Here is a 55382-nt window from a genome sequence, read left to right as displayed (position 1 = left end):
GCATCGCGCCAGATCGTGCGAAAGGGGGTTCCGTCGATTTTCACAGGTGGTTCTCCTTGTTCATGCGCCGCGCCATGGCGGTGACGGCGTCGATGCCCGGCAGCGCCCCCGCCCCCAGCATCAGCTGCCGCCCCATCGCCAGCGCCCGCGCCTCACAGGCGGCACGGGTGCCGGTGTCGGCAATCCGTTCGAAATCGGCATTATGGGCAAGGCCCAGGATGCGGCGGTGCATCTCCACCCCGCAAAAGCCCAGAGTATCCCGCCAGATCATGCCCAGAACATCGGCAAGCGCCTGTTCCGCGGCCAGAGCATGGCCCTGATCTTCATAGAGGCTGGCCTGATACAGCATGCCCTGCCGTTCGGTCCGCCAGAGATGGCTGAATTCTTCGCAGAACGTGCCCCAGATCGTCTCCACCACGCCCAGCAGCCAGCCCTGCATCCCGGCGCGGTCGCCCGGCGCGGCCTCATGCCCCGGCTGGCTGAGATGCGCCATCAGGAAATTGGCGATAAGCATGCCCACATCAAAGCCGATGGGGCCGTAGGTGGCGAATTCCGGGTCGATCACCCGCGTCTCGGTGGCGGTCACCATGACCGATCCGGTATGCAGATCGCCATGCAGCAGCGTCTCGGCCCGGCTGGAGAAGGCCAGCTTCAGGTGCTGCGCCGCCACCTTCAGCGACAGATCGTCCCGCAGCCGGGCGACCGCCGGTTCCAGCCCGGGCGTATGCCGGTTCATCGGCGCGTCGAAGTAAGGGTCCGAGAACACGAGATTTTCGGTGATGTCGCACAATTCGACATTCCCCGCGAACAGCGCCAGATCGGCCTTGCGGTCGGCCGCCGTCATCGACAGGTCCGAGCCTCGGAACAAAGTCCGCGCGCAGAAGAGGCCCAGACGTTCGCCCAGGCCCTCGGTCTGCCGCCCCTCGACCAGCGCATGGCGCAGGATCACATGCGGGCTCAGAAACTCCATCACCACAATCGCCTGCGCCTCGTCAAAGTGCCAGACCTCCGGCACTGAACCGGGGTCGCGCGCGGCCTGCCGGGTCAGCGCATGATATTCGAAGAACGACCGTTTCAGCGGCAAGGGCCAGCTTTCGCCCACCAGCCGCACATAGGGCAGCGCCTGTTTCACGATGGCCTGCCCGGCGGCGCCGGTCACGATGAACACAAGGTTCAGGTTGCCGTCGCCCACCTCTTTCACGGTCCAGCTCTCCGCCGGGCCGACCAGTCCGGCCAGCACGGGCAAGGCCCCCAGCCGAGCCGCCAGCGTCTCTGGCGTCAGCGGTGCATAGTCCTGCGCGGTCATCCCATCCTCCCCCGCACCTCTTTCGGGGAACAGGATTCTCGCAAATGCGCCATATGTCAAACAGTATTGACAATTGACTGAACACGGCTAGCGTGAAGGCCGGGAGAGAGGAAACCACCGTGCCGGAACCTGCCGTCGCCATCCGTGGACTGGCCAAGGCCTTTGGCCGCAACGCCGTGCTGTGCGGCGTGGATCTGGATTTGCCGGGCGGTCAGGTCACCGTGCTGATGGGCGCGAACGGGGCGGGAAAATCCACACTGGTCAAGGTGTTGTGCGGCGTTCACCGCGCCGATGCGGGTGAGGTCCGGCTGGAGGGCCGCCCCTTTGCGCCGCCCGGCCCGGCCGCGGCGCTGCGGGCAGGCGTGGTCACTGTGCACCAGAACATCAACGATGGTGTGGTGCCCGATCTGGACGTGGCCTCGAACCTTCTCCTGGATTCGCTGGCCGAGGGCGGGGGCACCTTCCTGAACGCGCGCCGGATGCGGGACGAGGCGCGGCGCATCGCCGCCGCCGTCGGGCTGGAGATCGACGTGACGCGGCCCGTGGCGGGCCTGCCGCTGGCTGACCGGCAGCTGGTCGCCATCGCCCGCGCCATGGCGCGCCGTCCGCGGCTGCTCATTCTGGACGAACCGACCTCCTCGCTCTCGCTGGCCGAGGCGCAGCGGCTTTATGCGCTGATCGACCGGCTGCGCGCCGAAGGGGTGGCGATCCTTTATATCTCGCACCGCATGTCCGATATCCGCCGTCTGGCCGACCGGATCGTGTCGATGCGCGACGGGCAGGTGTCCGGCGTATTTGAGGGGCCGGATCTGGATTATGCCGCCGCGGTTCAGGCCATGCTGGGCCACGCTATCACCGAGGTCGACATTGCCATCCCTCCGCCCGGTCGCCCCGTGCTGCAGGCGCAGGGCCTGCAGCTGAAGGCCGAGGCGCGGCCCTTCGACCTGACCCTGCATGAGAATGAGGTCGTGGCGATCACCGGCTTGGTCGGTTCGGGCAAATCCGCGCTGGCCGCCGCTTTGTTCGGGCTGGAGGCCGCGACGGCGGGCCGCGTGACACTGGACAGCCGGCCCTATGCACCGCGCAGCGCGGGTGAGGCGGTGGCGGCGGGCGTGTTCCTTGCCGCCAAGGACCGGCTGATCAATGCCGTCGTGCCCGCCTTCGACATCCAGAAGAACCTGACCCTGCCCTTCACCCGCCGCCATTCGGGCCTGCTGTCGCTGATGCGCCGCTCCTCGGAACGCGCACAGGCGGACCGCAGCATTTCGCAGATGGGCGTCGTCTGTCAGGGGCCGCGCGACGGCATCCTGACCCTGTCGGGCGGCAATCAGCAAAAGGTTGTCGTCGGCCGCTGGCTGGCCGAGGCGAGCCGCCTGCTGATCCTGGATGAGCCGTTTCAGGGCGTGGACATTCAGGCCCGCCATGACATCGGCCAGCGCATCCGCGACAGCGCGGGCAACCGTGCCATGCTGGTTCTCTGCGCCGAGATCGATGAGGCGCTGGAAGTGGCCGACCGCATTCTGGTGATGAGCGAACACACATTGGTGGGCAGCCACCGCAACGAAAACATCGACCTTGGCCTGCTGATGGCACAGGTCGCGGGCGCAGGCCCCGCAACGGCAATGGGACGACAGGCATGAAGACACAAGGCTCATGGGCCGATCTGGCCATCCGCTATGGTTTTCTGGTGCTGATGGCCGGGCTGATCGTGGTGTTTTCAGTGGCGAAACCGGCGTTCCTGTCGCCGCAAAGCGCGGTCTTCATCCTGCAATCGGTGGCCATCACCGGCATTCTGGCGCTTGGCGTCACTGCCACGCTGGTCGTGGACGGGTTCGACCTGTCCATCGGTGCGGTGGCGACCTCGGCCATGATGCTGTCGGCCTATGTCATGGTGATCTGGGACATGGGCGCCTTTGCCGCGGTGGCTCTGTGTCTTGGCATGGGCGCCATGGTCGGGCTGATCAACGGGCTCTTGATCGTCAGGATGCGGGTGCCCGACCTCTTGGCCACCTTGGGGATGATGTTCCTTCTGGTCGGCCTGCAACGCATCCCGACCGAGGGGAATTCGATCTCGACCGGGATGGTGCTGTCGGACGGGCGCACCACCACCGGCACCTTCGCGCCCGAGTTCCTGATGCTGGGCCGCCACCGGATCGACTTCATCCTGCCGGATCTTGTGCCGCTGTCGGTGGTGTTCCTGCTGGCCATCGCCCTGATCACATGGGTGTTTCTGGAGCTGACCCGCCACGGCCGCGTCATGTATGCCATCGGGTCCAATGCGCAGGCCGCTGCGCTGGCTGGGATCAATGTCGCGGGCTACCGGGTGCTGGCCTATGTCATCTCGGGCGTGATGGCATCGGTCGGGGGAATCCTTCTCTCGGCCCGACTGGGGCGCGGCGATGTGGCCTCGGGGAACAACCTCCTGCTGGACAGTGTCGCGGCGGCGCTGATCGGCTTTGCGGTTCTGGGCGCGGCCAAGCCCAATGCCTTTGGCACCGCCATCGGCGCCTTGTTCGTGGGCATCCTGTTGCAGGGCCTGACCATGCTGAACGCGCCCTATTACACGCAGGATTTCATCAAGGGTGCGGTGCTGGTCGTGGCTCTTGTCTTCACTTTCGCGCTGTCCGGCCGAACGGGCCGGGGGCGCGGCTGACGGAACGGCGCGCGGCCCTGCGGGAGGAGCGGGGCCGCGCGCCGAACAGAAACGAGAAATCGGGAGGATAGCATGATTTCCAGACGGATTTTCACGGCACTGATCGGCAGCGTGGCGCTGCTGCCCGGGCTGGCGCTGGCGCAGGACGCCGCCCCCGCCCCGTTCGACAACCCCGGTCAGGTGGACATCGCACTTGTGCGCTATCTCTCCACCGGCGACTTCTTCCAGGCCTATCTCTCGGGCGTGGAAAAGCAGGCAGCGGCGCTTGGGGTAAATCTTCAGGTGTTCGACAGCCGGCAGGATGCCGCGCTTCAGGCCGATATGGTGGATCAGGCCATCGCGCTTGGCGTCGATGGCATCATCATCCAGCACGGCCTGACCGAGTCGATGAAAGAGGCCGCCCAGCGCGCGGTGGATGCGGGGATCAAGGTCGTGGCCTTCGACGTGAATGTCGAGAATGCCGCCATCCCGCAGATTGAGCAGTCTGACCGCGACCTGGCCCGGCTGGCGCTGGAACAGGCCATCGCGGACAATGGCACGGAATGGGTGGCGGGCTATGTCTATGTGCCCGGCATCGCGCCGCTGGACCGGCGGGATGAGACGTGGAAAGAGGTGAAGGCCGCCAATCCCGGCATTCAGGAAGTGGCCATGTTCGGCACCTTGGACAACCCGATTGCGAATTCGGTCGCCAATCAGGCGCGCTCGGTCCTGTCTGCCAATCCGAACATCACCGTGATGTTCGCGCCCTATGACGAATTCGCCAAAGGGGTAAAGATCGCGGTGGATGAGGCGGGGATGTCCGGTCAGGTCTCGATCTATTCGGCCGATATTTCCACCGCCGACATCGCGCTGATGCGTGAGGCCGGGTCGTCGTGGAAGGCCACCGCCGCCACCAACCCCGCCGTGGTGGGTGAGGTGTCGGTCCGGGCGCTGGCCCAGCTTCTGGCCGGGGAAGAGGTGGGCGCCAGCGTGATCGTGCCGCCCACGCTGATCACCCAGGCCCAGCTGAACGAACTGGACATCAAGAACATGGAAGAGCTGGGCGCCAAGATGCCCGCCTTTGCCCATGCCGAGGTGGCGCTGTCGCCCTGGATCAAGCTGCCGGAACGTTGAACCTTCACGGGCCGGGAAACCGGCCCGCCCCACCCGCAGGAGAGGCCGTTGCGCAACGAACGCACCACCGAAGATATTGCCCGCGGCATCCGCGCCCGCGTCTTCGAACATACGATCCGCAACAACGGCGGGTATCTGAGCCAGGCCTGTTCCGCCGCCGAACAGCTGGCGTTTCTGTATAATGAGGGGCTGAACCTCGGCCCTTCGACCATGCCTCTGGTGCCGCCGCCCTTTGGTGGGGTGCCTTCGGCCGGGAACCCGGATTATGTGACCGGCGCGGGCTATAACGGGCCGTTCGATGCGGTGCATGACCGGCTGTTCATCGCGCCCGCGCATTACGCCCTTGTCGCCTATGCCTGCCTGATCGAGACCGGCCGCATGGCACCCGAGGGGCTGGAGATGTTCAACAAGGACGGCTCCTCGGTCGAGATGATCGGCGCCGAACATTCCCCGGGGATGGAGGTGCACAACGGCACCCTTGGCATCGGCCTCTCCACCGCCGCCGGGCTGGCCTTCGGGCGCAAGCGCCTCGGCCATACCGGCCGCGTCTGCGTCTTCATGTCGGATGGCGAGGTGCAGGAGGGCCAGACGTGGGAGGCGGTGCAGGCCGCCGCCCACCACGGGATCGACAACCTCTGGGCCATCATGGATGTGAACCGCCAGCAATGCGACGGCGCCATGGACGAGGTGATGACCGTGGGCGACATCGCCACCAAGTTCCGCGATTTCGGCGCGGTGGTGGCGGAGTGCAACGCCCATGACCTGCCCGCGATGCGGGCCGCCGCCGCCACGCCGCACCCGGGCCGCCCCCTGATCGTGCTGGCCCATTCGCACCCGGCGCAGGGGATGCAAAGCCTGATGAGCCGTTTTCCCCGCCTACATTACGTCCGCTTCAAGTCTGAGGAGGAGCGGGCGAAGATGAACACAGAGATTGCCGCCGAACTGGGCGTGCCCGCGGTCGTGCTGGAGGCCCACTGATGGAGATGGTGAACCGCCCCTATGCCGCGGCCTTCGAATCCTATGCCGTGCAGCACCCCGAGGTTCTGTGCCTCTCCGCCGACCTGACCTCTTCGTGTGAGATCGACGGCTTCCGCGACCGGCATCCCGGGCAGTTCCTGTCCCTGGGTATGGCGGAACAGAACATGCTGTCCTTTGCGGGCGGTCTTGGGCTGGCGGGCTTCCGGCCCTTCCTGCATTCCTTCGGTGTGTTCCTGTATCGGCGGCCCTATGATCAGCTGATGGCCTCGGTCGCCTATCCGCGCCGCCGCGTGCGGCTGATGGGGTTCCTGCCCGGCGTCACCACCCCCGGCGGCATGACCCATCAGGCGATCGAGGATATCTCGGTCATGCGGACGATCCCGAACATGACCGTTCTGGAAACCGGCGACGCGACCGAGGTGGAAAGCATCGTGGCCGAGGCCGATACCGTCGATGGCCCGGTCTATTGCCGCATCCTGCGCGGATCTGTGCCGCGGCTGTTCGACACGCCCTTGCGCATCGGCCGGATGCGGGTGTTGTCCGAAGGGACGGATGTGCTGGTCGTCACCGCAGGCATCACCACGGAAGAGGCGATCCGCGCCCGCGGGGCGCTGGACCGGGCCGGTGTGTCCGTCCGCCACCTGCATCTGAACACGCTGAAACCCTTTGACGCGGCGCAGATCGTGGACCATGCGGCCTCCGTCCGGCATGGGGTGATCACGCTGGAAAACCACCTTATCACCGGCGGCATCGGGTCCATGGTGGCCGAGGCTTTGGCCGAAGCCGGGCTGCCCCGCCGTCTGGTCCGGTTGGGGCTGCAGGACACCTATGCCCATGGCGGATCGCGCCCCTATCTGATGCGGCATTACGGGATGGACGCGCTGAGCCTTGTCCGCGCGGTGGAGCGGCTGACCGGGCAGGAGACCGGCATCGACGAGGCCGCGCTGGAGGCGGTCCGCGTCGATGCCGTCCATTCACTGGTGAAGGCCGAGGCGCTGTGAGCCGGTTTTCCGTCACCTACCGCCTGCGCGCCGCCGACCGGGCCGAGGCATTGGCCCGCGCCGAAGGCATCGCGCTGGAACAGACGGTCGAAATCCCGCGCGCCGTGGTGCCTGCGGGTTATGTCGCGGATGAGATCCTCGGCCGGGTCGAAGACCTAAGCCCGCTTGGCCCCGACCTCTGGCAGGCCATGATCAGCTATTCGCCTGACAGCGCGGGGGCAGAGCTGACGCAACTCCTGAATGTGGTCTTCGGCAATTCCTCGATCCAGCAGGGCATCCGCGTCACCGGGATCGACCTTGGGGACATCGTCGCCGCCCGCCACCCCGGCCCCCGCTTCGGCATCGAAGGATTGCGGCGGCTGACCGGGGCCACCGGCGGGATGATCGCGCCCGTGCTGAAACCGATGGGCCTGCCGCCCGAAGATTTCGCCCGGCTGGCTGCCGGCTGTGTCCGCGGCGGCGCGGATATCGTGAAAGAGGATCACGGGCTGGCCGGTCAGCCGACCGCCCCGTTCCGCGCCCGGGTCGAGGCTGTGGCCCGCGCCGTGTCTGAAGAGAACGCCCGTAGCGGGCGCCGCGCGCTGTTTTTCCCCAATCTTTCGGGCAGGCCGGAGGAGATTGAGGACAACCTGCGCTTTGCCAAAGAGGCGGGCGCGGGTGGCATTCTGGTGATGCCCGGCCTCTTCGGCTTCGGTCTGGTGGAGCGGATTGCGCGGGATAGCGCGCTGGACCTGCCGGTCATGACGCATCCGGCCTTTCTGGGGCCTTACGTGCTGGCCCCCGACACCGGGTTCGACCATGGTGTGCTGTTCGGCACGATCCAGCGGCTGGCCGGGGCCGATATTTCGGTCTTCCCGAACGTGGGCGGCCGTTTCGGCTTTACCGTCGCCGAATGCGCCCAGATCGCCACGGCCTGCCGCAGCGCGGACGGCCCCGGCCTGCCGATGCTGCCCAGCCCCGGCGGCGGGATGAGCGTCGAGCGCGCTGCCGACATGCAGGCGATGTATGGAAAGGATGTGGTCTTCCTCTTGGGTGGCAGCCTGCTGAAGGACCCCAGCCGGATCGACATGGCGGTCGCCGCCATGCGCAATGCTCTGGACAAAGCCCAGACCGGCGGTTGACAGACCCTGCGCAAAGGCCACCCTATGCAGGCACGGGGCGCCATGCGGAGGGGGCTATGACACGGCGACAGCTTGTCCTTCTGACTGCGGCGGCCGGGACCTGCCTGCTGTTGCTGGCGGTCTGGCAGACCAACCGGATTGCGCTGCGTCACTATCTGGCCGCCGGTTCGGCCCGGGCGGAATCGGCCCTGCGCCTGACCGTCAACGCGCTGGAGGGCGACCTTGCCCGCTATGAGGTGGTGCCGCAGCTTCTGGCCGATCTGGACGCCATCCGCCAGTTGATGAGCTTTCCGGAAGATCCCGTCCGCCGCGTGGCCATCGACCTGCTGCTGGAGGACCGGGCCGATACTTTGGGGGCCTCCGACATCTACATCATGACGCCGGACGGCGATACGATTGCCGCGTCGAACCACCGCAGGCCGGACAGTTTCATCGGGCAGAACTTCAACTACCGCCCGTATTTCCAGGAGGCCGCCGCCGGAGGTCTGGGCCGGTTCTACGGCGTGGGCACCACTTCGGGCGTGCGGGGCTATTTCTTCTCGGCCCCGGTGCGCGATCAGGCCGGGCAGATTGCCGGGGTGATCGCCGTCAAGATCGGCGTGGACCGGATCGAGGCCAGCTGGCGCGGCAATGAATACCGCACCTTCGTCTCGGACCCCGAGGGGATCGTCTTCCTGTCGTCGGACCCGCGGCTGGTCTACGGCAGCCTCTGGCCGCTGACCGCCGAACGCATCGCCCGCACCGAATTGTCCCGCCGCTACTCGGACCGGCCGCTGGACGGGCTGGATCTGCGCCAGACGGTGACCGAGGGCACCGCCACCGCCTTCATCACCCCCGACCCCGGCATGACCCCGATAGAGACCATCGCCGTGCATCAGGACATGCCAGAGGCGGGCTGGACCGTGCATGTCCTGCTGGACGCGGCGGGCGCTCGGACCGAGGCGCGGGTGGCCACCGTCACGGCGCTTCTCCTCCTGTGTCTGGCGGCTTTCGGCGCGGTCGTCTTCTGGCAGCGCCGCGCCCGGATTGCCGAGCGGATGGAAATGCAGACCCGCGCCAAGGCCGATCTGGAACGCCGGGTGGAGGAGCGCACCGCCGATCTGGAACGGGTGAATGTCCATCTGGAACAGGAGATCACCGAACGCCGCGCGACCGAGGCGGAACTGCGCGCCGCGCAGGCCAATCTGGTGCAGGTGGGCAAGCTGGCCGCCCTTGGCCAGATGTCCGCCGCGCTGAGCCATGAGATCAACCAGCCGCTGGCCGCCGCCCGCAACTATGCCGACAGCGCTGCCATTCTGATCGGGCGCGGCGATCTGCCCCGCGCGCAGGAAAACATCGGCCATATCCTGTCGCTGATCGACCGGATGGCCGCCATCGGGCGCCATCTGCGCAATGCCGCGCGCAAACCGAAGGACCGGCTGGAACCGGTACTGCTGCAATCCCTTCTGGCCGAAACGCAGGTGATCGTGGCCGGGCGGCTGGCCTCGGGCAAGGCGGTGCTGGAACTGGACGTGCCGCCGGACCTGCCCGCCCTGCGCGCGGGCGTGACGCGGCTGCAGCAGGTGCTGGTCAATCTGATCACCAATGCCGCCGATGCGGTCGAGGGGGAGGCGGACCGCCGCATCACCCTGACCGCCCGCGCGGTGGATGGCCGCGCGGTCCTGACCGTGCGCGACCGCGGCCCCGGCGTCCCCCCGGCGATTGCCGAGCGGATCTTCGACCCGTTCTTCACCACCAAGGGCGTAGGCGCGGGCCTCGGACTCGGTCTGTCGATCTGCTACAACATCATCCGCGACTTCGGGGGTGACATCGCAGTCACCGATGCCGCACCGGGCGCCCTGTTCACCGTGACCATCCCGCTTTACGGCGCGGTCGAGGCCGCTGCATGACGGCGCCACGCATCCTGCTGATCGACGATGATGATGAAATGCGCCGCTCAACCGCGCAGGCACTGGATCTTGCCGGGTTCACGGTAGAGCCCTTGGCCTCGGCCGAAGAGGGGCTTGCGCTGGCAGGCCCGGGCTTCAACGGCGCGGTGGTCAGCGATATCCGCATGCCCGGCATGGACGGGATGACCCTCCTCGGCCGGTTGCAGGAGGTGGACCCGGAAATCCCCGTGGTCCTTGTCACCGGCCATGCCGAAGTCCCCCTTGCGGTAGAGGCGATGCGGCGCGGCGCCTATGACTTCATCGAAAAACCCTTTGTCGTGCAGGAGCTGGCATCGGTCCTGCGCCGGGCGATGGATCACCGCGCACTGGTGATCGAAAACCGCCGGCTGCGCGCCGTGGCAGGCAAGCGCGACGATGTGGAGGCGCGTCTGCCCGGGCGCACACAGGTGATGGTGGACCTGCGCTACCGGCTGCGCGCCATCGGCGCCTCGGACGCGGATACGCTGATCCAGGGGCCGACCGGTGCGGGCAAAGAGGTGGTGGCGCGCGTATTGCACGACATCTCGCCCCGGGCGGGCAAGCCTTTCGTGGCCATCAACTGCGCGGCCCTGCCCGAAGCCCTGATCGAAAGCGAGCTCTTCGGCCATGAGGCGGGCGCCTTTCCCGGCGCGCTGCGCCCGCGCTATGGCAAGTTCGAACATGCCCGCGGCGGCACCGTCCTTCTGGACGAGATCGGGCAGATGCCGCTGGACATGCAGGCGAAACTGATCCGCGTCTTGCAGGAACGGGTGATCACCCGGCTTGGATCGAATGAAACGGTGGCGCTGGATGTGCGGTTCATCGCCACCTCGAAGACCGATCTGGCCGAGGCGGTGGCCGCGGGCCGGTTCCGTGAAGATCTGTTCTGGCGGCTGAACGTGGCTTTGTTGCAGGTGCCGCCGCTGTCGGTCCGGCGCGAGGATATTCCGCTGTTGTTCCAGCAGCTGATGCGCGAATCCGCAGCGCGGCATGGCGTCGCCGAAATCGAGGTGCCGCCCGCGCATCTGTCGGCGCTTGCTGCGCGCGACTGGCCCGGCAATGTGCGGGAACTGCGGAACATGGCCGAACGCTTCGTCCTGCGGATCGACGGCGCCGACCTGACCGGCCCCGCCCCCGGGGCGCGGCTGGCCGAACGGGTGGCCGATTACGAACGCAGCCTGATTGCGGGGGCCATCGCCGCCCATGGCGGGCGGCTGAAGCCGGTCTATGAGACGCTGGGGATCAGCCGCAAGACTCTGTACGAGAAGATGCAGAAACACGGGCTGGACCGCCGGCTGATCACCGACGCACCCGAGGGCGAGGCGGGCTGACCGAGCCCTTGGGTGGATTTCCACCCATGCCACGGGCCGCATGTTCCCGCTTCCACCCAAAACCCCCGATGCTGCGGATGAAAACCGCGCGCCCTGCGCAAGTTCACATTGGCGTGCGCGGCGGCTGGCCGTCTTCTGATCGCGTCGCCCGCAGCCGGAGGGGGCCGCGGCGCCATCACATCGCGTTTCTGGGAGGAAACCATGACCCTGACCAAGCTTCTGGGGGCGCTGGCCGCCGCCACCGTCCTGTCGTCCGCCGCCTTTGCCCAAGGCTACCCCGAGCGGCAGATCACCATGGTCGTTCCCTTCTCCGCCGGGGGACCGACCGACACCGTGGCCCGTCTGGTGGCCGAAAAGATGTCGGCCGATCTGGGCCAGCAGATCATCGTGGAAAACGTGGGCGGCGCAGGCGGCACGCTGGGCGCGGGGCAAGTCGCCGCGGCCGAGGCGGATGGCTACACCATCCTTCTGCATCACATCGGCATGGCCACCTCGGCCACGCTCTATCGCAGCCTGGCCTATGACCCGCTGACCGCCTTTGAATATGTGGGCCTTGTGACCGAAGTCCCGATGGTCATGGTCGCCCGTCCGGATTTCGAACCCGCCGATTTCCCGGCCTTCATCGAATATGTGAAGGCAAACAACGACACTGTGACCATGGCCAATGCCGGGATCGGCGCGGCCAGCCACCTGTGCGGCATGCTGTTCCAGTCGGCCATCGACACCCAGTTCGTCACCGTGCCCTACAAGGGCACCGGTCCGGCGATGACCGATCTGCTGGGCGGGCAGGTCGATTTCATGTGCGACCAGACCACCAATACCACCAGCCAGATTCAGGGCGGCACGATCAAGGCCTATGCCACCACCACGGCGGAACGTCTGGCCCTGTTCCCCGATCTGCCCACCGCCACGGAATCGGGCCTGCCCACCATGGAATTCGGCATCTGGCACGGCATCTACGCGCCGAAGGGCACCCCGGCCGAGGCCACCGACCGGCTGTCCGCCGCGCTGCAGGTGGCGCTGGCCGATGAGGGCGTGATCAAGGCCATGGCCGATCTGGGCACCGCGCCCTCCTCGGCCGAAGAGGCCACCCCCGCCGCGCTGAAGGCCAAGCTGGAATCCGAAGTCGCCCGCTGGAAGCCGGTGATCGAAGCCGCAGGCGTCTACGCCGACTGACCGCCGTTCCCGATCCCTGCCCCCGGCCCGATGGCCGGGGGTTTTCGCCTGCGGAGTGACCCATGGCATCCCCTTCCCGCGACACGACCGACATCACCACCGGCGCGCTTCTGATGGCCGCCGCCGCCTTCTTCGGCTGGCAGACCGCCGGGCTGAACATCGGCACGGCCTTCCGCATGGGGCCGGGCTATTTCCCGATGATCCTGTCGGGCCTGCTGTTCCTTCTGGGCCTGATCATCCTGCTGAAGGCCCTGAAAGGCCCCGCCGGAGAGCCCTTGGGCGCCATCGCCTGGCGCGGCATGCTGTTCATCCTGCCTGCCCCCATCTTCTTTGGCCTGACGGTGCGCGGCCTTGGCTTCGTGCCCTCGCTCTTCATCACCTCGCTGATCGCAGCCATGGCCTCGGCCCGGATGAAACCGCTGCCCGCGCTTTTGCTGGCGGTGGTTGTGACCATCTTCTCGACCCTGGTCTTCAGCTATGCGCTTGGCCTGCCCTTCCGCCGCTTTGGCCCCTGGCTTCCGTTCTAAGGACGCATGATGGATCTGTTTTCAAACCTCGCGCTCGGCTTCTCGGTCGCCTCCTCGCTGGAGAATATGTTCTTCTGCCTGATCGGCGTGATGCTGGGCACGCTGATCGGCGTCTTGCCCGGGATCGGCGCCACGGCAACCATCGCCATGCTGCTGCCCATCACCTTTCAGCTGGAGCCGGTGTCGTCGCTGATCATGCTGGCGGGCATCTATTACGGCGCGCAATACGGCGGGTCGACGACTGCCATCCTGATCAACATGCCGGGCGAAAGCTCCTCGGCGGTCACCGCGATCGACGGCTATCAGATGGCACGCAAGGGCAAGGCGGGTGTTGCGCTGGCCACAGCGGCGCTCGGCTCGTTCTTCGCGGGCACCGTGGCCACGCTGCTGGTGGCACTGTTTGCCCCGCCGCTGACCGAGGTCGCGCTGAAATTCGGCCCGGCCGAGTATTTCAGCCTGATGGTCCTTGGCCTTGTCATGTCCATCGCGCTGGCCCACGGGTCGATCATCAAGGCGCTGGCGATGGTGGTGCTGGGCCTGCTTCTGGGGCTTGTCGGCAATGACATCTTCGAAGGCACGCCGCGGTTCACCCTTGGCATCACCGCGTTTTCCGACGGGCTGAATTTCGTCGCGCTGGCCGTGGGTGTCTTCGGCATCGCCGAAATCCTGCGCAATCTGGAGGACGAGCACGACCGTCAGGTGCTGACCAGCAATGTCGGGCGGCTCTGGCCCACCAAGGAAGAGTTCAAGGCCATGTTCCCGCCCGTCCTGCGCGGCACCGGGCTTGGCTCAATCCTCGGCATCCTGCCGGGGGGCGGGGCAATCCTTGCGGCCTTCGCCTCTTACACGGTGGAAAAACGGCTGTCGAAGAACCCGAAGGAATTCGGGCAGGGCGCCATTGCGGGCGTGGCCGGGCCGGAAAGCGCCAATAATGCGGGCGCGCAGACCAGCTTTATCCCGCTCTTGACGCTGGGGATCCCGGCCAATCCGGTGATGGCGCTGATGATCGGGGCGATGATCATCCAGGGCATCGTGCCCGGACCCAATGTCGCCGCCGAAAAGCCCGAGCTGTTCTGGGGCATCATTGCCAGCATGTGGATCGGCAACCTGATGCTGGTCGTCCTGAACCTGCCGCTGATCGGGCTCTGGGTGAAGCTGCTGAAAGTGCCCTATTTCGTGCTGTTCCCGATCATCATGGCCATGTGCGCCATCGGGGTCTATTCGGTGCGGTCGTCGCCCTGGGACCTCTATGCCGTCGCCTTCTTCGGCCTTCTGGGCTATGCGATGGTCAAGCTGCGCTGCGAACCGGCGCCCCTTCTGCTGGGCTTCGTCCTTGGCCCGCTGCTGGAGGAAAACCTGCGCCGCGCCATGATCATGTCGCGGGGGGATGCCACCACCTTCGTGTCGCGCCCGATCAGCCTGACCCTGCTCGTGCTGGCCGTGGCGGTGCTGGTCGTGGTTCTGCTGCCGCAGGTCCGCAAAAGCCGGGATGAGGTCTTCACCGACAGCGATGCCTGATCCTTGCCGGGCGCCCCGATGCGGGCGCCCGGTTCCGTTTCACCACAGGGAGGAAAGACGATGAAACCGATGACCCGCCGCGCCGTTCTGGCGCTGACGGCTGCCGTTGCCTGTGCCACGGCCGCCCCTGCCCTTGCCGAATATCCCGAACGCCCCGTTGAACTGATCATCCCCTTCGCCGCGGGCGGGTCCACCGATGTGGTGGGCCGCATCGTGGCCGAGCGGATGAGCGCGGAGCTGGGCCAGCAGGTGATCGTCCAGAACGTGGGCGGCGCGGGCGGCAGCCTTGGCGCCCAGCAGGTGGCCGAGGCCGAGGCGGATGGCTACACGATCCTGATGGGCACGGTGGCGACCCATGCGCTGAACCCGCTGATCCTGAAAGAAAAACCCTATGATCCGGTGGCGGATTTCGCCCCGGTCTCGCTTCTGGTGCTGGTGCCCAACGTGCTGGCCGTGAACCCGGAACTGCCGGTCACCACCGTGCAGGAGCTGATCGACCTCGCCAAGACCGAACCGCTGACCTACGCCTCCTCCGGCAATGGCACGCCGCTGCACCTGTCCGGAGAGCTGTTCAAGTCGATGGCGGGCGTGGACATCGTGCATATTCCCTACAAGGGGTCGGGCCCCGCGCTGACCGATGTGCTGGGCAATCAGGTGCCGATCATCTTTGACAACCTGCCCTCCGCCTCCAGCCATATCGCCAGCGGCAAATTGCGGGCGCTTGGCGTGACCACGGCGGAACGCGCGGCCTCCTTCCCCGACATCCCCACCATCGCGGAAACCCTGCCGGGGTATGAGACCTATACCTGGAATGCGCTTTTCGCGCCTGCGGGCACCCCGCCCGAGGCGATTGCCAAGCTGAACGCCGCCGCCAAGGCCGCCATGGCCGATCCGAAAGTGGTGGAACAGATGGCCACATTCTCGGCCACCATTGTCGCCTCCACACCGGAGGAACTGGCCACGCATGTGGCTGCCGAGATGGAGAAATGGGCGCCTGTGGTGGCGGACGCCAACGTCAGCATGGACTGAATGTAATACCCCGGGCCGGCCAGACCGGCCCGGGGTCGTTGTCTCTCAGCGCGCCAGAAGCGCGGCCACGATGCGGTCTGCCGCCTCTTCCGCGGTCAGATCGACGGTGTTCACCACCATCTCCGGCTCTTCCGGCGCCTCATAGGGGCTGTCGATCCCGGTGAAGTTCTTCAGCGCGCCGGAGCGGGCCTTCTTGTAAAGACCCTTCACGTCCCGCTCTTCCGCCACCGACAGCGGCGTGTTCACGAAGACCTCGAAGAATTCACCCTCTGCCATCAGGTCGCGCACCATCCGGCGTTCCGACCGGAAGGGCGAGATGAAGGCCGTCAGCACGATCAGCCCGGCATCGGTCATCAGCTTGGCCACCTCGCCCACGCGGCGGATGTTTTCCACCCGGTCGGCATCGGTAAAGCCAAGGTCGCGGTTCAGCCCGTGGCGCACGTTGTCCCCGTCCAGCAGGAAGGTGTGCTTGCCCATGGCATGCAGCTTCTTCTCGACGATATTGGCGATCGTCGATTTGCCCGAACCGGACAGGCCGGTGAACCAGACCACCGTGGGCTTCTGGTTTTTCAGCGCGGCATGGGCGTTGCGGTCGATGTCCACCGCCTGCCAGTGGATGTTCTGGCTGCGGCGCAGGGCAAAGTGGATCATCCCGGCGGCCACGGTGGCATTGGTCATCCGGTCGATCAGGATGAAGCCGCCCAGATCCGGGTTCGTGGCATAGGCCTCGAACGGGATGGCGCGGTCGGTCGAGATATTGACCACGCCGATGGCATTCAGGCCCAAGGTCTTGGCCGCCAGATGCTCCAGCGTGTTGACATTCACCTCATACTTCGGCTCGGTCACGGTGGCCGTGACGGTCTGGGTGCCGATCTTCAGAAGATAGGGCCGCCCGGGCAGCATTTCCGCCTCGGCCATCCACACGAGCGTCGCCTCGAACTGGTCGGCCACTTCGCAGGGATCGGCGGCGGCGGTGATCACATCCCCGCGCGAGCAGTCCACCTCATCGGCGAAGGTCAGGGTGACGGATTGCCCCGCCACCGCCAGATCCAGATCGCCGTCGAAGGTGACGATGGATTTCACCGTGGTCGTCTTGCCCGAGGGCAGCACCCGGATCGCATCGCCCGGCCGGACCTGACCTGCCCCGATCTGCCCGGCAAAGCCGCGGAAGTCGAGGTTGGGGCGGTTCACCCATTGCACCGGCATCCGGAACGGGCCTTCCTGCATCCGGGCGCTGTTCACCGGCGCCTCTTCCAGATGCTGGAGGAGCGTCGGTCCTTCATACCACGGCATATCGGCGCTGCGGGCGGCGATATTGTCGCCCTTCAGCCCGGAAATCGGGATCGGCAGGAAGGTCTCCATCCCGATCTGGCGGGCGAAATGGCTGTAGTCCTTGACGATTTCATTGAACCGTTCGGCGGAATAGCCCACCAGATCCATCTTGTTGATCGCCAGCACGATGTTGCGGATGCCCAGCGTCTGCACCAGATAGCTGTGCCGCCGGGTCTGGGTCAGCACACCCTGCCGCGCGTCGATCAGGATCACCGCAAGGTCCGCCGTCGAAGCGCCGGTCACCATGTTGCGGGTGTATTGCTCATGCCCGGGGGTATCGGCCACAATGAACTTGCGCTTTTCGGTGGCGAAGAAGCGATAGGCCACGTCGATGGTGATGCCCTGTTCCCGCTCGGCCGCCAGACCGTCCACCAGCAGGGCAAAGTCGATCTCGCCGCCCTGGGTGCCGACCGCTTTCGAATCTTTCTCAAGGCTGGCCAGCTGATCTTCGAAGATCATCTTAGTGTCGTAAAGCAACCGCCCGATCAGCGTGGACTTGCCATCATCCACCGACCCGCAGGTGATGAAACGCAGCATGGTCTTGTGCTGGTGCTTGTCCAGATAGGCGTCGATATCCTCGGCGATCAGCGCCTCGGTCACATAGATCGGGTCTTTTTCCGTGGTGGTCATCAGAAATAGCCCTCCTGCTTCTTCTTCTCCATGCTGGCGGACTGGTCATGGTCGATGGCCCGGCCCTGCCGTTCCGAGGTGGTGGTCAGCAGCATTTCCTGAATGACCTCGGGCAGGGTCTTGGCCTCGGATTCGACGGCGCCGGTCAGCGGGTAGCAGCCCAGCGTGCGGAACCGGATCGACCGGGTGACCGGGGTTTCGCCGGGGGCCAGCGGGAAGCGGTCGTCATCCACCATCAGGATCAGGCCGTTCCGTTCCACCGTGGGGCGGGGCGCGCTGAAATACAGCGGCACGATCTCGATCCCTTCCAGATGGATGTATTGCCAGATGTCCAGTTCCGTCCAGTTGGACAGCGGGAAGACACGGATGCTTTCACCCTTGGATTTGCGGGTGTTATACAGCTTCCACAATTCCGGCCGCTGGTTCTTCGGGTCCCAGCGGTGGTTGGCCGAGCGGAACGAGAACACCCGTTCCTTCGCGCGCGACTTCTCCTCATCGCGGCGGGCGCCACCGAAGGCCACGTCGAAATTGTATTTGGTCAGCGCCTGTTTTAGACCTTCGGTCTTCCACATGTCGGTGTGCAGGCTGCCGTGGTCGAAGGGGTTGATCCCCTGCTCCATCGCCTCGGGGTTGTGATGGACCAGAAGCTCCATCCCCGCATCCCGCGCCGCCTTGTCGCGCAGGTCATACATGGCGCGGAACTTCCATGTCGTATCGACATGCAACAGCGGAAAGGGCGGCGGGGCCGGATAGAAGGCCTTCTTCGCCAGATGCAGCATGCAGGCGGAATCCTTGCCCACCGAATACAGCATGACGGGGTTGTCGGCCGCGGCCACCACCTCGCGCATGATGTGGATGCTTTCAGCCTCCAGCCTCTGGAGGTGGGTCAGCGTTTTCTGAGAGATCATCGCCCTGCCATCGCAACACGGAATATTTTCCTGCCTCATGCCACAGAGCCCCGGCAAAGTTAAGGCAAACCGCAGGAATTCCGGTGTTTCGGCCCAAAAATCCGCAGCGGGCGCCGGGCCGCGAATGGCGTTCCGCAAAAGACTGTGGCCGGACGAAAGCCGCCCGGCCACAGGCCCCCGCGCAGAACGGCGGAAAGATCAGAACGGGCTGTCGGGGAAGTAGAAGCGTTCGGCGTTCTCCGGCGTGATCAGGGTCGAGCCGATGATGAACCGGCCATAGACCGGCGTGGACGACACGAAGCGCAGCGCCGTCATCTCGATCGCGGCGGAAATCAGCGCCGGCGGATAGGTGACATCGACCGGCAGCTGCGGATCCTTGTCCATGATCCGCTTGACGATTTCCTTCATCCCGGCGCCGCCGATGATCCACATCTCCTCGGTGCGCCCCGCCTGAGCAATGGCTTCCATCGCGCCGATAGCCATGTCGTCATCGGCCGCCCAGACGGCGTCGATCTGCGGATATTTCGACAGATAGTCCTGCATCACGGTGAAGGCGTCGTCGCGGTTCCAGTTGCCGTGCTGCTTGTCCAGAATCTCGATGCCCGAGCCTTCGATGGCTTTTTCGAAAGCATCCACCCGCTCGTTGTCCAGGGTGGTGGGGATGCCGCGCAGGATCACGATCTTTGCGCCCGAGGACAGGTTGGCCTTGAAGTAATCGCCCGCAACCCGGCCGAAAGCGGTGTTGTCGCCCGCCACATACAGATCTTCGATGCCTTCGATGGCCAGACCGCGGTCGGCCACGGTCACCCATTTGCCCGCATCCTTCACCGCCTTCACCGGCCCGGTCAGCGGCTCGCTCTCAAAGGGCAGGATCACCAGCCCGTCGATGTTGCGGGTGGCCAGCATATCCTCAAGGTCATCGACCTGCTTGCCCGGCTCGCCCGCGGTGGCGAGGACGAATTTCAGCTGCGGATAGGTGGCCTCCAGCCGCTTGATGGTTTCCTGCGCGTGCCAGTTCAGCCCGCCCATAAAGCCATGCGTGGCCGAAGGGATCGAAACCCCGATGGTATAGGTCTGGTCCTGCGCGGCCACCTTGGTTGCCGTGGCCGCCCCCACGGCCAGAACGGCGGATGCCTTGAAGAATTGACGACGTTCCATGTCTTCCTCCCATGTTGCCGCGCGTCCGCGGCGTGATCACCGCCCTTCGGCAGTGGATTTCCGCCGTTGCAGCACAACGGCCAGCACGATGATGACCCCCTGGATCGCGCCGTTCAGATAGGGCGAGACCAGATCGGCCAGATTCAGGATGTTGTCGATCAGCGACAGGATCAGGACGCCCACCACGGTGCCCCAGACCCGGCCATAGCCGCCCTTCAGCGCGGTCCCGCCGATGATGACCGCGGCAATCGCCTCCAGCTCCCACAACAACCCGGTGGAACCCGAGGCCGAACCGAGCCGCGGGACGTAAAGGATGGTGGCCAGCCCGACGAGGATGCCGAGGAGGACATAGGTCATGAGGAGCACCCGCTCCACCTTGACCGCGGAATAGCGGGCGACCTTGTCGTTCGACCCGATGGCCTCGCAATAGCGGCCGAACCGGGTGTGGCGCATGGCGATTTCACCCAGAATGGCCACCACGGCAAAGACGATGATCGGCCATGCGATGCCGAAGGGGCCTTCGTAATAGACCGGGCGATAGAACTGCCGCGCCTCGAAATCGAGGCTGAGCGTGCCGCCATCGGCGATCCATGTCACAAGGCTGCGGAAGATGCCCATGGTCCCAAGGGTAACGATGAAGGGCTCGATCCCCGCCCTTGTGACCAAGAGCCCGTTCCCCAGACCCGCCAGAAGCCCCACGCCAAGCGCCACCGCCATGCCCGCCAGGACAAGGCCGTAACCAATGCCCATGATCGGGATCAGATAGTTCATCGCAAGGATCATCATCCCCGCGATAAAGGCCGCCATCGAGCCCACCGACAGGTCCAGCCCGCCCGAGGTGATGACGAAGGTCATGCCCACGGCGATCATCCCGATGAAGGCCGACCGGGCCAGCACATTGGTGATATTGCCCGCCGACAGAAAGTTGGAATTGAGGAAGGCGCCCAGCAGGATCAGCAGGACGAGCGCCACCACAGGGCCAAGGGTGGAAAGATCAGGCTTGCGCATCAGTGGCGGTCCTTTCGGCAGGGCCGGTTTCCATGGTCCCCATCACCAGCCGCACCACGGCGGTCTCGGAGATGGCACTGCCTTCCAGCTCACCCGCGACACGGCCCTGCCGCATCACCAGCACCCGGTCGGACAGGCCAAGGATTTCGGGCATGTCGGATGAAATGACGATCACGCTCCGCCCCTCGCGGGCGAGACGGTCGATGAAATGGTAGATCTGGCTTTTGGTGCCGATGTCGATGCCGCGGGTGGGTTCGTCGATGATGATCACCTCCGGCTCGGGCAGCATGATCTTTGCCAGCAGCAGCTTCTGCTGGTTGCCACCGGACAGGTTGCCCACGGCCATGTCCCGCCGCGGGGCACGAATGTCGAAATCGCCAATGGCCTGCGTCAGCGCCGCCTCTTCCGCCACGCGGCGGATCAGCGGTGTGCCAAAGCGCGGCAGGGTCGAAAGGGTCAGGTTCTCGCGCAGGGTCTTGCCCAGCAGAAGCCCGCGTTCCTTGCGGTCCTCGGTCAGATAGGCGATGCCCTGTTCGGCGGCCTGCGCCACATTGCGCAGCGTAATCTCGGTGCCGTTGCGCAAAACACGGCCGCTGTGCGGGCGCAGGCCCACCAACCCCTCGGCCAGTTCGGTGCGGCCCGAGCCCACAAGCCCGGAAATCCCCAGCACCTCGCCCCGCCGCAGCCGGAACGACACGTCTCGGACCAAGGGCGGCACATCGAAGCCTTCGACCTCCAGCACCGTTTCGCCAAAGCTGGCGCGGCGCGGCGGAAAGATGTCCTTCAGGTCACGCCCCACCATGGCGGTGGCCATTCCGTCCTCGGTCAGCTCGCCCCGCAGGGCCTGCCGCACCACGGCCCCGTCGCGCAGAACGGTGATACGGTCGGCCAGATGGGTGACTTCCTCCAGCCGGTGCGAGGTGTAGAGAAGCGCCACCCCGGCCGCCCGCAGCCGGTCGATCGTGCGATACAGGATCTCGACCTCGCGCCCGGTCAGCACGGCTGAGGGTTCGTCCATGATCAGGACCCGCGCCTTGCGCGACAAAGCCTTGGCGATTTCCACCATCTGGCGGTCGCTGACCGGCAGGTCGCGGATACGGGCATCCGGGCTGACCCGGCATTCCAGCTGATCCAGCAGCGCCTGTGCCCCCTCGCGCATGGCGCGGTGGTTCAGAAACCATCCCCCCATCTCGCGCCCCAGCCAGATATTTTCGGCCACGGTCAGGTCTTGCGCGAGGTTGAATTCCTGATGGATGACGACGACGCCCATCCCCTCGGCCTGGGGACCCGAGCGGAAGGGCGCCGGCGCCCCATCCAGCAGCACCTGCCCCGAGGTCGGGTCCAGATAACCGCCGAGGATCTTCATGATGGTGGATTTCCCGGCGCCGTTCTCGCCGATCAGCGCATGCACCTCTCCGGGATACAGCGCAAAGTCGATGCCGTGCAGCACCTCGATCGGGCCAAAGGACCGCCGCACATCCTGAAGGGCCAGCGCGGGCGTCATATGCGGACCCATGCGCCGTTGCGCTTGCCCGATTGCACGCAGGCCGCGACAAAGCGCATCCCCGAAAGCCCGTCGGTCAGCGTGGGATAGAGCACGCCGTCGGGCGCGGGCTGGCCCGCCTGCCGGGCGCGGATGGCGCGGGCGGCTTCGGCATAGATATTCGCGAAAGCCTCCAGATAGCCTTCCGGATGGCCACCCGGCACACGGCTGACGCGCTGCGCCTCGGGCCAGGCGCCTGCGCCGTTGCGGGTCAGCATCTGCTTCGGCTGGCCCAGCCGGGTGAACCACAGCCGGTTGGGGTCTTCCTGCGACCATTCGATCCCGGCCTTTTCGCCGTAAATCCGCAGCCGCAGCCCGTTCTCATTCCCCGGTGCCACCTGTGACGCCCAAAGCGTGCCCTTCGCCCCGCTGCCATAGCGCAGCATCACATGGGCGTTGTCGTCCAGCATCCGGCCCGGCACGAAACTGTGCAGATCGGCGGCCAGCGTCTCCGGCTCTTCCCCCACGACAAAGGCGGCAAGGTTCCACGCATGCGTCCCGATATCGCCAAGCGCGCCACCCAGACCGGCCCGCGCCGGATCGGTGCGCCATTCCGCCTGTTTCGAGCCCTTGGCCTCGACCGGCTCGCTCAGCCAGTCTTGCGCATATTCCACCTGCACCAGCCGCAGCGGACCCAGCTCTCCGGCTGCGATCATCGCCCGGGCCTGCCGGATCAGCGGATAGCCGGTGTAATTATGCGTCAGTATGAACAGCGCCTGCGATGCTTCGGCCGCCTTTTGCAGCTTCTTCGCCTCGTCCAGCGTGGCGGTCAGCGGCTTGTCGCAGATCACATGGATGCCGCGTTTCAGAAACTCGATGGCCGGGGCGGCGTGCATGTGGTTGGGCGTGACGATGGCCACCGCCTCGACCCCGTCCTTCCGCCGCACCTCGCGCTGCGCCATGGTGCGGAAATCGTCATAGCTGCGGGCCGGGTCCAGCCCCAGATCGGCGCCCGAGGCCCGCGCGCGTTCGGGATCGGAGGACAGCGCGCCGGCCACCAGCCGGAACTGCCCGTCCAGCCGTGCGGCAAAGCGGTGCGTCTGCCCGATGAACGCGCCTTGCCCGCCGCCCACCATGCCCAGCCGGATCGGTTCCATTCAGCCCTCCAGTCCCAGCATCCGCCGGTTCGCCGCCCGGTCGGTGGCGGCCCCGGCGAAATCATCAAAGGCGCGCTCCGTCACGCGGATGATGTGATCCCGCACGAAGGCCGCGCCTTCGCGCGCGCCGTCCTCGGGGTGTTTCAGGCAGCATTCCCATTCCACCACGGCCCAGCCGGGGAAATCGTATTGCGCCAGCTTCGAAAAGATCGCCCCGAAATCCACCTGCCCGTCGCCCGGACTGCGGAAGCGTCCCGCCCGGTCCACCCACGACTGGAACCCGCCATAGACGCCCTGCCGCCCGGTCGGGTTGAACTCGGCATCCTTCACATGAAACATGCGGATGCGGTCGTGGTAGATGTCGATGTGGTCGAGGTAATCCAGCTGCTGCAGCACGTAATGCGACGGGTCGAACAACAGGTTCGCGCGCGCATGGTTTCCGGTGCGCGCAAGGAACATCTCATAGCTGATGCCGTCGTGCAGATCCTCGCCGGGGTGGATCTCATAGCAGATGTCCACGCCGCACTCCTCGGCATGGTCCAGGAGGGGCAACCAGCGGCGGGCCAACTCGTCGAACGCCTCTTCCACCAGCCCCGGCGGGCGCTGCGGCCAGGGGTAAAGATAGGGCCATGCCAAAGCGCCGGAAAAGCTGGCCATCGCGGTCAGGCCCAGATTGCGGCTGGCGGTAAGCGCCAGTTTCACCTGATCCGCGGCCCAGTCGGCCCGTGCCGCCGGGCGCCCGCGCAGGGCCTCGGGCGCAAAGCCGTCGAACAGCGCGTCATAGGCCGGATGGACCGCCACCAGCTGGCCCTGAAGATGGGTCGAAAGTTCGGTCAGCAGCAGGCCGTGATCCGCCAGCCTGCCCTTCACCTCATCGCAATAGGCGGGTGAGGTCGCCGCCAGCGACAGGTCCAGAAACCGCGCATCCAGCGTGGGCATCTGCACCCCCGCATAGCCACACTCCGCCGCCCATCCGGCAATGCCGTCCAGACTGTCGAAAGGTGCGGCATCGCCGATGAACTGGGCAAGGAACAGGCCGGGGCCTTTGACCGTCCGCATCCGCTCCTCCCCCAGCATCAACGAAATGTAATCGGTTACAAGAACGATAGACGCGGCATGTAATCGGTTGCAAGATGATTCTTGCAACGCCATGCTGGTTGTTGATTGAGCGGCGTCCCGCCCCGCCGTATGGAAGGCGCATGAAGCACGAACGGCCAAGGATCAGTGATGTTGCCCGTCTGGCGGGGGTCTCCACCGCAACGGTCAGCCGCACCCTGTCCAACCCGGCCCTTGTCAGCGAAGAGACCCGCGCCGCCGTGGCCGAGGCGATCCGTGCCACCGGCTACCGGCTGAACCATGCCGCGCGCAACCTGCGCCACCGCCGCACCGGGGGCATCGTGGCTCTGGTTCCCAATCTGGCCAACCCGTTCTTTTCGCAGATCCTGTCGGGCATTGCGGCGGTGCTTGGCCCGGCGGGATACAATCTGCTGGTGGCCGATACCCGCACCGCCGACCCGGAGACGCTGCTGGCCTATGCCGAACCGTCGCGCGCGGACGGGCTGATCGTGCTGGACGGCGCCCTTCCGGCCGAGGCGCTGACCCGGGTTCCCGTGGTCGAGGCCTGCGAATGGGTGCCCGGTCTGGCCGCCCCGCGGGTGAAGATCGACAATCGCGCCGCGGCCCGGCTGGCCATCGACCATCTGGCCGATCTGGGCCACCGCCGCATCGGCCATGTCGCAGGCCCCGAAGGCAATGTTCTGGCCGAGGCCCGTCTGTCCGGCACGCGCGAGGCCTTGCGAGACCGCGGGCTGGTTCTGGAGGAGCATGCGCTGTATCCCGGCGATTTCGGCCTCGACTCCGGGCGCCGCGCAGCCGCGCTCTGGCTCGCGCAGCCGCGCGGCACGAGGCCGACGGCGATCTTCCTCGCCTCGGACGAAATGGCCTGTGGTTTCATCGGAGAGGTGCAGCGCCACGGCCTGTCCGTCCCGCGCGACCTTTCGGTCGTCGGCTTCGACGATATCGAGTTGATCGCCCATATTTCTCCGCCGCTGACCACGATCCGCCAGCCCCGGTCCGACATCGGCCGCGCCGCCGCGCAGCGCCTGTTGCGCCGGATCGACGGCACCGAGGACACCACCGAAGACACCATTCTGGACGTGCGGCTGATCATCCGCGACAGCACTGCCCGGCTGTGACCGCCGCTGATTTCCCGCTTGACCTTCCCATGAGGCAAGGCGCTATCCCTGTGCGGCCCAGCAAGGACAGAACCATGGAATTCCGTGTCGAGAACATGACCTGCAGCGGCTGTGTCCGCGGCGTGACCCGTGCCATTCAGGGGCTGGACCCCGCGGCAGAGGTGAAAACCGATCTCGATAACCGCAAGGTCGAGGTTGAGACGGCAGCCCCCCGCGCCGCCGTCATCGGCGCGCTGGCCGAAGCCGGGTTCACCGCGGTCTGAGCGCCTCATCAGGCAGGGTATAGACGGCAACCCGCCCGAAGCTGCGCACCTCATGCAGGCCAAGGGCTGTCAGCGGCTGCATGGCCGCCGCCGCCGCCCCGGGGCCGATGATGACCGGCGGGCCAAGAACCTTGGCCGCTTCCTGCAACCGTGCGGCAAGGTTCACCGCGGGGCCATGGGCGGTATAGTCGATCCGCGCGCCAGAGCCGACATCGCCCAAAATGGCTGGCCCCGTCTCCACCCCCACCCGGGTGCGGCCCAGGCCCAGTTCGGTTTGCAGCGTCGCAGTGGCCGCCACGATCTCGGCCGCGGCACTCAGCGCGGCATCTACATGGCCGGGCTGATCCAGCGGCGCGTTGAACAGCGCATGGACCGCATCGCCAACGATCTTGTCCACCATGCCGCCGTGGCGCAGAACCGCCGCCGTAACCACGCTGAAATACCGGTCCAGACAGGCGACCAGCGCCTCCGGCTCCATCGTGGCGGTCAGGGCGGAAAAGCCCTCAAGGTCGGTGAACAGTGCTGTCACCACCCGCCTTTCACCCGACAACCGCAGAAGATGCGGGTTTTCGGCCAGACGGGTGACCACCGCCCCGGGCAGGACCTGTCCCATCCTTGCGCGCAGCGCGCGCTCGGCCCGGGCGCTGCGGGCGGCGCGCAGGACCACGGCGGCGAGCGCGGACCCGGCCAGCACCGCGGGCGGCCCGGCGGGATCGGCCAGCAGGCCGGTGGCCAGATGCAGCGCGAAGGCCCCGCCCGCCCAGACTGCACCCATCCCGAAGGCCAGCGCCACGGCCGCAACCGGCGCCAGCCGCAGCACGGCAACAGCAAGCCCTGCACCGAAGAGGACCAAAGCCGCCGCTTCGGCCCATGGGGCCATAGCAGGACGGTGCGGCAAGGCCCCCGCCAAGAGCCCTTCGGCCAGATCGGCCGCGATCTGGACCGAGGGATACAGCGGGTCCGCCGCCGTGGGCCGCAGCCCGCCCCGCTGCGGCAGCGATGATCCGACGAAAACCACCGCCCCCTTCAGCTCGCCCTCGCGCAGCCGGCCCGCCACCACCGCCTCGGCCGGAAGGGTGCGGGCCAGACGGGCGGCCGCATCGCGCGGGCGAAAGCGCAACGTGGCCCCTGTCTCCAGCGGCAGGACCAGCCTATCGGACCGCAGCACCAGCCCCTCCGCACCGCCCGATATCACGGGCAGCGCCAGATGCCCCGCCCGGCGCAAAGCCTCGACCGGAAGGACGGGAAAGACCGTTCCCGCGGCCGAGACCGCAGCGGGCACCACGCGCACCCGGGCGGCATCATCCGCCGGCAGTGCGGCCGAGGCCAGCGTGGCCGCCGCGGCAAAGCCTGCACAGGGCGCCTCGGCCCCCGGGGCGGACCACAGGAACGGCCGCGCCGATTCCGCCACGGCAAGCGGCGGCGCGGCGGGCGCGGGTCCCGGTTGGCCCGACAGCAGAAGGCCCAGCACATTGGGCGCGGCCATCAACCCTGCGGCCAGCGCCGCATTCGCAGGGTCTTCCCCGCAATTCCCGGCAAAGACGATGTCCCAGGCCACCACGGCCGGCCCGGCCGCGGCCAAAGCCTGCGCCAGCCGGGCCGAGGCCGCGCGGTCCCACGGGCGCCCGTCCTCATCCGCGGCGCCGATGTCGATGACCCGCACCGGAACCGGAGGCGCAGGCGCGGCCAGTATCATCCTGTCGAACACCCGCTCCTGCCAGCCGGTCAGCCAGCTAGGCGCCCGCGCCAAAAGCGCCGCTCCGGCCAGGCACAGGGCCAGTGCCACGATCCCCGCCGCCGACCGGCGCAGAAGATCAGCCATCCGCGGCAGCCTCGGCCCGCAGGGTAGAGAGGTTGCAGGTGAAGACGCCGCCTGCCTCGGTCAGCACGCCCTCATCGCGGAAATCCTGCAGCACGCGGTTCACCTTCGGACGGCTGGCCCCCAGAAGGGCGGCCAGCTCGCCCTGGCTCATCCCCGGGGCAAGGCTGGCGTCTTCCGGGATGTCCTCGCCATGCAGCTGCGCCAGCGCGAACAGGAAGAACCGCGCCACCCGGGCCCGAAGCTGGTAAAGCGCGATCCCCTCCAGCTGCGCCGTCGTCTCGCGCAGCATGGCGGCCAGATGGGCCAGCGCGCTTTCGTTCAGCGCGGGGTGACGGGCGGCGATCTCCCGAAAGGCACGGCGGGTCAGGACGAACCCCTCGACCGCCGTGATCGCGGTCGCATCGGCAGACCGCGGCTGGCCGTCAAACAGCGCCAGTTCGCCCAGCATCTCGCCGCCTTCGGCCTGCCGCAGCGCCAACTCGCGCCCGGCGGCCGTCAGCAGCGCGATCCGCACCCGCCCGTCAGCCAGCGCGACCAGCCAGTCGCCACTGTCACCCCGCTGGAACAGCATCTCGCCCGGCTGCCAGCGGCGCGGCTGCGCGGCCAGCGCCAAAGCCTCCAGCGCCTCGGGCGGAAGGCCTGCAAACATGCGGAAGGATTTCCAGAAGCCCCGGCCAGCCATGCGCCCCCCTGTGCCGCAGCCATGCTGCGCCATGGGGCGGCGGGCGGCAAGCCCTGCGGCGGATCAGGGGGTCAGACCGAGCGAGGCGAAGGCCTCTTCCACCCGCGCCGCGCCCCAGACCACCACCTCGCCCGGGGCGGCGCCTGCGGCGAGTTCCACCCCGTCACCCGGGTTCAGAACCCGCGTGACGCCCGCGCCGGTGACGGCAACCTGCCCGCGCTGGCAGAAGACGGCCCATACCCCCCGGCTGGGTCCGGCGAAGAAGCGGGTGCCACGGACGCCGATTTCACCAAATCCGGTCTCGAACACCAAATCGACCGGCGGCAGGCTATCATCGCGGTCAAAGACCAGCGCCCCGCCCGAGGCCCCGGAGAGCGTGATCTCTCCGCCCACATCGGCCAGCCATGAGGTCAGCACCACCTCGGTCGCGGGACCAAGGTTCAGCTTGGTGTCCTCTTGCAGAATCAGCAGCGCCAGCGCCGCCTCTCCTGTGGCAACCGTATCCCCGTCCGACAGCTTGTCACCGGGCGCCATGGGCAAGGTCTGGCCCATATGCGTCAGGCTGGCGGCACCGCTCACCTCCTGCGCCAGACCGATCGGCGCCTCGGCCCGGGCCAGATGCGGCAAAAGCGGCACCAGCGCGGCGCCGAGAAGCGTGGAACGGCGGGTCAGATGCGGCATGGAATGCTCCTGTCAAAACGGGGGATCAAACGGTCAGGCCCACAAGGGCAAAAGAATCCTGCACCCGGCCCGGCGACCATTCGGCCACCGGCGGAGGCGCGGGCACACCGCCCAACGGCGGTTGCACGCCCATACCCGGACCGGGCACGGAGACAGGCGGCGGGCCAGAACCGGGCGGTGGCGGCACAGGGCTTCCCGGCTCCACCACCAGAACGGCGGGCTTCAGATCCAGGCCTTCGCCCGCGGCAAGGCTGGCCAGCAGGACGCCGCCCCGCGACACCTCGGCCCCGCCTTCCTTCACGAAGACGGCACCCTGTCCAACACTATCCAGAAACACCCGTGAGGCGGCCAGCATCACCTCAAACTCCTGCCCGTCGCCGGTGGCGCTGACAAGGATCGGCGCCGCAGTGCTGCGCCGGTCCACCACCGCGATCCCGCTGATGTTCAGGCTGGAGAGGGAATCGGCCGCGGAAATCTCCACCTCCGTCCGCTCTCCGGCGTTCACCCTTGTGCCATCGGCCAGCGCCAGTTCCGCCAGACTGCCGCGCCCGGTGTGCAGCCGCGATCCCGGCGCCAGTGCCGCCCCGGGTTTCAGCGGAGAAACCGCGCCATCGGCATGAAGGATCGCCCCCTCGCCACTGGCGGCCACCACCACGGCCGAAGCCGAAGATGCCCGTGCCGCCGCCGGAAGGGTCGCGATCAAAGGGGCAAGAATCAGGATACGGCGGGAGATCATGGCAGGCCGGGGCAAGGGTTCGGGCCGCAAAACCCTATGCCGCATGCGCCCTTGCGGCAAGTTCCGCCGGGAACAGGGTCAGCCGCCCGCCATCAGCGCGGCCAGCACCGCCTGCGCGCTGGCGCTGTCCCATTCAGCATCGCCGATCAGCCGCGCCACCTCCTGCCCATCGGGGTTCAGGATCACCGTCACCGGCAGGCCCATGACTCCCATCGCCCGCGACAGGCCCGATTTCGGGTCGCGCAGCACCGGCAGATTGGCAATCGCCGCCTCGTCATAGAACCGGCCGATGGCGGCCGGATCGTTGCGCCCCGTCGCCACCGGCACCACAGCCAGATCGGGGATCGCCGCCTGAAGCCGGTCCAGCGAGGGCATTTCCCGCCGGCAGGGCGCGCACCATGTGGCCCAGAAATTCAGCACCACCCATTTGCCGTGATAGTCGGACAGGCTGGCAGGCTGGTCGTCCAGCGTGACCAGCGCGGCCTCGGGCACCGCGACCGGCGCCTCGTGCAGGGCCAGTTTCTGCATGTCGCCTTCGCGGAGCGTTGCGGCCTCCTGTGCCAGCCCCGGGTTTGCACCAAGCGCCAAGGCCGTATAAAGCACCGCCAGAGTTTTCCGCATCGCAACCTCCCGCCCGATAGGCCCGACCATGACCGCTTCCGACACGTCCAAAGCCGCCAACCAGATGTGGGGCGGGCGTTTCGCCGAAGGGCCGGACGCGATCATGACGGCGATCAACGCCTCGATCGGGTTCGACAAGCGGCTTTACGCGCAGGACATTGCCGGGTCGCGCGCCCATGCCGCCATGCTGGCGGCAACGGGCATCCTGACGGATAGCGATGCAAAGGCCATCGGGGAAGGCCTGCTCACGGTCTTGTCAGAGATCGAGGCCGGGACGTTCGAGTTCCGCACCGATCTGGAAGACATCCACCTGAACGTGGAATCCCGCCTGACCACCCTGATCGGAGAGCCGGGCAAGCGGCTGCACACAGGGCGGAGCCGCAACGATCAGGTCGCGGTCGACTTCCGCCTTTGGGTGCGCGATCAATGCGATGCCGCGATTTCCGGGCTGACCGCGCTGATGCAGGCCTTCCTGGCGCAGGCCGAACAGGGGGCCGATTGGGTCATGCCCGGCTTTACCCATCTGCAGACCGCGCAGCCGGTGACCTGGGGCCACCACATGATGGCTTATGTCGAGATGTTCGGCCGCGACCGTTCCCGCTTCATCGATGCCCGCGCGCGGATGAACGAATGCCCCCTCGGCGCGGCCGCGCTGGCCGGCACTTCTTTCCCTATCGACCGGCACATGACGGCGACGGCGCTTGGCTTTGACCGGCCCACGGCCAACAGCCTTGATTCGGTCAGCGACCGGGATTTCGCGCTGGAATTCCTGTCCGCCGCCTCGATCTGCGCGATGCACCTGTCGCGCTTTGCCGAAGAGCTGGTGATCTGGTCCTCGGCCCAGTTCCGCTTCGTCCGGCTCAGCGACCGCTGGACCACCGGGTCGTCGATCATGCCGCAGAAGAAGAACCCCGATGCGGCCGAACTGCTGCGGGCCAAGCTGGGCCGCATCCTTGGCGCAACAGTGGCCCTCTTCACCATCATGAAGGGCCTTGCCCTGACCTATTCCAAGGACATGCAGGAAGACAAGGAACAGGTCTTCGACGCCGCCGACAACCTGATGCTGGGGCTGGCCGCGATGACCGGCATGGTCAGCGACATGACGGCGAACCGCGCCAGCCTGACCGCCGCCGCCGCCAGCGGATTCTCCACCGCGACCGATCTGGCCGACTGGCTGGTCCGCCGCCTTGGCCTGCCCTTCCGTGAGGCGCATCATGTGACCGGCGCGCTGGTCGCCATGGCCGAAAAGGCCGCGATCGACCTGCCGGAACTGACCCTGGCCCAGATGCAAAGCGTTCACGCGGGCATCACGGACGAGGTGTTCGGCGTGCTTGGGGTTGAGAATTCCGTGAACTCCCGCACCTCCTACGGCGGAACGGCGCCGGTCCGGGTGCGCGAACAGATTGCCCGCTGGAAGGCCGCGCTGGCCTGAGGCAGGGTCACACGAACCCTTAAACGAGGCTTTTCATGCGTTTCCTTGCCGCCCTGTCCCTGCCCGTCCTGCTGGCCGCCTGCGGTGTCGATGGCGCGCCGAAGCCCCCGGCAGAACCCGGCGTGTCCATCAGCGGCGAGGCCCGCATCGGGGTGGTCGGCAAGCTGTGATCCGGCTGGCCGCCCTGCCCCTTCTTGGCCTGCTGGCGGCCTGCGCGGCACAACAGCCGCAGATGGGCGTGCATGTGAACACCGTCTCCGGGCAGGTCAGCCCCTCGGTCTCCACCTCGGTCGGCGGGCTGGCGATTTCCGCCAACGGAAGCGGCGGCGCAATCGGCACGCGGCTTGGTCCCATCGGGCTGAGCGCGGGGTTCTGACCACAAAGATTGCGCCACGCGCGCGCCATGCTATAGCAGCCGCAGCATATCGGTCGGCAAGGGCGCGGAAGATGGACCATTTTCTTTACAAGGCCGGCATCCTTCATGCCGAGGACGTGGCCCTGACCGACATTGCCGCCCGCGTCGGAACGCCATTTTATGTCTATTCCACCGCCACACTGACCCGCCATTTCAGCCTGTTCACCGAGGCGCTGGCGCCGCTGCCCCATCTGGTGTGCTTCGCCATCAAATCGCTGTCGAATGTGGCCGTGCTGAAGACGCTGGGCGATCTGGGCGCGGGCATGGATGTGGTCTCGATGGGGGAATATCTGCGCGCCCGGGCCGCGGGCGTGCCGGGAGAACGGATCGTATTCTCCGGCGTGGGCAAGACGCCCGCCGAGATCCGCACCGCGCTGGAAGGCGGCATCCGCCAGTTCAACGTGGAATCCGAACCCGAAATGCGGGCGATTTCCGAGATTGCGCTGTCTCTGGGCACGGTCGCGCCCATTGCGATCCGGGTGAACCCGGATGTCGACGCCCATACCCACGCCAAGATTGCCACCGGCAAGTCCGAGAACAAATTCGGCATCCCCATCGCCAAGGCCATCGCCGCCTATGCCGAGGCGGCCAGCCTGCCCGGGCTGAAGGTCGTGGGCATCGACGTGCATATCGGCAGCCAGCTGACCGAGCTTGCGCCCTTTGAGGCCGCTTTCCGCAAGGTGGCCGAACTGACGGAAACCCTGCGCGCCGCGGGCCATCAGATCACCCGGCTGGATCTGGGCGGGGGACTTGGCATTCCCTACACCCGGTCCAACGAGGCGCCGCCCCTGCCGGTGGAATATGCCGCCATGATCAAGCGCACCCTCGGCCATCTGGGCTGCGAGATCGAGATTGAGCCGGGCCGCCTGATCTCCGGCAACTCCGGCCTGCTGGTCAGCGAAGTCATCTATGTGAAGAACGGCGAAGGGCGGGATTTCCTGATCCTGGACGCCGCGATGAACGATCTGGTCCGCCCGTCGATGTATGACGCGCATCATGACATCATCCCGGTCACCGAGGCCGCCCCGGGCGCGCCGACCCAGCCCTTCGATGTGGTCGGGCCGGTGTGTGAGACCGGCGATACCTTTGCCAAACAGCGCGAAATGCCGCTGCTGGCCTCTGGTGATCTGGTCGCCTTCCGCTCGGCGGGCGCCTATGGCGCGGTGATGGCCAGCGAATACAATTCCCGCCCGCTGGTGCCCGAGGTGCTGGTGCGGGGGGATCAATTCGCTGTCATTCGGGAACGCCCGACCTATGAAGAGATGATCGCGCGCGATAAGCTGCCGCAATGGCTCTGACGCGGCTGCGTCGTGATGGCTTTGACGCGGCTGCCCGGTGCATCCGCATGGCGGAGGCGGAATGGCGGCGCAATCCCCGGAAAAAACCCTTGAGTCGCTGAAAACCCCGTTGCGTCTGACGCTGGCGGGGCTTTGGGCCGAACGGCTGATGCTGGCGTTCTGGCCGCTCTGGGTGATTCTGCTTCTGGGTTTCTCGGCCGCGGCCTTTGGCGTGCATGAACTGGGTCCGCTGCTGTGGTTGCAGATCGGGGCGGGCGCTGTGGCGCTGGCGGCAGTCGTCGCGCTGGCCTGGGGCCTGTGGCGGTTCCGAAAGCCAACTGCCGAGGATGCCCTGACCCGGCTGGACATGAGCTTGCCGGGTCGTCCGATTTCCGCCCTGCGCGACACCATGGCCATCGGCGCCGCCGACCCGGCCTCGCAGGGCGTGTGGCAGGTGCATCTTGCCCGCATGGCCGACCGCGCCCGTGCCGCGCGTCCCGTGCAGCCCGATTTGCGCCTGTCGTCGCGTGACCCCTATGCGCTCCGCTATGTGGCGCTGACCGCGGCGGTGATGGCCGCCCTCTTCGGCAGTTTCTGGCGGGTGACCGAGGTGACGGGGCTGCCCCCCGGCGCGGCCACCGCCATGCCCGGCGGCCCGGTCTGGGAAGGCTGGGCCAAGCCGCCCGCCTATACGGGCAAACCGACGATCTATCTGAACGACATTGCCGAAGGCCCGCTGGAGGTTCCGGTCGGGACCCGCATCCAGATCCGCGTCTATGGCACCGACGGGCTGGTGGTCGAACAAACCGTCGCGCAGGTCGCCCCCCCGCCCGAACCGCCCGCCGATGGCGCAACGCCCGCTGTGCCGCAGGGCCTTGCCGGGCTGACCGACCTGACGGTCAGCCAGTCGGGCCGTCTGGCCATCGAAGGCAACGGCGGCCGCACGTGGGAGGTGATCGCCACGCCGGATGCCCTGCCTGCGGTCGAGGTTTCCGGCGATATCGGGCGCGAGGCAGACGGCCGGTTCAAACAGGGGTTCAAGGCCAGCGACGATTACGGCGTGGTGGCCGGGACCGTGACGATCTCGCTGGATCTGGCAGCGGTCAACCGCAGCCACGGGCTGGTCATCGACCCCGAGCCCGTGGCGCCCGTGGTCCTTGATCTGCCGATGCCGGTGAAGGGCAAACGGGCCGAGATTGCCGAGACGCTGATCGACGACATCTCGGAATCGATCCTGTCGAACATGCCGGTGAAGATGGTCTTCAGCGTATCCGATGCCGCCGGCCAGACCGGCAGCGCGGAACCCTATGCCGTCACCCTGCCCGGCAAGCGGTTCTTCGATCCGATGGCCAATGCCGTGATCGAGATGCGCCGCGACATCCTGTGGAACCGCGAGAATGCAACCCGCGCGGTGCAGATCCTGAAGGCGATGATGTATCGCCCCGAGGATCTGTCCCGGTCGGAAAACGCGGCCAAGCGGCTGCGGGTGCTGATCCGCGAGATGGACAAGCTGAACGCCGCGGGCCCGATGACGACCGAAAAGCGCGACGAGGTGGTCAAGGAGCTTTGGGACATCGCCTTCATGTTCGAAGAGGGCGATCTCGGCTCTGCCTATGACCGGCTGCAACGCGCGCAGGACCGGCTGGAGGAGGCGATCCGCAACGGCGCCTCGCCCGAGGAAATCGACCAGCTGATGAAGGAAATGCAGCAGGCGATGCGCGATTATACCCGCGAACTGGGCGAAGAGGCGCAGCGCAATCCGCAGCCGCCGTCCGAAGGCGGGCAGGAAATCACCGGCGATCAGCTCCAGCAGATGCTGGACGAAATCCAGCGGCTGATGGAGGAAGGCAAGACCGCCGAGGCCATGGCCCTGATGGAACAGCTGCGTCAGCTGATGGAAAACCTGCAGGTCACCCAAGGCCAAGGCCAGGGCGAAGGTCAGGGCAACCAGTCGATGAAGGATCTGGGCGAGACGCTGAAGGACCAGCAGGGCCTGTCGGACGACGCCTACCGCGACATGCAGAAAGGCCGCAACGGCGAGGAAGGTCAGCAGGACCCCGGCGAACTGGCCGATCGCCAGCGCGAGCTGCGCCAGCGGTTGCAGGAATTGCAGGATGGCCAGTTGCCCGGTGATGGCACCGAACAGGGCGAAGCGGGCCGCGATGCGCTGGACCGCGCCGAAGAAGCGATGCGTCAGGCCGAAGAGGCGCTGGAAGAAGGCGACCTGTCCGGCGCGCTGGACCGGCAGGCCGAGGCCATGCAGGAAATGCGCGACGGGATGCAGGATTTCGGCGAGGCTCTGGCGCAGGAGCAGCGCGAACAGGGTCAGGACAACGGCGGCACCGAACAGGCGGGTCGGGTGGACCCCAATGCCGTTGATCCTCTGGGCCGCGAACCCGGCGATGCGGCGCGCATCGGCTCGGACAACAACATGGTGCAGAACGACCCCGATCAGCGCGCGCAGCAGCTTCTGGACGAAATCCGCCGCCGCTCGGGCGAGGCGGAGCGGCCGGACGAGGAACTGGATTACCTCAAGCGGCTTCTGGACATGTTTTGATCCGGCGACCCCGCCGGATCAGACCCGGGATCAGCCTCCCGGGGCAGCCGGGCTGATGGCATCGGTGGCATTGTCCATTGTCGAATTCAGCCAGAGCCGCAGCCCGTCCACGAAGAGGACATAGCTGTCCAGCGGCCCTTTCAGCGCGGGCACCAACGCGGCGATGCTGTCGGCCGTGACATAGATCACCGCAGCCACGAACAGCAGGAACACCGCCAGAAGGAACCCGCTGCGAAAGCTGTTGCCGCGGGTCAGGTCGGGCAGCGCCTCCACCTCGGCATCGGGGTTGCTGGCCCGCTCTCCGGGCTGGAGGGTCGAATTGATCTCTTCGACATCGGGCAGCAGGTCGCGGCGCGCAGCCGGTTTCGGCGGGCTGGGCGGCGGAGCGTCGGGGTTTTCCCCCTTCAGCATGGCCAGACGGCGGCGGGTCGCGCTGGCCGCCGAGGCGGGCGGCTCGATCCCGAGGTCGGGCTGCACCTGCATCTGGCCCTCGGCCTCGGCCTGACGCGAGGACTGGCGCTGCGCCTCGCTCCGGCGGGCCTCGGCCTCGCGCTCGGCCTCTTCGCGCAGGACGGAAAGGACGGAATCCTCCAGTGCCGCGGCAGGAGGCGCGACCGAAGGCGGGGGCGAAGGCTCATCCTCGTCCTCTTCCGGCAGCACAGGGGCCGGAACAGCCGCCGGGGCCGCAACACGCGGGGCAACGGCGGGCGGCGCGGCAGGCGGCAGGGATGCGGGTGCGGGTGCGGGTGCGGGCAGGTCGTCGCCGTAAAGCGCGGCCTCCTCCTCCAGGGCGAGTTCGTCTTCGGGACGCAACTGGAACCAGCCATGCCCGCAATTCGAGCATTGCACATCCCGCCCGCCGGGGGGGATGGCATCGTCCGGGACCTCATACCGCGCGTCACAATTCGGACAGGCCAACCGCATCAATCACTTCCCCGTCAAGGCATTGCCCGCCGCTGTTGTATCAACGATCCCGTGAACGGCCAAGACTTTGTGTCCCGGTCTTGTGCAATCCGCGGGCAACATGCGATGGAAGGCGGGGCTGCTGCATCATCTTGCGCCGCGGCCGGGGGACAAAAGGGGCATGCCGGCGTGATTGCCTTTGAAAACACGGCCTATAACTATGGTGGCGGAGAGCTTCTGTCCGAGGTTTCGCTGCGCCTTGCCCCGGGGTCGTTCCACTTTCTGACCGGCCCCTCCGGCTCGGGCAAGACCACCTTCCTGAAACTGGCCTATGCCGAACTGCTGCCGACGGCAGGCCATGTCACCATCTTCGACCGCGAGGTCCGCAGCCTCAGCCGCGATGACGTGGCACGCACCCGCCGCCGCATCGGTGTTGTGCATCAGGATGCGCCGTTTCTGGACCACCTGCCGCTGGCCGCCAATGTGGCGCTGCCGCTGGCGGTTTCTGGGCGGCGCGGCGATCCGCGCGACCTGAAGGACCTGCTGTCCTGGGTCGGGCTGGCGCATCTGTCGGACGCCTTGCCCGCCCATCTGTCCGGAGGGGAGCGGCAACGTGCGGCCCTGGCCCGGGCGATCATCATGGGGCCGGATGTGATCCTGGCGGATGAACCCACCGGCAACCTGGACTGGGACATGTCACTGCGCCTGCTGACCCTGCTGGTGGAGCTGAACCGCATGGGCAAGACCATCGTCGTGGCCACCCACGACCTGAACCTGATCCGGCAGGCGAAAAATCAGGTGCCCGCCCGGGTGCTGCGCATTTCGCGCCGCCGGATCCAGCTGGCGGGGGCGGATCTGTGACCCTGCGCCACCGCCTGACCCAGCTGACCGCGCCTTTCGTGGCGCTGATGATCCCGGACCGGCAGGCCGACCGGGTGGTCCCGCCCTCGGGCCACACGGCATGGCTGACGAGCTTTACCGCCGGTGCCATGGCCTTCCTCTGCGTCTTCGCGATGGCCTTGTCGCTGGCCGCGGGGCGGCTGGCGGCGCGCTGGTCCGATGAGCTGGCGCGGACCGCCACGATCCGCCTTTCTGCCCCTCCCGAACAGATGGATATCCAGACACAGGCGGTGCTGCAGCTTCTGTCGGCCACGCCGGGCGTCGAAAGCGCCCGCGCCCTGACCGATGAGGAGAACCGCGCGCTGCTGACGCCGTTCTTCGGCCCCGACCTGCCGGTCGAGGATCTGCCCCTGCCCCGGCTGATCGAGATCACCGAAGGCGGCGACGGCTATGACAGCGAAGGGCTGCGGCAAAGGCTGGCGGCCGAGGCACCGGGTGCGGTGCTGGACGACCACACTCGCTGGCGCCGCCCGTTGGTCGAGGCGGCGGGGCGGCTGCGTCTTCTGGGCCTGTTATCGATCCTGCTGATCGGTGCGGCCACGGGCGCGATGATCACGCTGGCAGCCAATGCCTCGCTGGCGGCGAATGCGCAGGTGATCAAGGTATTGCGGCTGGTCGGCGCCAAGGATGATTACATCGCCCGCGCCTTCGTGCGCCGCTTTACCCTGCGGGCACTGGCCGGGGCTGCGGCGGGGGCGCTGGCCGGGCTGATCGGTGTCCTCCTCTTGCCCAATGCCGATTCTGCGGGCGGCTTCCTGACGGGCCTTGGTTTCACCGGGGCGGGCTGGCTCTGGCCCTTTGTCCTGCCACCGCTGGCGGGGGCGGTCGCCTTCTTCGCCACCCGCCGCGCCGCCTTCAACAAGCTGAGGGAGCTGACATGATCGCCATCCGCTGGCTGCTGTCGCTGATCTTCATCCTGCAGATGTATCTGGCCATGGCGGTCTTTGCCGTGGTCTTCGCACCCTGGGCGGTGATCTCGCGCGAAGGTGCGCTGGCCGCCGCCCACACCTATTGTCGCTGGGTACGCTGGACGGCCCGCATCCTGTGCGGCCTGCGCTCCGAGATCCGGGGTGAGGTGCCGCAGGGCGAGGTGCTGATCGCCGCCAAACACCAGAGCTTCTTCGACATCATCCTGATCTTCGGCGCCCTGCCCCGCCCCCGTTTCATCATGAAGCGGGAACTGATCTGGACTCCGTTTCTGGGCCAGTATGCCCTGCGCATCGGCTGTATTCCGGTGGACCGCGGCAAGCGGGGCGCGGCGATTGCAAAGATGAAGGCCGATGTGGCCAGCGGCACCGCCGACCCGGGACAGCTGGTGATCTATCCGCAAGGCACCCGCGTGGCGCCGGGCGCGACCAAAGCCTACAAGGTCGGCATCGGGCTGATCTATGATCAGCTGGGCCAGCCCTGCGTGCCGGTGGCCACCAATGTGGGCGTGTTCTGGCCGAAGCGCGGTATCCTCCGCAAACCCGGTCTGGCGGTGGTGGAGTTCCTGCCCGCCATCCCGCCCGGCCAGCGCGTGCCCGAATTCATGGCGGAGTTGGAGCAACGCATCGAATCGCGGTCCAATGCGCTGATGGCCGAAGCCGGGTTCCGGGCCTGACATGGCGACCCGGGCCGAAACGGTGGACCATCTGCGCGACCTCTTGGCACCGTTGCCCCTGACCGCGCGCAAGATGTTCGGCGAATACGCGCTGTATCTGGATGGCGTCGTGGTGGCGCTGGTCTGCGACGATACGCTCTGGATCAAGCCGCTGCCCGGTGCCCGTGCCCTGTTGCCCGATTGCGATCTGGCCCCGCCTTTCCCCGGCGGATCGCTTTACATGAATGTTGCCGAGGCGCTGGATGATCCCGACACGGTGCGCGCGGCGCTCCGCAGCGTGGCGCGGGAACGCCCGCCGCCGAAACCCCGCAAGAAAAAGAAGGCCGAATGATGCACTGGATCACCTCGCTGGAAGACCTGCACGCGCTTTATGGCACGCCGGGACAGGCCGCCGTGGCCAAGGTGATGCCCGCGCTGACGCCGTCCTACCGCGCCCATATCGAACGGTCGCGCTTCTGTGTGCTGACCACCGTGGGGCCCGAAGGCACCGATGGCAGCCCCCGCGGGGATGAGGGGCCGGTGGTCCGGGTGATGGACCCGCGCACCCTTTTGCTGCCCGACTGGAAGGGGAATGAGCGGATCGACAGCCTGCGCAATATCCTGCGCGACGGACGGGTCAGCCTGATGTTCCTTGTCCCCGGATCGAACACCGCGATGCGGGTGAACGGCACCGCCCGGCTGACCGCAGACCCCGAGCTGCTGGCCCTGTTCGACCGCGACGGCCAGCGCCCGCGCACGGTGACCGTGATCGCCATTGCCGAGGTCTATTCCCAATGCGCCCGCGCGCTGATCCGTTCGGCCCTCTGGACCGGGGGCGACCAGTCGGCCGGGCTGCCCACCGTGGGCGACATGCTGCGCGAGATCACCGAAGGCGTGATCGACGGCGCCGCCTATGACGCCGACTGGCCCGCCCGCGCGGCGAAGAGCATGTGGTGAGGCGTCAGCTGAGCGGGCAGTCCGCGACCTGAAGGTCCAGCGCCAGCCGCTGCTCGGGGCCATAGCCGCGGGCGGCGACGTTGATGTAAAGCGCGCCCTTGTCGGTGAAGACATCGGCGTCTGTCACCTGCATGGTGGTGAATTCCGGGTCGATGCGAAAGCTGTCGAACAAGGCGCAATCCGCCTCGAACTTCAGGACATAGCCGTTGAAGGTGGCATCGTAGAAGGTGCCGAACCCCTTGGGATACGTCAGCTCCACCCGGGTCGGCCCGATATCCACGGTGACCGGCACCACATCCAGCCCGCCGGTCAGCCCCTCCGGCTCCAGCCCGAATTCCACGCCCTCGCTGACCTGAACCGTGCGGCCCCGCGCCTCCAGATAGGGGGTGGCGGGGTCATCCCATGTCATGACGGTGAAGGTGACAAGCCGCCCCTCCAGCGTGCCCGCCGCCGCCGGCGCGGCCAGAGCCATCGCAAGAACCGCCGCCCGGATCATGCGAATTTCAGCGCGACGATCCCGCCCAGGATCATCAGCACCCCCAGAATGCGCAGGGCATTCACCGGCTCGGCAAAGAGAAAGACCGCGGCAGTGGCGGTGCCGATGGCCCCGATCCCCACCCAGACCGCATAGGCGGTGCCCACCGGCAGCGATTTCATCGCAAGGCTGAGCAGCCAGAACGACCCGGTCGCCAGCATGATCGTCACCACGGTCGGCCAGAGCCGCGTGAAGCCGTCGGAATATTTCAGACCAAGCGCCCAGCCCGTCTCCATCAGACCGGCGATGGCGACGATGATCCATGGGTTCACGCCGCCAGACCCTTCGACCCCATCTCAAGGAACTTGTTCCGGCGGTCACGGATCAGCGTCTCGGGCTTCTTGCTGGAGAGTTCGCCCAGCATGGTTTCCACCGCCTTGCCCACCGCCTCGATCGCCTCACGCGGGGCACGCTGCGCACCGCCGACGGGTTCCTTGACGATGCGGTCCACCACGCCCAGCTTTTGCAGATCCTGAGCAGTCAGCCGCAAAGCCTCGGCCGCTTCGCGCATCTTCTCGGCATCCTTCCACAGGATCGAGGCGCAGCCTTCGGGAGAGATCACCGAATAGACCGAATGTTCCAGCATGGCCACGCGGTTCGCCGTAGCAAAGGCCACCGCCCCGCCCGATCCGCCTTCGCCGATCACCACAGACACCAGCGGCACACCGATGGACAGGCATTTCTCGGTGGACCGGGCAATCGCCTCGGACTGGCCGCGCTCTTCCGCGCCCTTGCCGGGATAGGCGCCGGGCGTGTCCACCAGCGTGATCACCGGCAGGCGGAAGCGGTCGGCCATATCCATCAGGCGGATGGCCTTGCGATAGCCCTCGGGCCGGGCCATGCCGAAGTTGTGCGCGATCCGGGTCTTGGTGTCATTGCCCTTTTCATGGCCGATCACCATGACCGGGCGGTCATTGAACCGCGCCAGCCCGCCCATGACGGCATGATCATCGGCAAAGCCGCGGTCGCCGGCCAAAGGCGTGTATTCCGTGAACAGCGCGTCGATATAGTCGCGGCAATGCGGCCGGTCCGGGTGGCGCGCCACAAGGCATTTCTGCCATGCGGTCAGATTGCGGTACAGGTCGCGCAGCGCGGCATCCGCCTTGCGGTCCAGCGCTTCGGCCTCTTTGGCCACGTCCATGCCGGACCCGTCCTTGGCCATGGCCCGAAGTTCTTCGGCCTTGCCCTCGATCTCGGCCAGGGGCTTTTCGAATTCAAGGTAGATCATGCGCGGCGAACCCTGTCTTGGTCGCCCTCTATATGGCCGGGGGCGGGCCAAAGTGCAACCGTCCGGGCTTGCCCTGCGTCAGCTGCCGCCGGTTGCCCGGGATGCAGGCAATCGCGCCAGCAGGGAAACAAGGTCCGTGCGCGTGACCACCCCCACCAGCACCGGACCATCCGGCCCCCGGTCGTCCAGAACCGGAATGGCATCGCAATGCCCCCGCGCCAGCAGCGGCATCAGCGCGGATGCCGGGGCATCGGGCGCAAGATGGGGCACCGAGGCATCCATCAGATCGGCCGCGCGCAGGCCATCCTCGCGGCCCGGCGCCAGCCGCCGCGCCATTGCCGCAACAAACCCGCCCTGCGTCGCCCGGGCCAGATCCTCGGCGCTGCGGATCAGGTGGATCTGGAAGATCAGTCCCAGATAGCGCCCTTGGTCGTCCAGCACCGGAAGCGAGGTGAAGCCGTGTTGCCGGAACAGGCCTGCCACTTCGGACAGCCGGGCATCCTGCCGGACGGTGACCAGATCGCGCGACATCACCTCGGCCACGGGGATGCCTTCGGCCTGATGCTGCGCGGCCAGCCGTTCGGTCGCAACGATCAGCCGGGCCAGATCCTCGACCCCGATATTGGTGCTTTGCCGGAATTCCTGCAACAGCGCGGCCAGTTCGTCACGCGATACGGCAAGCCGGTCATCCGCCCCTTTTGCCTGCCGCGCCTCCGGCTGGCGGAACGGATAATACCGCCCGGTCAGCCGCGCGAAGGGAATGGCCAGAAGGATCAGGCACAGCGTGCCCAGCCCCACCGGCGCCAGCACGAAACCGAAGCCCAGCTTCTGGATGATCTCTGGGTTCAGCGCACCTAGCACGGCCACCGCGCCGCCGGGGGGATGCAGCGCCCGGGCCAGATGCATCAGCAGCAGCGCCGAAGCCGCCGCCACGGGCACCCGCAGCGCCGGATCATCAATCCACAGGACCGAGGCCACCGCGACCGCCGCCGAAAGACAATTGCCCAGAAGCGCAGGCCAGGGCTGCGCCATGGGGCTGTTCGGCACGGCAAACAGGATCACGCTGCTGGCCGCCAAGGGCGGGATCAGGAACAGACCCGCCTCTCCGGTGCCGCGGACCGGGCGCAGCAAAAGCTCCAGCAGCGCCAGTGCGAGGGCGACAGCCAGCGTCGCGCGCAGGGTTTCTCGTCCACCGGCGAAAGAGGCCGCGGGGCGCAGATGGCGCAGCGCGCCAGCGACACGTTCCCCGATTTGCACTGCCCTTCTCCGCCTGTCCGTCCCGGGCAACGTCCGCTGCGGAACGCCCTTCCTGAATGTAGCAACGCCCCGCGGCTTTCACCACGGGGCGCGCGTCCTCCCGGTTGCCGCGCAGGGCCTCCTCTCCCTGTTGGTCGCGGCGCGGGTATTCTTTTCGATCTGCCCAAGGAACGGGCCATCGGCCGGTCAACCGTGCACAATGTCACAGCAGTGTGTCAACGATTCAATTCAGCCCGCGGCGATGATTTCGGCCTGCCGGACGATGACTTCGGCCTGCCGCATCGAGGCGATGTCGACGAGGCGCCCCTTGTAGACTGCGGCGCCCTGACCGGCGGACTTTGCGGCCTCCATCGCGGCCAGAATCTCGCGTGCCTCGGTCACGGCGGCATCGGAGGGCGTGAAGACCTCATTGGCCAGCGCGACCTGCTTCGGATGGATCGCCCATTTGCCGACCATGCCCAGGGTGGCCGAGCGGCGGGCTTGCGCGCGGAACCCCTCGTCATCCGAGAAATCGCCGAACGGCCCATCCACCGGCAGCACGCCATGGGTGCGGCAGGCGGCGACGATGGCGGCCTGCGCCCAATGCCACGGATCGGACCAGTATTTCGCGCCCTCGCGGTGCATGTAGTAGTTTTCCTGCGTCCCGCCGATGCCGGTGGTCTGCATCCCCATGCTGGCCGCGAAATCGGCGGCGCCCAGGCTCATGGCCTGCAGGCGGGGGGAAGAGGCGGCAATCTCCTCGACATGGGCGATGCCCGCGGCGGTCTCGATGATAACCTCAAGGCTGATCGGCTTCGTCCGGCCCTTGGCGCGTTCGATGCCGGTCACCAGCGCGTCGACCGCATAGACATCGGCCGCGCAGCCCACCTTGGGGATCATGATCTGGTCGATCCGGTCGCCGGCCTGTTCCAGCACATCGACCACGTCGCGATACCAGAACGGCGTGTCCAGCCCGTTGATCCGCACCGACAGCGTCTTGCGGCCCCAGTCGATGTCATTGATCGCCTGAATGATATTCGCCCGCGCGCTGTCCTTGTCCCCCGGCGCCACGCTGTCTTCGAGATCAAGGTTGATCACATCCGCGGCGCTGGCGGCCATCTTCTCGAACAATGCGGTGCGCGAACCCGGCCCGAACAACTGGCAGCGGTTGGGGCGGGCGGGGGCGGCAGGTTGCAGGCGAAAGCTCATCGCGGCTCCGTCAGGAAATCAAGTTTCGTTCTGATCGACAGTTTCGATATAATATTGCGCAGACGCAGGCAAGATGATTTTGCCTCCGCAGCACTGCATATGCAGCGTCGAAATCCGGTGGACGGCGGCCCAGCGCCGGGCCAACAAGGGCCGCAGACCAAAGGGGCGCCCCATGATCACCGTAAACCGTGAGACTTTCCGCCTTGCGCAGGTCTTCACCATCTCGCGCGGATCGAAGACCGAGGCGCAGGTGCTGACCGTCCGCATCGCCCGTGGCGGGGTGACGGGGTGGGGCGAATGCGTGCCCTATGCCCGCTATGGCGAGACTTTGGACAGCGTGACCGCCCAGATCGCCGCTTTGCCCGAAGGGATCACCCGCGCCGCGCTCCAGACGGCCCTGCCCGCCGGGGCCGCCCGCAATGCGGTGGATTGCGCGCTCTGGGATCTGGAGGCGAAGGCCGCGGGCCGCCGAGTCTGGGATCTGGCCCACCTGCCCGTGCCGGGGCCGATGGTGACGGCCTACACGCTGTCCCTGGACACGCCAGGGGCGATGCGCGCGCAGGCCGCCGCCCATGCCCACCGCCCGGTGCTGAAGATCAAGCTGGGCACCCCCGACGACATGCCAAGACTGGAGGCGGTCCGCGCAGGCGCCCCCGCGGCGCGGATCATCGTCGATGCCAATGAAGGCTGGACGGCAGAGATCTACGCCGATCTGGCGCCGCATCTGCTGCGGCTGGGGGTCGCGCTGGTGGAACAGCCTCTGCCCGCCGGGCAAGATGATCTTCTGGCCGAAATCGCCCGCCCCCTGCCGGTCTGTGCCGATGAAAGCTGCCACGACCGCGACAGCCTGCCCGCGCTGCGCGGCAAATATGACGTGGTCAACCTGAAGCAGGACAAGACCGGCGGCCTGACCGAGGCGCTGGCCCTGCGCGATGCCGCGCGGGCGCAGGGCTTCGGGGTGATGGTGGGCTGCATGGTCGGCACCTCTCTGGCCATGGCGCCCGCCGTTCTGCTGGCGCAGGGGGCCGATCACGTCGATCTGGACGGCCCGCTTCTTCTGGCCGAGGACCGGCCCCACCTGCTGCACTATGACGCCCGTGGCGTGCATCCGCCCGATCCCGCGCTTTGGGGCTGAATCCACCCTTGACCGCGGCCCCGGATCGGCAAAGAAAACCCCTGCCGCAACGGAGGGACCGCACATGAGCCGCATCGTCTATCTCAACGGAGAGTATCTGCCGGAGGCCGACGCGAAGATTTCCATCTTCGACCGCGGTTTCGTCTTCGCCGATGCGGTCTATGAGGTCACCTCGGTCATCGGCGGCAAGCTGATGGATTTCGAGGGCCATTTCGCCCGGCTTCAGCGCAGCCTGAATGAGCTGGACATGCAGCATCCGCTGACCCGCGAAGAGCTGCTCTCGATCCACCGCGAACTGGTCGAGAAGAACGGCGTGAGCGAAGGTATGGTCTATCTTCAGATCAGCCGCGGCAATCCGGGTGACCGGGATTTCCTTTTCCCGTCCGATGAAGTGGCGCCGACCGTGGTGATGTTCACCCAGGTCGCCAATCTGCTGGACAGCCCGAAGGCAAAGACCGGGATCAAGGTCATCTCGGTCGATGACATCCGCTGGGGCCGCCGCGACATCAAGACGGTGCAGCTTCTCTATCCCTCGATGGCGAAGATGATGGCCAAAAAGGCCGGGGCGGATGACAGCTGGCTGGTACAGGACGGGTTCGTCACCGAAGGCACCGCGAACAACGCCTATATCGTCAAGAACGGCAAGATCATCACCCGGCAGCTGTCGAACGACATTCTGCACGGCATCACCCGCGCGGCGCTGCTGAAATACGCGGCCGAGGCGCAGATGGAGGTGGTGGAGCGCAATTTCACCATCGCCGAGGCGCAGGCCGCGGATGAGGCCTTCATCACCGGCGCCTCGACCTTCGTGACCCCGGTGGTCGAGATCGACGGCACCGCCATCGGCGCGGGCAAGCCCGGCCCCGTGGCCCTGCGCCTGCGCGAGCTGTATATCGACGAAGGCCGCAAGGCCGCGCTCTGAGCCATGCATGCCCCGTTCACCGGGGCCGGATTCCGCCGCGGCATGCGGGTGGGTCTGGCCCTGTCGCTGCCGATCCTGATCTACGGGCTGGCCTTCGGGCTGGTGGCCGCGCAGGCGGGCATGGGCTGGGGCTGGGCGCTTGGGTGGAGTGCGGGGGTCTTCTCCGGCTCGGCCCAGCTGGCGGCGGTCAGCCTGATCCAGACCGGGCATGTGACGCTTTCGTCCATCGCGCTGACCATTCTGGTGATGAACGCGCGCTATCTGCTGTTCGGCGCCACGATCCAGCCGTGGCTGTCGCAGGCGGGGCCGGCGCGGGCGCTGCCCAGCCTCTTGCTGATCGGCGATGCAAACTGGATCGCCACCATGCGGGCCGCCGAACAGGGCGAGGAGGACCGGGCCTATCTGATGGGGACCGGGGTGCCGCTGGTGGTGGTCTGGCTGGCGGGCACCGTGGCGGGGGCGATCTTCGGGCAAATCCTGCCTGACCCGCATGCCCTTGGCGCCGATCTGATGCTGCCCGCCTTTGCCGCGGCGATGATGGCGGTGATGATCCGGTCGCGCATGGCATTGGTGCCGGTGGCCGTGGGCGCGGCCTCGGCCCTTGCCGTGGCGCATTTCGCCGGGGCGGGATGGGGGATCGTGGCCGCGGGTGTCTGCGGCGCCGCCTTTGCCGCCCTGACCGTGCCGAAAAGGGCGCGCGCATGACAGATACACCGCCCATGTGGGCCATGCTGGCCGTGGCCGTGGCCGCCGCGCTGGTCTGTCGCTATGCGGGCTATCTGGCGATGCGGTTTCTGCCGCCCTCGCCTCGTCTGGATGCCGCGCTGCGCGCGACACCATTGGCAGTGATGTCCGGCATCACCGCCCTTGCGCTGGCCGCGGGCGGGCTGACCGAGGCGCTGGCCCTGGGCGCCGCGGTCGCGCTGAGCTTTCTAACCCGCAACGACGTGATGGCCGCCGTTCTGGGTGTGGCAGTGGCGGCCATCTTGCGGGCTATGGGCTGGTAACTTCGCCCTCTACTGCACCCAGGTCGGTGCTTCGATGGTGATCAGGTCGAAGGTCACATCCGTCCGGCCGGAGATCACCGCCACCACATCGCCATTCACGACAACCTCGGTATCCGTGCCGTTCTCTGCAATCCGCAGGGCCTGCGAGGTCAGAGGCTCATAGATCTGGACCTGCAAGGCCTCGTTGGCAGCCAGATCCGTGATCACAACCGGCGCACCGTCTTCATTGTTAATCGAATCATAATCGACAATGAACGAGTCGCGCCCGGCCCCTCCCGTAAGGGTGTCCCCATTATCGCCGGTCAGCGTGTCGTGGCCAAGACCACCATACAACACGTCCGAATTTCCGGCGCCGGGGATAATATCCCGCGCATAAAGGAAGTCGCCGCCAGCCCCGCCGTAAAGGGTGTCAGCGCCATCCATATCCACAATGTAGTCATCACCCGCTCCGCCATAGAGCAGATCGTTGCCAGCGCCGCCGTTCAGAGAATCCCGGTCGGCCCCGCCATAAAGCGTGTCGTTTCCGCCATCCCCTCGCATGCTATCGTCGCCGGCATCGCCCGTCATCAGATCATCAGCCTGATTTTGGCCGGAATAATCGTCACCCGCCATGGAATCGTTGCCAGCCCCGCCCCTCAGGGTATCGGCATCTCCGCCGCCCATGATGCTATCGTCGCCGTTGCCACCAAAGATTTCATCCGACCCGAAACCACCATTCACCGTGTCGGAGCCATCGCCACCAAAGACCCGGTCATCCCCCGACCCGGCCTTCAAGATGTCATCGCCCTCGTCTCCGATCAGCGTGTCATCCCCCGACCATCCAAGGATCAGGTCGTCGCCTTCCCCGCCGCTGAGATGATCGTCTCCGTGCTCGCCCCGGACGGTGTCATTCCCGCCGCCGCCTTCGATGTGATCGTCTCCGCGCCCGCCGGACAGTGAATCATCCCCGTCCAGACCAAGCAGCGTGTCGTCCCCGGCGCCACCGCTGTGGATGTCCGGCCCGTCCGTGCCGGTCCAGCTTTCGTTTTCGGGGGTGTCATCATCATCGTCCGAATCGTCATTGCTCAGCGCATCGACCAGAACACCCGCGAACAGCAGCGGAAGGATAAAAAGCAATTCCATAATTGGGGCACCTGCACAGGAAAGACTGCCGCCGGACCGTTGGCAACGTCGGCGTTAACAAAATCTTTACCTCGTGCAGATGCGAGTCAATCAGGCCGCCTTAAAAATGCCGCATTGTCCTGTCGGGCGCGGGGTCAGGGCGGGCTGCGCGGATATTGTTTCCGCGGCAGAAACCGTGCGGAATCAGCCCTTCGATCCAACATTCGCCGCAAAGGACTGCGTGAACGCTGCCTTCTGTTCGGCGCTGGCCTCGGTCTGGTGCTGTGCCACCCAATCGGCATAGGGCATGCCGTAGACGATCTCGCGCGCGGCATCCTTGGTCAAAGCGATGCCCCGCTCGGCCGCGGCCTCCTGATACCAGCGGGACAGGCAGTTGCGGCAGAACCCGGCCAGGTTCATCAGGTCGATGTTCTGCACATCGGGCCGCTTCTCCAGCAGGTGCTGCATCAGCGCGCGGAAGGCCGCGGCCTCCAGCTCGGTCCGGGTCGCGTCATCCATGGTCTACCTCCTTCAGGGCGGCGGTCAGGGCAGGCGCCAACCGTGCCGCCCAGTCCGCCTGTGCCGCCGCATCGGCAATCAGATCGTTCCTGACCTCGATCAGGGTATTGTGTCGCCCCATGGCAAGGGCATGGCGGTCGATCGCATCGCCGGGCAGATGGCCGGAATAGGGCTCATTATCGCCGACGCACAGTCCGGGCAGGCGCCGCAGCTGGCCGATCACCGCATGGGACAGCCGCGAATCCAGATGCGAATGCAGCACGCCGATCTGCCATGGCCGCGGCGGACGCCCCTTCAGGCTGGGCGTAAAACTGTGGATCGCAAGGATGACCGTATCCGGCCGCCGCGCCGCCAGCGCCGCATAGGCCGCGTGATAGGGCCGATAGAGCCGCGACAGCCGTTCCTCGATGCCCTCGGCATCAATGCGGCGGTTCGCGGGGATCAGGCTGCCGTCATATAGCCGCATCACCAGCGTCGGATCATCCTCGCCCCGGTTCGGGTCGATCACCAGACGCGAGAAATCCGAGCAGATCACCGGGCTGTCCAGCAGGACCCCAAGCGCCCGCGCCACGCCCGCCGCGCCCGGATCCCAGGCGATGTGCCGGGCCATGTCATCCGCGGGCAACCCCAGATCGCCGCCGGCCACCCAGTCCGGCACCCGGTTGGTCGCATGGTCGCAGGTCACCAGCCAACGGCCGGGCCGGTCTTCGCCTTCGATCTGGAATGCCACGGCGCCTCCGCTCTTTGGTCCGGGTTAGCGCATCGCGCGGGCCGGGTCCACCGGCGGCACGCCGCAGCACCCGCGCCCGGATGCCGCTTTTGCAGGCGAAACACCGGTGTTGGAGGTCGCGCAGCCGGCATTTCGCCGCGCATATCCCTCATCCCTGATGATTTCCGCGGCCTCTCTGCGGAACAGGGCCGGAAAACCGGGCACGTCACAATACGTTCGGTTGCGGGCGCTAACATTCTGCGCCATAACCCGCTTGGCCCACGATGAAAGCGATATTTGAAGGAGGATGGCATGCGCCGTCACCGCAGCGTCAAGGTTGTCGCCACTCTGGGGCCTGCATCCAGCACCTATGACATGATTTGCGAATTGTTCGTGGCCGGGGCCGACGTGTTCCGCCTGAACATGAGCCATGGCACGCACGAGGATATCCGCGAGCGTCACCGCATCATCCGCGAGGTGGAGCGGGACCTTGGCCGCCCGATCGGCATTCTGGCCGATCTTCAGGGCCCGAAGCTGCGCGTCGGCGCCTTCGCCGCGGGCGCCCATGATCTTGAGGATGGGGACAAGTTCCGCCTCGATCTGGACGCCACCCCCGGCGATGCCAGCCGCGTGCAACTGCCGCATCCGGAGATCTTTGCCGCGCTGGAACCGGGCGCGACCCTTCTGGTCAATGACGGCAAGATCCGCCTGCAGGTCGATGCCTGCGGCCCCGATTTCGCCGATTGCACCGTGGTCGTCGGCGGCACCATCTCGAACCGCAAGGGCGTGAACGTGCCGGATGTGGTGCTGCCTCTGGCCGCACTGTCCGAAAAAGACCTGAAGGATCTGGAATTTGCCTGCGATCTGGGCGTGGACTGGCTGGCCCTGTCCTTCGTCCAGCGGCCCGAAGATGTGGAACAGGCGCGCAAACTGGCCAAGGGCCGGGCGGCGATCCTGTCGAAGATCGAAAAGCCTGCCGCGGTGAAGGCCTATGACGAAATCCTTGCCGTGTCGGATGGCATCATGGTCGCCCGTGGTGATCTGGGCGTGGAGCTGCCCGTGCATTCGGTGCCGCCGATCCAGAAGCGGCTGGTTCGCAAGGCCCGCGCCGCGGCAAAGCCGGTGATCGTGGCCACCCAGATGCTGGAATCGATGATCGAGAATCCGATGCCCACCCGGGCCGAAGTCTCGGACGTGGCGACGGCGATCTATGAAGGCGCCGATGCGGTCATGCTGTCGGCCGAATCGGCCGCGGGCAAGTTCCCGGTCGAAGCCGTCACCACCATGGACAATGTGGCCAAATCGGTCGAAAGCGACCCGACCTATGTGGCCGTGATCGACGCCAGCCGCGTCGTCCGGCGCGAGACGGTGGCCGATGGCATCGTCGCCGCAGCGCGCGAGATCGCCGAGGCGACCGACATCAAGGCCATCACCTGCTTCAGCCAATCCGGCAACACCATCGGTCTGGTCGCCCGCGAACGGCCGCATGTGCCGATCATCGGGCTGACGCCGCTGGTCGAAACCGCGCGCCGCATGGCGCTGACCTGGGGTGTCCATTGCGTGGTGGTCCCCGAGCAGGAGCGGTTCAAGGGCGCCGTCCTGTCGGCCATCCGCGCCGCGCGTTCGGACGGCTTTGCCACCGATGCAGACCAGATCGTGGTGACCGCAGGCGTGCCGTTCAACGTGCAGGGCACAACCAACATCCTGCGGGTCGCCCCCTGTGATGAGCGGTTGATTTCCAAGGTTGACCCCGGCTAACCTTCGGTCGTTCTGGCAAGGGGGCGCGAGTTGGATCCGGACCTGTTTCTGACCATCGGCGTCGTGCTGGCGATCCTGACCATCCCCTCGCTGTTTTCGGCCTGGACCGACGGGCGCGCGCCCCGCATGGGCGCCATCATGCTGATCGCCGCTGCCGGGCTTGTGGTGGCGGCGGTGACCAAGAAACCCGGCGGCTATGCCGTGGGCGACGTGCCGCATGTGATGATGTCCGTCGTCGGGCGCTATATCAACTGACCCGGCCCGACGAGCGGGCCAACTGACCCGGCAGGTCGGAATCCCCCTTGCCCTTTTCCCCGGCTGCCCCTATCAGGGCGCCTTCGGAAGAACCGCGCGGACGGCGAAAGTGGCATGCCTCCCCGCGCGCGAAACACTGGAGTGTGAAAATGCCCAAGATGAAGACCAAATCCGCTGCGAAGAAGCGGTTCACCTTCACGGCCAACGGCCATGTGAAGGCAGGCGTGGCCGGCAAGCGCCACGGCATGATCAAGCGCACGACGAAGTTCACCCGTCAGGCCACCGGGACGATGATCCTGAACGCCTCGGACGAGGGCATCGTCAAGAAATACATGCCGTATAACCGCTAAGGAGCCAGACCCATGTCCCGCGTCAAATCCGGCGTTGTCACCCACGCCCGCCACCGCAAGGTCATCAAGGCGGCCAAGGGCTACTACGCCGCCCGTTCCACGAATTTCCGCACCGCCACCCAGGCAGTGGACAAGGCCAACCAATACGCGACCCGCGACCGCAAGGCCAAGAAGCGTACGTTCCGCGCGCTCTGGATCCAGCGGATCAATGCGGCCGTCCGTCTGTTCGACCCGGCCTTCACCTATTCGCGCCTGATCGACGGCCTGTCGAAAGCCGGGATCGAAGTGGACCGCAAGGTTCTGGCCGATCTGGCCGTGCACGAGCCGGAGGCGTTCAACGCCATCGCCGGCAAGGCCAGGGCCGCTCTGGCCGCCTGATCCGCGTTCACGTTTCCTGAACAATGACGGGCACCTTCGGGTGCCCGTTTTCGTTTGCGCGGGCAGTCGCTGCGTCATTGCAGAAAAGGCATGACAGAGCCGCTGCAACATGCTGTTTCAACTGGGCTTGCGGGGGCAAAGCAGGATTCGGTCACGGGCTTGTCAGCCCTCACAGGAACGCGGGGAATGGTTACCGGACTACTGACAGCAGCGCCCGCGCGCGAACGGCTTGACTGGCTGGATGCCGCCCGGGGTCTGGGCATCCTGCTGGTGGTGTTCGCGCATTGCCTGCGCGGGCTGGAGACGGCGGGCATCCAGCCGCTGACACCGCTGGTCGAGACGGTGGACCGGGTGATCTATGCCTTCCACATGCCGCTGTTCTTTCTGTTGTCCGGGCTGATGTTCGAACATGTGGCCCGCCGCCACGCTCCCGCCGGCTTTCTGCGCGACCGGATGCTGCGGCTTCTGTGGCCGCTGGCGCTCTGGACCTGGATCTTCTTCGCCTTCCGCGCCGCGGCGGGAAATGCCGTCAACGGCGGTGCCAGCTGGGCCGAGTTTCCGCTGAACCCGCTGCCGCCGCAGCTGCATTTCTGGTTTCTCTGGGCGCTGTTCGTGATCTCGGCGGTGCTTTACCTGATGTGGCGGCTGTGGCAGCGGATCAGCGGCAGCCGGTCCGACACCACCTTCTGGCTGGGCAGCTTCACCCTCTCCTGTATTCTGGCCCTCTGGGTGCCCGTGCCCGAGGCTCTCGGGCCATGGCTGGTGCCCGCCGTGCTCTATGCGCCCTGCCTGATTGCCGGGGTCCTCTTTGCCCGCGGTGATGTGCAGATCACCAGCCTCGTGACGCTTCTGCTGACGCTGGCGCTGTTCGCGCTGCTGCTGTGGCTGGCCGCAACACTGAACAGCGCGCCCTCCAATCTCTCGGTGGCCTTGTTCGCCCCGGTGCTGCTGCTGCTGGCCTTGCGTCGTGGGGTGGCCATGGGCGTGCCGTTCCCCTATCTGGGCCTGCTGGGTCAGGCCTCGATGGCGATCTTTCTGGCGCATACCATGTTCTCGGCCGGGGTGCGGATCGTTCTGGTGATGGCCGGCATCGCGGACCCGGTGCTGCATCTGGTTCTGGGCACGCTGGCCGGTCTGGCCGGGCCGCTGGCGCTTTGGGCGGCCGCCCGGCGCTATGGGCTGATGCGGCTGGCGGGCTTCTGACCCACGCGCGGGGAAGCGGTGCTTGTCCCCGAAGCCGTCCTGCGCTAGCACGGCGCCCGGAACTTCATCCGCGACCGAAGGACGACCGCCATGGATGCTTTGCGCGAAAAATACCTTTCCGCCATTGCGGCGGCCCCGGGCGAAGGCGCGCTGGAAGAGGTGCGGGTGGCCGCCCTTGGCAAGAAGGGCGAGATTTCGGCCCTGATGGCCACTCTGGGCAAGATGGCGCCCGAGGAACGCAAGGCCGCGGGCGCGGCCATGAACGTCCTGAAGGATGAGATCGACGCCGCCCTGCGCGCCAAGAAAGCCGCGCTGTCCGATGCCGCGCTGGACGAACGGCTGCGCTCGGAATGGCTGGACGTGACGCTGCCCGGCCGCCCGCGCCGCACCGGCACCATCCACCCCGTCAGCCAAGTGATGGATGAGCTGACCGCTATTTTCGCCGACATGGGCTTTGCCGTGGCCGAAGGCCCGCAGGTGGAATCCGACTGGTACAATTTCGACGCGCTGAACATCCCGCCGGAACATCCCGCCCGGCAGGAGCATGACACGTTCTTCATGCACCGGGCCGAGGGCGACAACCGCCCGCCGCATGTGCTGCGCACCCATACCTCTCCCGTGCAGATCCGCGCGATGACGGAACAGGGCGCGCCGATCCGGGTGATCGCGCCGGGCCGCGTCTACCGCATGGACATGGACCAGACCCATACGCCGATGTTCCATCAGGTCGAGGGGTTGGCCATCGACCGCGATATCTCGATGGCGAACCTGAAATGGACGCTGGAGGAGTTCTGCCGCGCGTTCTTTGAGGTGGACCGTGTCGAACTGCGCTTCCGCGCCAGCCATTTCCCCTTCACCGAACCTTCGGCCGAGGTGGACATCCGCTATTCCAACGTCGGTGGCCAGCTGCGCATCGGCGAAGGCGACAAATGGATGGAGATCCTCGGCTCCGGCATGGTGCACCCCAAGGTGTTGCAGGCTGCGGGCGTCAACCCCGACGAATGGCAGGGCTTTGCCTTCGGCATGGGGATCGACCGCATCGCCATGCTGAAATACGGCATCCCCGACCTGCGCGCCTTCTTTGAAAGCGATCTGCGCTGGCTGCGCCACTACGGCTTCAGCGCGCTGGACCTGCCCAATCTGCCGGGCGGGCTGTCGCGGTGATGGAAGCAGTCTGGAGCTATCCGTTCATTATGCTTCTGATCTTGTGCGCCGTAGTTGCCGTTTGGCTATGGACAGAAGACGGCGGCTTTCGGGCGAAAGATGCCCCGACCACAATTGATCGTTTGAAGGCGTACGCGGCGCTCGCCATGGGTGGGCCGACCTGTGGTAAGCCACGTGCGGTCGAAACAGACGTTGTTGCACTTATCGGTGATGCGGATTCACGTCGTGAATCCTGAGCGTTAGATTCGGTCCATGCCGAAGCCTTCCTCTGCCCGCTACCGCACGACGAACTGGCCCGCCTACAATGCGGCCCT

Annotated in this window: 57 protein-coding genes (1 of these 57 running past the window's edge); 34 read left to right on the top strand and 23 right to left on the bottom strand. The window is 66.8% G+C overall.

The window, feature by feature from the left end:
• Both mtnA and mtnK read right to left on the bottom strand, forming a co-directional pair.
• A protein-coding gene (gene mtnA / locus ACO2Q5_RS08785) for an S-methyl-5-thioribose-1-phosphate isomerase (RefSeq protein WP_423290017.1) crosses the window boundary here: on the bottom strand, positions 1 to 44 show its 5' end (the start). It extends 1060 nt beyond the left edge of the window; the window shows 44 of its 1104 coding nt (coding positions 1–44); the start codon lies at positions 42 to 44; the stop codon falls past the left edge of the window.
• Positions 41 to 1306, bottom strand: a complete 1266-nt coding sequence (gene mtnK, locus ACO2Q5_RS08780; protein ID WP_423290015.1) for an S-methyl-5-thioribose kinase — start codon at positions 1304 to 1306, stop codon at positions 41 to 43. The genes mtnA and mtnK overlap by 4 nt, the downstream gene beginning before the upstream one ends.
• A 119-nt stretch (positions 1307 to 1425) precedes the next feature.
• Here mtnK and ACO2Q5_RS08775 point away from each other — a divergent pair, with 119 nt between their 5' ends.
• The 12 genes from ACO2Q5_RS08775 to ACO2Q5_RS08720 all read left to right on the top strand — a co-directional run bounded on the left by ACO2Q5_RS08775 (position 1426) and on the right by ACO2Q5_RS08720 (position 15660).
• On the top strand, positions 1426 to 2946 hold the full coding sequence (locus ACO2Q5_RS08775; protein WP_423290013.1) for a sugar ABC transporter ATP-binding protein: 1521 nt from the start codon (positions 1426 to 1428) through the stop codon (positions 2944 to 2946).
• The gene (locus ACO2Q5_RS08770; RefSeq protein WP_423290011.1) at positions 2943 to 3959 is read left to right on the top strand and encodes an ABC transporter permease; all 1017 of its coding nucleotides are present in this window, start codon (positions 2943 to 2945) and stop codon (positions 3957 to 3959) included. The genes ACO2Q5_RS08775 and ACO2Q5_RS08770 overlap by 4 nt, the downstream gene beginning before the upstream one ends.
• 72 nt (positions 3960 to 4031) lie before the next feature.
• Positions 4032 to 5072: a substrate-binding domain-containing protein gene (locus ACO2Q5_RS08765; protein ID WP_423290009.1), complete on the top strand. Its 1041-nt coding sequence runs from the start codon at positions 4032 to 4034 to the stop codon at positions 5070 to 5072.
• Positions 5073 to 5120: 48 nt separating this feature from the next.
• Positions 5121 to 6050, top strand: a complete 930-nt coding sequence (locus tag ACO2Q5_RS08760) for a transketolase (RefSeq protein ID WP_423290007.1) — start codon at positions 5121 to 5123, stop codon at positions 6048 to 6050.
• The gene (locus ACO2Q5_RS08755) at positions 6050 to 7051 is read left to right on the top strand and encodes a transketolase family protein (RefSeq protein WP_423290005.1); all 1002 of its coding nucleotides are present in this window, start codon (positions 6050 to 6052) and stop codon (positions 7049 to 7051) included. Before ACO2Q5_RS08760 ends, ACO2Q5_RS08755 begins: the two co-directional genes overlap by 1 nt.
• The gene (locus ACO2Q5_RS08750; protein ID WP_423290003.1) at positions 7048 to 8172 is read left to right on the top strand and encodes a RuBisCO large subunit C-terminal-like domain-containing protein; all 1125 of its coding nucleotides are present in this window, start codon (positions 7048 to 7050) and stop codon (positions 8170 to 8172) included. The genes ACO2Q5_RS08755 and ACO2Q5_RS08750 overlap by 4 nt, the downstream gene beginning before the upstream one ends.
• 56 nt (positions 8173 to 8228) lie before the next feature.
• Complete coding sequence (locus ACO2Q5_RS08745; protein ID WP_423290001.1) at positions 8229 to 10061, top strand: sensor histidine kinase; 1833 nt, start codon at positions 8229 to 8231, stop codon at positions 10059 to 10061.
• Complete coding sequence (locus tag ACO2Q5_RS08740) at positions 10058 to 11410, top strand: sigma-54-dependent transcriptional regulator (protein WP_423289999.1); 1353 nt, start codon at positions 10058 to 10060, stop codon at positions 11408 to 11410. Before ACO2Q5_RS08745 ends, ACO2Q5_RS08740 begins: the two co-directional genes overlap by 4 nt.
• A gap of 201 nt (positions 11411 to 11611) precedes the next feature.
• Complete coding sequence (locus tag ACO2Q5_RS08735; protein WP_423289997.1) at positions 11612 to 12586, top strand: tripartite tricarboxylate transporter substrate-binding protein; 975 nt, start codon at positions 11612 to 11614, stop codon at positions 12584 to 12586.
• Between the two features lie 62 nt (positions 12587 to 12648).
• Positions 12649 to 13113, top strand: a complete 465-nt coding sequence (locus ACO2Q5_RS08730; RefSeq protein WP_423289995.1) for a tripartite tricarboxylate transporter TctB family protein — start codon at positions 12649 to 12651, stop codon at positions 13111 to 13113.
• A 9-nt stretch (positions 13114 to 13122) separates the two neighbouring features.
• A complete protein-coding gene (locus ACO2Q5_RS08725) occupies positions 13123 to 14631 on the top strand; it encodes a tripartite tricarboxylate transporter permease (RefSeq protein WP_423289993.1) in 1509 nt (502 codons plus the stop codon).
• A 60-nt stretch (positions 14632 to 14691) separates the two neighbouring features.
• Positions 14692 to 15660, top strand: a complete 969-nt coding sequence (locus ACO2Q5_RS08720; RefSeq protein ID WP_423289991.1) for a Bug family tripartite tricarboxylate transporter substrate binding protein — start codon at positions 14692 to 14694, stop codon at positions 15658 to 15660.
• Positions 15661 to 15705: 45 nt separating this feature from the next.
• Here ACO2Q5_RS08720 and cysN read toward each other — a convergent pair whose 3' ends face one another.
• From cysN to ACO2Q5_RS08685, 7 genes are all read right to left on the bottom strand, one after another.
• Positions 15706 to 17622, bottom strand: coding sequence for a sulfate adenylyltransferase subunit CysN (cysN, locus tag ACO2Q5_RS08715; RefSeq protein ID WP_423289989.1), 1917 nt, complete (start codon positions 17620 to 17622; stop codon positions 15706 to 15708).
• Positions 17622 to 18530, bottom strand: a complete 909-nt coding sequence (gene cysD, locus ACO2Q5_RS08710) for a sulfate adenylyltransferase subunit CysD (RefSeq protein ID WP_423289987.1) — start codon at positions 18528 to 18530, stop codon at positions 17622 to 17624. The genes cysN and cysD overlap by 1 nt, the downstream gene beginning before the upstream one ends.
• A gap of 198 nt (positions 18531 to 18728) precedes the next feature.
• Positions 18729 to 19688 (bottom strand): ABC transporter substrate-binding protein, encoded by a 960-nt coding sequence (locus tag ACO2Q5_RS08705; protein ID WP_423289985.1) that lies wholly within the window; start codon positions 19686 to 19688, stop codon positions 18729 to 18731.
• 36 nt (positions 19689 to 19724) lie between these two features.
• On the bottom strand, positions 19725 to 20696 hold the full coding sequence (locus tag ACO2Q5_RS08700) for an ABC transporter permease (RefSeq protein WP_423289983.1): 972 nt from the start codon (positions 20694 to 20696) through the stop codon (positions 19725 to 19727).
• On the bottom strand, positions 20683 to 22200 hold the full coding sequence (locus ACO2Q5_RS08695) for a sugar ABC transporter ATP-binding protein (protein WP_423289981.1): 1518 nt from the start codon (positions 22198 to 22200) through the stop codon (positions 20683 to 20685). Before ACO2Q5_RS08695 ends, ACO2Q5_RS08700 begins: the two co-directional genes overlap by 14 nt.
• Positions 22197 to 23336: a Gfo/Idh/MocA family protein gene (locus ACO2Q5_RS08690; protein ID WP_423289979.1), complete on the bottom strand. Its 1140-nt coding sequence runs from the start codon at positions 23334 to 23336 to the stop codon at positions 22197 to 22199. The genes ACO2Q5_RS08695 and ACO2Q5_RS08690 overlap by 4 nt, the downstream gene beginning before the upstream one ends.
• Positions 23337 to 24395 carry a sugar phosphate isomerase/epimerase family protein gene (locus ACO2Q5_RS08685; RefSeq protein WP_423289977.1) on the bottom strand — a complete coding sequence of 353 codons (1059 nt, stop codon included), beginning with the start codon at positions 24393 to 24395 and terminating at the stop codon, positions 23337 to 23339. It abuts the gene before it with no gap.
• 140 nt (positions 24396 to 24535) lie between these two features.
• Between ACO2Q5_RS08685 and ACO2Q5_RS08680 the strand changes: the two genes are divergently transcribed.
• A complete protein-coding gene (locus tag ACO2Q5_RS08680; RefSeq protein ID WP_423289975.1) occupies positions 24536 to 25531 on the top strand; it encodes a LacI family DNA-binding transcriptional regulator in 996 nt (331 codons plus the stop codon).
• A gap of 74 nt (positions 25532 to 25605) precedes the next feature.
• Positions 25606 to 25794, top strand: coding sequence for a heavy-metal-associated domain-containing protein (locus ACO2Q5_RS08675; RefSeq protein ID WP_423289973.1), 189 nt, complete (start codon positions 25606 to 25608; stop codon positions 25792 to 25794).
• On the opposite strand, the gene ACO2Q5_RS08670 is transcribed toward ACO2Q5_RS08675, so the two are convergent.
• The 5 genes from ACO2Q5_RS08670 to ACO2Q5_RS08650 form a co-directional block, all read right to left on the bottom strand.
• A complete protein-coding gene (locus tag ACO2Q5_RS08670; RefSeq protein ID WP_423289971.1) occupies positions 25781 to 27616 on the bottom strand; it encodes an adenylate/guanylate cyclase domain-containing protein in 1836 nt (611 codons plus the stop codon). The two genes, ACO2Q5_RS08675 and ACO2Q5_RS08670, sit on opposite strands and share 14 nt — an antisense overlap.
• Positions 27609 to 28298: a Crp/Fnr family transcriptional regulator gene (locus ACO2Q5_RS08665; RefSeq protein ID WP_423289969.1), complete on the bottom strand. Its 690-nt coding sequence runs from the start codon at positions 28296 to 28298 to the stop codon at positions 27609 to 27611. The genes ACO2Q5_RS08670 and ACO2Q5_RS08665 overlap by 8 nt, the downstream gene beginning before the upstream one ends.
• Positions 28299 to 28361: 63 nt before the next feature.
• Complete coding sequence (locus ACO2Q5_RS08660) at positions 28362 to 28979, bottom strand: hypothetical protein (protein WP_423289967.1); 618 nt, start codon at positions 28977 to 28979, stop codon at positions 28362 to 28364.
• 25 nt (positions 28980 to 29004) lie between these two features.
• Positions 29005 to 29682 (bottom strand): hypothetical protein, encoded by a 678-nt coding sequence (locus ACO2Q5_RS08655; protein ID WP_423289965.1) that lies wholly within the window; start codon positions 29680 to 29682, stop codon positions 29005 to 29007.
• 111 nt (positions 29683 to 29793) lie between these two features.
• A complete protein-coding gene (locus tag ACO2Q5_RS08650; RefSeq protein WP_423289963.1) occupies positions 29794 to 30336 on the bottom strand; it encodes a TlpA family protein disulfide reductase in 543 nt (180 codons plus the stop codon).
• 28 nt (positions 30337 to 30364) lie between these two features.
• Between ACO2Q5_RS08650 and argH the strand changes: the two genes are divergently transcribed.
• The 5 genes from argH (at position 30365) to ACO2Q5_RS08625 (ending at position 36017) form a co-directional block, all read left to right on the top strand.
• A complete protein-coding gene (gene argH / locus ACO2Q5_RS08645; RefSeq protein WP_423289961.1) occupies positions 30365 to 31768 on the top strand; it encodes an argininosuccinate lyase in 1404 nt (467 codons plus the stop codon).
• A 35-nt stretch (positions 31769 to 31803) separates the two neighbouring features.
• Positions 31804 to 31938 carry a hypothetical protein gene (locus ACO2Q5_RS08640; protein WP_423289959.1) on the top strand — a complete coding sequence of 45 codons (135 nt, stop codon included), beginning with the start codon at positions 31804 to 31806 and terminating at the stop codon, positions 31936 to 31938.
• Positions 31935 to 32144 (top strand): hypothetical protein, encoded by a 210-nt coding sequence (locus tag ACO2Q5_RS08635; RefSeq protein ID WP_423289957.1) that lies wholly within the window; start codon positions 31935 to 31937, stop codon positions 32142 to 32144. Before ACO2Q5_RS08640 ends, ACO2Q5_RS08635 begins: the two co-directional genes overlap by 4 nt.
• Positions 32145 to 32215: 71 nt before the next feature.
• A complete protein-coding gene (lysA, locus tag ACO2Q5_RS08630; protein WP_423289955.1) occupies positions 32216 to 33481 on the top strand; it encodes a diaminopimelate decarboxylase in 1266 nt (421 codons plus the stop codon).
• A gap of 61 nt (positions 33482 to 33542) precedes the next feature.
• Entirely contained in the window at positions 33543 to 36017 is a 2475-nt protein-coding gene (locus ACO2Q5_RS08625) for a DUF4175 domain-containing protein (protein WP_423289953.1), read from the top strand.
• A 30-nt stretch (positions 36018 to 36047) separates the two neighbouring features.
• Here ACO2Q5_RS08625 and ACO2Q5_RS08620 read toward each other — a convergent pair whose 3' ends face one another.
• Positions 36048 to 36941, bottom strand: a complete 894-nt coding sequence (locus ACO2Q5_RS08620) for a zinc-ribbon domain-containing protein (protein WP_423289951.1) — start codon at positions 36939 to 36941, stop codon at positions 36048 to 36050.
• Positions 36942 to 37109: 168 nt separating this feature from the next.
• On the opposite strand from ACO2Q5_RS08620, the gene ACO2Q5_RS08615 reads away from it, so the two are divergent.
• From ACO2Q5_RS08615 to ACO2Q5_RS08595, 5 genes are read left to right on the top strand one after another with little or no spacing between them, the layout of a single operon-like run.
• Positions 37110 to 37781: a cell division ATP-binding protein FtsE gene (locus ACO2Q5_RS08615; protein ID WP_423289949.1), complete on the top strand. Its 672-nt coding sequence runs from the start codon at positions 37110 to 37112 to the stop codon at positions 37779 to 37781.
• Entirely contained in the window at positions 37778 to 38701 is a 924-nt protein-coding gene (locus ACO2Q5_RS08610) for a cell division protein FtsX (protein WP_423289947.1), read from the top strand. The genes ACO2Q5_RS08615 and ACO2Q5_RS08610 overlap by 4 nt, the downstream gene beginning before the upstream one ends.
• Positions 38698 to 39423 carry a lysophospholipid acyltransferase family protein gene (locus ACO2Q5_RS08605; RefSeq protein WP_423289945.1) on the top strand — a complete coding sequence of 242 codons (726 nt, stop codon included), beginning with the start codon at positions 38698 to 38700 and terminating at the stop codon, positions 39421 to 39423. Before ACO2Q5_RS08610 ends, ACO2Q5_RS08605 begins: the two co-directional genes overlap by 4 nt.
• Before the next feature lies 1 nt (position 39424).
• Positions 39425 to 39754, top strand: a complete 330-nt coding sequence (locus ACO2Q5_RS08600) for a TfoX/Sxy family protein (RefSeq protein ID WP_423289943.1) — start codon at positions 39425 to 39427, stop codon at positions 39752 to 39754.
• Positions 39754 to 40359: a pyridoxamine 5'-phosphate oxidase family protein gene (locus ACO2Q5_RS08595; protein WP_423290545.1), complete on the top strand. Its 606-nt coding sequence runs from the start codon at positions 39754 to 39756 to the stop codon at positions 40357 to 40359. The genes ACO2Q5_RS08600 and ACO2Q5_RS08595 overlap by 1 nt, the downstream gene beginning before the upstream one ends.
• Positions 40360 to 40363: 4 nt before the next feature.
• Here ACO2Q5_RS08595 and ACO2Q5_RS08590 read toward each other — a convergent pair whose 3' ends face one another.
• The 5 genes from ACO2Q5_RS08590 to ACO2Q5_RS08570 form a co-directional block, all read right to left on the bottom strand.
• The gene (locus ACO2Q5_RS08590) at positions 40364 to 40855 is read right to left on the bottom strand and encodes a hypothetical protein (RefSeq protein WP_423289941.1); all 492 of its coding nucleotides are present in this window, start codon (positions 40853 to 40855) and stop codon (positions 40364 to 40366) included.
• On the bottom strand, positions 40852 to 41166 hold the full coding sequence (locus ACO2Q5_RS08585; RefSeq protein ID WP_423289939.1) for a DMT family transporter: 315 nt from the start codon (positions 41164 to 41166) through the stop codon (positions 40852 to 40854). Before ACO2Q5_RS08585 ends, ACO2Q5_RS08590 begins: the two co-directional genes overlap by 4 nt.
• Complete coding sequence (locus ACO2Q5_RS08580; protein ID WP_423289937.1) at positions 41163 to 42122, bottom strand: acetyl-CoA carboxylase carboxyltransferase subunit alpha; 960 nt, start codon at positions 42120 to 42122, stop codon at positions 41163 to 41165. Before ACO2Q5_RS08580 ends, ACO2Q5_RS08585 begins: the two co-directional genes overlap by 4 nt.
• Positions 42123 to 42200: 78 nt before the next feature.
• Positions 42201 to 43379, bottom strand: coding sequence for an HPP family protein (locus ACO2Q5_RS08575; protein WP_423289935.1), 1179 nt, complete (start codon positions 43377 to 43379; stop codon positions 42201 to 42203).
• Between the two features lie 228 nt (positions 43380 to 43607).
• Positions 43608 to 44567, bottom strand: a complete 960-nt coding sequence (locus tag ACO2Q5_RS08570) for an L-malyl-CoA/beta-methylmalyl-CoA lyase (protein ID WP_423289933.1) — start codon at positions 44565 to 44567, stop codon at positions 43608 to 43610.
• 172 nt (positions 44568 to 44739) lie between these two features.
• Here ACO2Q5_RS08570 and dgcA point away from each other — a divergent pair, with 172 nt between their 5' ends.
• The 4 genes from dgcA to ACO2Q5_RS08550 all read left to right on the top strand — a co-directional run bounded on the left by dgcA (position 44740) and on the right by ACO2Q5_RS08550 (position 47631).
• Positions 44740 to 45702: an N-acetyl-D-Glu racemase DgcA gene (dgcA, locus tag ACO2Q5_RS08565; protein WP_423289931.1), complete on the top strand. Its 963-nt coding sequence runs from the start codon at positions 44740 to 44742 to the stop codon at positions 45700 to 45702.
• Between the two features lie 64 nt (positions 45703 to 45766).
• Positions 45767 to 46624 (top strand): D-amino-acid transaminase, encoded by an 858-nt coding sequence (locus ACO2Q5_RS08560; RefSeq protein WP_423289929.1) that lies wholly within the window; start codon positions 45767 to 45769, stop codon positions 46622 to 46624.
• Positions 46625 to 46627: 3 nt separating this feature from the next.
• Positions 46628 to 47329 (top strand): AzlC family ABC transporter permease, encoded by a 702-nt coding sequence (locus ACO2Q5_RS08555; RefSeq protein WP_423289927.1) that lies wholly within the window; start codon positions 46628 to 46630, stop codon positions 47327 to 47329.
• Positions 47326 to 47631: an AzlD domain-containing protein gene (locus ACO2Q5_RS08550; RefSeq protein WP_423289925.1), complete on the top strand. Its 306-nt coding sequence runs from the start codon at positions 47326 to 47328 to the stop codon at positions 47629 to 47631. The genes ACO2Q5_RS08555 and ACO2Q5_RS08550 overlap by 4 nt, the downstream gene beginning before the upstream one ends.
• Positions 47632 to 47640: 9 nt before the next feature.
• Here the strand turns inward: ACO2Q5_RS08550 and ACO2Q5_RS08545 are convergent, their stop codons facing one another.
• The 3 genes from ACO2Q5_RS08545 to ACO2Q5_RS08535 form a co-directional block, all read right to left on the bottom strand.
• Entirely contained in the window at positions 47641 to 48753 is a 1113-nt protein-coding gene (locus tag ACO2Q5_RS08545) for a calcium-binding protein (protein WP_423289923.1), read from the bottom strand.
• A gap of 183 nt (positions 48754 to 48936) precedes the next feature.
• Complete coding sequence (locus ACO2Q5_RS08540; protein WP_423289921.1) at positions 48937 to 49251, bottom strand: DUF1244 domain-containing protein; 315 nt, start codon at positions 49249 to 49251, stop codon at positions 48937 to 48939.
• Positions 49244 to 49981: an N-formylglutamate amidohydrolase gene (locus tag ACO2Q5_RS08535; RefSeq protein WP_423289919.1), complete on the bottom strand. Its 738-nt coding sequence runs from the start codon at positions 49979 to 49981 to the stop codon at positions 49244 to 49246. Before ACO2Q5_RS08535 ends, ACO2Q5_RS08540 begins: the two co-directional genes overlap by 8 nt.
• A gap of 291 nt (positions 49982 to 50272) precedes the next feature.
• Here ACO2Q5_RS08535 and pyk point away from each other — a divergent pair, with 291 nt between their 5' ends.
• The 6 genes from pyk (at position 50273) to pheS (ending at position 55068) form a co-directional block, all read left to right on the top strand.
• The gene (gene pyk, locus ACO2Q5_RS08530; RefSeq protein ID WP_423289917.1) at positions 50273 to 51718 is read left to right on the top strand and encodes a pyruvate kinase; all 1446 of its coding nucleotides are present in this window, start codon (positions 50273 to 50275) and stop codon (positions 51716 to 51718) included.
• Between the two features lie 30 nt (positions 51719 to 51748).
• On the top strand, positions 51749 to 51973 hold the full coding sequence (locus tag ACO2Q5_RS08525; protein WP_423289915.1) for a hypothetical protein: 225 nt from the start codon (positions 51749 to 51751) through the stop codon (positions 51971 to 51973).
• Between the two features lie 149 nt (positions 51974 to 52122).
• On the top strand, positions 52123 to 52323 hold the full coding sequence (rpmI, locus tag ACO2Q5_RS08520; RefSeq protein WP_423289913.1) for a 50S ribosomal protein L35: 201 nt from the start codon (positions 52123 to 52125) through the stop codon (positions 52321 to 52323).
• A gap of 12 nt (positions 52324 to 52335) precedes the next feature.
• Positions 52336 to 52701: a 50S ribosomal protein L20 gene (rplT, locus tag ACO2Q5_RS08515; protein WP_423289911.1), complete on the top strand. Its 366-nt coding sequence runs from the start codon at positions 52336 to 52338 to the stop codon at positions 52699 to 52701.
• 186 nt (positions 52702 to 52887) lie between these two features.
• Positions 52888 to 53904, top strand: coding sequence for an acyltransferase family protein (locus ACO2Q5_RS08510; protein WP_423289909.1), 1017 nt, complete (start codon positions 52888 to 52890; stop codon positions 53902 to 53904).
• A gap of 90 nt (positions 53905 to 53994) precedes the next feature.
• Positions 53995 to 55068, top strand: coding sequence for a phenylalanine--tRNA ligase subunit alpha (gene pheS, locus ACO2Q5_RS08505; protein ID WP_423289907.1), 1074 nt, complete (start codon positions 53995 to 53997; stop codon positions 55066 to 55068).
• Positions 55069 to 55382 lie beyond the last annotated feature (314 nt).

Source organism: Neotabrizicola sp. VNH66 (assembly GCF_049445895.1).
Taxonomy (GTDB): domain Bacteria; phylum Pseudomonadota; class Alphaproteobacteria; order Rhodobacterales; family Rhodobacteraceae; genus Pseudogemmobacter.
The sequence above is the reverse complement of the archived record's forward strand: the minus strand, read 5'-3'. Positions and strand labels throughout refer to the sequence as shown.

Coding starts and splice junctions, on each gene's coding strand:
- mtnK (WP_423290015.1), bottom strand. CDS start 1,306: ATGACCGCGCAGGACTATGCACCGCTGACGCCAGAGACGCTGGCGGCT.
- ACO2Q5_RS08770 (WP_423290011.1), top strand. CDS start 2,943: ATGAAGACACAAGGCTCATGGGCCGATCTGGCCATCCGCTATGGTTTT.
- ACO2Q5_RS08765 (WP_423290009.1), top strand. CDS start 4,032: ATGATTTCCAGACGGATTTTCACGGCACTGATCGGCAGCGTGGCGCTG.
- ACO2Q5_RS08755 (WP_423290005.1), top strand. CDS start 6,050: ATGGAGATGGTGAACCGCCCCTATGCCGCGGCCTTCGAATCCTATGCC.
- ACO2Q5_RS08745 (WP_423290001.1), top strand. CDS start 8,229: ATGACACGGCGACAGCTTGTCCTTCTGACTGCGGCGGCCGGGACCTGC.
- ACO2Q5_RS08740 (WP_423289999.1), top strand. CDS start 10,058: ATGACGGCGCCACGCATCCTGCTGATCGACGATGATGATGAAATGCGC.
- ACO2Q5_RS08735 (WP_423289997.1), top strand. CDS start 11,612: ATGACCCTGACCAAGCTTCTGGGGGCGCTGGCCGCCGCCACCGTCCTG.
- ACO2Q5_RS08730 (WP_423289995.1), top strand. CDS start 12,649: ATGGCATCCCCTTCCCGCGACACGACCGACATCACCACCGGCGCGCTT.
- ACO2Q5_RS08725 (WP_423289993.1), top strand. CDS start 13,123: ATGGATCTGTTTTCAAACCTCGCGCTCGGCTTCTCGGTCGCCTCCTCG.
- ACO2Q5_RS08720 (WP_423289991.1), top strand. CDS start 14,692: ATGAAACCGATGACCCGCCGCGCCGTTCTGGCGCTGACGGCTGCCGTT.
- cysN (WP_423289989.1), bottom strand. CDS start 17,622: ATGACCACCACGGAAAAAGACCCGATCTATGTGACCGAGGCGCTGATC.
- cysD (WP_423289987.1), bottom strand. CDS start 18,530: ATGATCTCTCAGAAAACGCTGACCCACCTCCAGAGGCTGGAGGCTGAA.
- ACO2Q5_RS08705 (WP_423289985.1), bottom strand. CDS start 19,688: ATGGAACGTCGTCAATTCTTCAAGGCATCCGCCGTTCTGGCCGTGGGG.
- ACO2Q5_RS08700 (WP_423289983.1), bottom strand. CDS start 20,696: ATGCGCAAGCCTGATCTTTCCACCCTTGGCCCTGTGGTGGCGCTCGTC.
- ACO2Q5_RS08695 (WP_423289981.1), bottom strand. CDS start 22,200: ATGACGCCCGCGCTGGCCCTTCAGGATGTGCGGCGGTCCTTTGGCCCG.
- ACO2Q5_RS08690 (WP_423289979.1), bottom strand. CDS start 23,336: ATGGAACCGATCCGGCTGGGCATGGTGGGCGGCGGGCAAGGCGCGTTC.
- ACO2Q5_RS08685 (WP_423289977.1), bottom strand. CDS start 24,395: ATGCGGACGGTCAAAGGCCCCGGCCTGTTCCTTGCCCAGTTCATCGGC.
- ACO2Q5_RS08680 (WP_423289975.1), top strand. CDS start 24,536: ATGAAGCACGAACGGCCAAGGATCAGTGATGTTGCCCGTCTGGCGGGG.
- ACO2Q5_RS08675 (WP_423289973.1), top strand. CDS start 25,606: ATGGAATTCCGTGTCGAGAACATGACCTGCAGCGGCTGTGTCCGCGGC.
- ACO2Q5_RS08670 (WP_423289971.1), bottom strand. CDS start 27,616: ATGGCTGATCTTCTGCGCCGGTCGGCGGCGGGGATCGTGGCACTGGCC.
- ACO2Q5_RS08665 (WP_423289969.1), bottom strand. CDS start 28,298: ATGGCTGGCCGGGGCTTCTGGAAATCCTTCCGCATGTTTGCAGGCCTT.
- ACO2Q5_RS08660 (WP_423289967.1), bottom strand. CDS start 28,979: ATGCCGCATCTGACCCGCCGTTCCACGCTTCTCGGCGCCGCGCTGGTG.
- ACO2Q5_RS08650 (WP_423289963.1), bottom strand. CDS start 30,336: ATGCGGAAAACTCTGGCGGTGCTTTATACGGCCTTGGCGCTTGGTGCA.
- argH (WP_423289961.1), top strand. CDS start 30,365: ATGACCGCTTCCGACACGTCCAAAGCCGCCAACCAGATGTGGGGCGGG.
- ACO2Q5_RS08640 (WP_423289959.1), top strand. CDS start 31,804: ATGCGTTTCCTTGCCGCCCTGTCCCTGCCCGTCCTGCTGGCCGCCTGC.
- lysA (WP_423289955.1), top strand. CDS start 32,216: ATGGACCATTTTCTTTACAAGGCCGGCATCCTTCATGCCGAGGACGTG.
- ACO2Q5_RS08625 (WP_423289953.1), top strand. CDS start 33,543: ATGGCGGCGCAATCCCCGGAAAAAACCCTTGAGTCGCTGAAAACCCCG.
- ACO2Q5_RS08620 (WP_423289951.1), bottom strand. CDS start 36,941: ATGCGGTTGGCCTGTCCGAATTGTGACGCGCGGTATGAGGTCCCGGAC.
- ACO2Q5_RS08605 (WP_423289945.1), top strand. CDS start 38,698: ATGATCGCCATCCGCTGGCTGCTGTCGCTGATCTTCATCCTGCAGATG.
- ACO2Q5_RS08600 (WP_423289943.1), top strand. CDS start 39,425: ATGGCGACCCGGGCCGAAACGGTGGACCATCTGCGCGACCTCTTGGCA.
- ACO2Q5_RS08595 (WP_423290545.1), top strand. CDS start 39,754: ATGCACTGGATCACCTCGCTGGAAGACCTGCACGCGCTTTATGGCACG.
- ACO2Q5_RS08590 (WP_423289941.1), bottom strand. CDS start 40,855: ATGATCCGGGCGGCGGTTCTTGCGATGGCTCTGGCCGCGCCGGCGGCG.
- ACO2Q5_RS08580 (WP_423289937.1), bottom strand. CDS start 42,122: ATGATCTACCTTGAATTCGAAAAGCCCCTGGCCGAGATCGAGGGCAAG.
- ACO2Q5_RS08570 (WP_423289933.1), bottom strand. CDS start 44,567: ATGAGCTTTCGCCTGCAACCTGCCGCCCCCGCCCGCCCCAACCGCTGC.
- dgcA (WP_423289931.1), top strand. CDS start 44,740: ATGATCACCGTAAACCGTGAGACTTTCCGCCTTGCGCAGGTCTTCACC.
- ACO2Q5_RS08560 (WP_423289929.1), top strand. CDS start 45,767: ATGAGCCGCATCGTCTATCTCAACGGAGAGTATCTGCCGGAGGCCGAC.
- ACO2Q5_RS08555 (WP_423289927.1), top strand. CDS start 46,628: ATGCATGCCCCGTTCACCGGGGCCGGATTCCGCCGCGGCATGCGGGTG.
- ACO2Q5_RS08550 (WP_423289925.1), top strand. CDS start 47,326: ATGACAGATACACCGCCCATGTGGGCCATGCTGGCCGTGGCCGTGGCC.
- ACO2Q5_RS08545 (WP_423289923.1), bottom strand. CDS start 48,753: ATGGAATTGCTTTTTATCCTTCCGCTGCTGTTCGCGGGTGTTCTGGTC.
- ACO2Q5_RS08540 (WP_423289921.1), bottom strand. CDS start 49,251: ATGGATGACGCGACCCGGACCGAGCTGGAGGCCGCGGCCTTCCGCGCG.
- pyk (WP_423289917.1), top strand. CDS start 50,273: ATGCGCCGTCACCGCAGCGTCAAGGTTGTCGCCACTCTGGGGCCTGCA.
- rpmI (WP_423289913.1), top strand. CDS start 52,123: ATGCCCAAGATGAAGACCAAATCCGCTGCGAAGAAGCGGTTCACCTTC.
- rplT (WP_423289911.1), top strand. CDS start 52,336: ATGTCCCGCGTCAAATCCGGCGTTGTCACCCACGCCCGCCACCGCAAG.
- ACO2Q5_RS08510 (WP_423289909.1), top strand. CDS start 52,888: ATGGTTACCGGACTACTGACAGCAGCGCCCGCGCGCGAACGGCTTGAC.
- pheS (WP_423289907.1), top strand. CDS start 53,995: ATGGATGCTTTGCGCGAAAAATACCTTTCCGCCATTGCGGCGGCCCCG.